This window comes from Pandoraea pulmonicola (assembly GCF_000815105.2).
In the GTDB taxonomy this organism is placed as follows: Bacteria; Pseudomonadota; Gammaproteobacteria; order Burkholderiales; family Burkholderiaceae; genus Pandoraea; species Pandoraea pulmonicola.
The window spans coordinates 3272700-3330370 of the sequence record NZ_CP010310.2; the positions used below are offsets into that span (position 1 = coordinate 3272700).

The 57671-nt window shown below is 63.5% G+C and carries 43 protein-coding genes and 1 pseudogene (2 of these 44 cut by a window edge); 22 read left to right on the top strand and 22 right to left on the bottom strand.

The window, feature by feature from the left end:
- Positions 1-1532, top strand: partial view of an AMP-binding protein gene (locus RO07_RS14100; RefSeq protein WP_039411554.1) — the 3' portion only. The gene continues 205 nt to the left of window position 1, outside the view; 1532 of the gene's 1737 nt are visible here — the last part of the coding sequence; its start codon lies off the left edge, out of view; the stop codon is at positions 1530-1532.
- A gap of 326 nt (positions 1533-1858) precedes the next feature.
- On the opposite strand, the gene minE is transcribed toward RO07_RS14100, so the two are convergent.
- The 3 genes from minE to minC are packed head-to-tail and all read right to left on the bottom strand — an operon-like array spanning position 1859 to position 3748.
- Positions 1859-2113: a cell division topological specificity factor MinE gene (gene minE, locus RO07_RS14110; RefSeq protein ID WP_010808102.1), complete on the bottom strand. Its 255-nt coding sequence runs from the start codon at positions 2111-2113 to the stop codon at positions 1859-1861.
- 9 nt (positions 2114-2122) lie between these two features.
- Entirely contained in the window at positions 2123-2938 is an 816-nt protein-coding gene (minD, locus tag RO07_RS14115; RefSeq protein WP_039411556.1) for a septum site-determining protein MinD, read from the bottom strand.
- A gap of 45 nt (positions 2939-2983) precedes the next feature.
- A complete protein-coding gene (gene minC, locus RO07_RS14120) occupies positions 2984-3748 on the bottom strand; it encodes a septum site-determining protein MinC (protein WP_039411558.1) in 765 nt (254 codons plus the stop codon).
- A 351-nt stretch (positions 3749-4099) separates the two neighbouring features.
- Between minC and RO07_RS14125 the strand changes: the two genes are divergently transcribed.
- Positions 4100-4288, top strand: coding sequence for a hypothetical protein (locus RO07_RS14125; protein ID WP_039411560.1), 189 nt, complete (start codon positions 4100-4102; stop codon positions 4286-4288).
- A 469-nt stretch (positions 4289-4757) separates the two neighbouring features.
- On the opposite strand, the gene RO07_RS14130 is transcribed toward RO07_RS14125, so the two are convergent.
- Both RO07_RS14130 and RO07_RS14135 read right to left on the bottom strand, forming a co-directional pair.
- The gene (locus tag RO07_RS14130; protein ID WP_039411562.1) at positions 4758-5549 is read right to left on the bottom strand and encodes an SDR family NAD(P)-dependent oxidoreductase; all 792 of its coding nucleotides are present in this window, start codon (positions 5547-5549) and stop codon (positions 4758-4760) included.
- Between the two features lie 23 nt (positions 5550-5572).
- Complete coding sequence (locus RO07_RS14135; RefSeq protein ID WP_039411564.1) at positions 5573-6286, bottom strand: SDR family oxidoreductase; 714 nt, start codon at positions 6284-6286, stop codon at positions 5573-5575.
- Positions 6287-6474: 188 nt separating this feature from the next.
- Between RO07_RS14135 and RO07_RS14140 the strand changes: the two genes are divergently transcribed.
- Positions 6475-7380, top strand: coding sequence for a LysR family transcriptional regulator (locus RO07_RS14140; protein WP_039411566.1), 906 nt, complete (start codon positions 6475-6477; stop codon positions 7378-7380).
- A 167-nt stretch (positions 7381-7547) separates the two neighbouring features.
- Here RO07_RS14140 and RO07_RS14145 read toward each other — a convergent pair whose 3' ends face one another.
- The 3 genes from RO07_RS14145 to RO07_RS14155 all read right to left on the bottom strand — a co-directional run bounded on the left by RO07_RS14145 (position 7548) and on the right by RO07_RS14155 (position 11398).
- A complete protein-coding gene (locus RO07_RS14145; protein ID WP_039415532.1) occupies positions 7548-8456 on the bottom strand; it encodes a recombination-associated protein RdgC in 909 nt (302 codons plus the stop codon).
- Between the two features lie 77 nt (positions 8457-8533).
- Positions 8534-9001: a cyanophycin metabolism-associated DUF1854 family protein gene (locus tag RO07_RS14150; protein ID WP_039411568.1), complete on the bottom strand. Its 468-nt coding sequence runs from the start codon at positions 8999-9001 to the stop codon at positions 8534-8536.
- 18 nt (positions 9002-9019) lie between these two features.
- Positions 9020-11398: a cyanophycin metabolism-associated ABC transporter gene (locus RO07_RS14155; RefSeq protein ID WP_084072615.1), complete on the bottom strand. Its 2379-nt coding sequence runs from the start codon at positions 11396-11398 to the stop codon at positions 9020-9022.
- 332 nt (positions 11399-11730) lie between these two features.
- On the opposite strand from RO07_RS14155, the gene cphA (RO07_RS14160) reads away from it, so the two are divergent.
- The 4 genes from cphA (RO07_RS14160) to RO07_RS14175 all read left to right on the top strand — a co-directional run bounded on the left by cphA (RO07_RS14160) (position 11731) and on the right by RO07_RS14175 (position 18704).
- On the top strand, positions 11731-14364 hold the full coding sequence (cphA, locus tag RO07_RS14160; protein ID WP_039411570.1) for a cyanophycin synthetase: 2634 nt from the start codon (positions 11731-11733) through the stop codon (positions 14362-14364).
- A gap of 142 nt (positions 14365-14506) precedes the next feature.
- Positions 14507-17086: a cyanophycin synthetase gene (gene cphA / locus RO07_RS14165; RefSeq protein WP_039411572.1), complete on the top strand. Its 2580-nt coding sequence runs from the start codon at positions 14507-14509 to the stop codon at positions 17084-17086.
- Between the two features lie 118 nt (positions 17087-17204).
- Complete coding sequence (locus RO07_RS14170) at positions 17205-17939, top strand: PA3715 family protein (RefSeq protein ID WP_147284651.1); 735 nt, start codon at positions 17205-17207, stop codon at positions 17937-17939.
- Between the two features lie 42 nt (positions 17940-17981).
- The gene (locus tag RO07_RS14175; RefSeq protein ID WP_039411574.1) at positions 17982-18704 is read left to right on the top strand and encodes an NAD(P)-dependent oxidoreductase; all 723 of its coding nucleotides are present in this window, start codon (positions 17982-17984) and stop codon (positions 18702-18704) included.
- 67 nt (positions 18705-18771) lie between these two features.
- Here the strand turns inward: RO07_RS14175 and RO07_RS14180 are convergent, their stop codons facing one another.
- The gene (locus RO07_RS14180; protein WP_039411576.1) at positions 18772-19311 is read right to left on the bottom strand and encodes a GNAT family N-acetyltransferase; all 540 of its coding nucleotides are present in this window, start codon (positions 19309-19311) and stop codon (positions 18772-18774) included.
- Positions 19308-20333 carry a LysR family transcriptional regulator gene (locus RO07_RS14185; protein ID WP_039411579.1) on the bottom strand — a complete coding sequence of 342 codons (1026 nt, stop codon included), beginning with the start codon at positions 20331-20333 and terminating at the stop codon, positions 19308-19310. The genes RO07_RS14180 and RO07_RS14185 overlap by 4 nt, the downstream gene beginning before the upstream one ends.
- A gap of 251 nt (positions 20334-20584) precedes the next feature.
- Here RO07_RS14185 and RO07_RS14190 point away from each other — a divergent pair, with 251 nt between their 5' ends.
- The 7 genes from RO07_RS14190 to RO07_RS14220 all read left to right on the top strand — a co-directional run bounded on the left by RO07_RS14190 (position 20585) and on the right by RO07_RS14220 (position 31094).
- On the top strand, positions 20585-21481 hold the full coding sequence (locus RO07_RS14190; RefSeq protein ID WP_052267319.1) for an alpha/beta hydrolase: 897 nt from the start codon (positions 20585-20587) through the stop codon (positions 21479-21481).
- Positions 21482-21509: 28 nt separating this feature from the next.
- Positions 21510-22874 (top strand): efflux RND transporter periplasmic adaptor subunit, encoded by a 1365-nt coding sequence (locus tag RO07_RS14195; protein WP_237171259.1) that lies wholly within the window; start codon positions 21510-21512, stop codon positions 22872-22874.
- 65 nt (positions 22875-22939) lie between these two features.
- Entirely contained in the window at positions 22940-26125 is a 3186-nt protein-coding gene (locus RO07_RS14200; protein ID WP_039411582.1) for an efflux RND transporter permease subunit, read from the top strand.
- Between the two features lie 12 nt (positions 26126-26137).
- Positions 26138-27688 (top strand): efflux transporter outer membrane subunit, encoded by a 1551-nt coding sequence (locus tag RO07_RS14205; protein ID WP_039415543.1) that lies wholly within the window; start codon positions 26138-26140, stop codon positions 27686-27688.
- A 387-nt stretch (positions 27689-28075) separates the two neighbouring features.
- Positions 28076-28525 carry an RcnB family protein gene (locus RO07_RS14210; protein ID WP_039411585.1) on the top strand — a complete coding sequence of 150 codons (450 nt, stop codon included), beginning with the start codon at positions 28076-28078 and terminating at the stop codon, positions 28523-28525.
- A 426-nt stretch (positions 28526-28951) separates the two neighbouring features.
- Positions 28952-30064, top strand: a complete 1113-nt coding sequence (locus tag RO07_RS14215) for an HPP family protein (protein WP_039411588.1) — start codon at positions 28952-28954, stop codon at positions 30062-30064.
- Positions 30065-30266: 202 nt separating this feature from the next.
- Positions 30267-31094: a hypothetical protein gene (locus tag RO07_RS14220; RefSeq protein WP_147284650.1), complete on the top strand. Its 828-nt coding sequence runs from the start codon at positions 30267-30269 to the stop codon at positions 31092-31094.
- 97 nt (positions 31095-31191) lie between these two features.
- Here RO07_RS14220 and map read toward each other — a convergent pair whose 3' ends face one another.
- The 3 genes from map to RO07_RS14235 form a co-directional block, all read right to left on the bottom strand.
- Positions 31192-32019, bottom strand: coding sequence for a type I methionyl aminopeptidase (gene map / locus RO07_RS14225; protein WP_039411593.1), 828 nt, complete (start codon positions 32017-32019; stop codon positions 31192-31194).
- Entirely contained in the window at positions 32019-32270 is a 252-nt protein-coding gene (locus RO07_RS14230; protein WP_039411596.1) for a ParD-like family protein, read from the bottom strand. Before RO07_RS14230 ends, map begins: the two co-directional genes overlap by 1 nt.
- A gap of 157 nt (positions 32271-32427) precedes the next feature.
- Positions 32428-32769, bottom strand: coding sequence for a zinc ribbon domain-containing protein YjdM (locus RO07_RS14235; RefSeq protein WP_039411599.1), 342 nt, complete (start codon positions 32767-32769; stop codon positions 32428-32430).
- A 354-nt stretch (positions 32770-33123) separates the two neighbouring features.
- Between RO07_RS14235 and RO07_RS14240 the strand changes: the two are divergent.
- Positions 33124-34387 (top strand): annotated as a pseudogene (locus RO07_RS14240) (IS110 family RNA-guided transposase).
- Positions 34388-34488: 101 nt separating this feature from the next.
- Positions 34489-34683, top strand: a complete 195-nt coding sequence (locus tag RO07_RS14245) for a ribbon-helix-helix protein, CopG family (protein WP_039411602.1) — start codon at positions 34489-34491, stop codon at positions 34681-34683.
- Between the two features lie 198 nt (positions 34684-34881).
- Here the strand turns inward: RO07_RS14245 and RO07_RS14250 are convergent, their stop codons facing one another.
- Genes RO07_RS14250 through RO07_RS14260 form a run of 3 tightly spaced genes read right to left on the bottom strand, consistent with a single transcriptional unit; the run spans position 34882 to position 38614 of the window.
- Positions 34882-36207, bottom strand: coding sequence for an MFS transporter (locus RO07_RS14250; RefSeq protein ID WP_052267320.1), 1326 nt, complete (start codon positions 36205-36207; stop codon positions 34882-34884).
- 51 nt (positions 36208-36258) lie between these two features.
- On the bottom strand, positions 36259-37053 hold the full coding sequence (locus RO07_RS14255) for a citryl-CoA lyase (protein ID WP_039411605.1): 795 nt from the start codon (positions 37051-37053) through the stop codon (positions 36259-36261).
- A gap of 16 nt (positions 37054-37069) precedes the next feature.
- Positions 37070-38614, bottom strand: a complete 1545-nt coding sequence (locus tag RO07_RS14260) for a class I adenylate-forming enzyme family protein (protein WP_039411609.1) — start codon at positions 38612-38614, stop codon at positions 37070-37072.
- Between the two features lie 276 nt (positions 38615-38890).
- Here RO07_RS14260 and RO07_RS14265 point away from each other — a divergent pair, with 276 nt between their 5' ends.
- Positions 38891-39697, top strand: coding sequence for an IclR family transcriptional regulator (locus RO07_RS14265; protein ID WP_039415546.1), 807 nt, complete (start codon positions 38891-38893; stop codon positions 39695-39697).
- 54 nt (positions 39698-39751) lie between these two features.
- Here RO07_RS14265 and RO07_RS14270 read toward each other — a convergent pair whose 3' ends face one another.
- Positions 39752-40087 carry a MoaF-related domain-containing protein gene (locus RO07_RS14270; RefSeq protein ID WP_039411612.1) on the bottom strand — a complete coding sequence of 112 codons (336 nt, stop codon included), beginning with the start codon at positions 40085-40087 and terminating at the stop codon, positions 39752-39754.
- A gap of 69 nt (positions 40088-40156) precedes the next feature.
- On the opposite strand from RO07_RS14270, the gene RO07_RS14275 reads away from it, so the two are divergent.
- The 3 genes from RO07_RS14275 (at position 40157) to RO07_RS14285 (ending at position 45178) form a co-directional block, all read left to right on the top strand.
- Positions 40157-40753: a short chain dehydrogenase gene (locus tag RO07_RS14275; protein WP_039411615.1), complete on the top strand. Its 597-nt coding sequence runs from the start codon at positions 40157-40159 to the stop codon at positions 40751-40753.
- Positions 40754-40985: 232 nt separating this feature from the next.
- Positions 40986-44186, top strand: a complete 3201-nt coding sequence (locus RO07_RS14280; RefSeq protein WP_147284649.1) for an RCC1 domain-containing protein — start codon at positions 40986-40988, stop codon at positions 44184-44186.
- 50 nt (positions 44187-44236) lie between these two features.
- Positions 44237-45178, top strand: a complete 942-nt coding sequence (locus RO07_RS14285) for a sialidase family protein (RefSeq protein WP_039411617.1) — start codon at positions 44237-44239, stop codon at positions 45176-45178.
- Positions 45179-45232: 54 nt separating this feature from the next.
- On the opposite strand, the gene RO07_RS14290 is transcribed toward RO07_RS14285, so the two are convergent.
- Positions 45233-45751, bottom strand: a complete 519-nt coding sequence (locus tag RO07_RS14290) for an AAA family ATPase (RefSeq protein ID WP_039411620.1) — start codon at positions 45749-45751, stop codon at positions 45233-45235.
- 1033 nt (positions 45752-46784) lie between these two features.
- Here RO07_RS14290 and RO07_RS14295 point away from each other — a divergent pair.
- A complete protein-coding gene (locus tag RO07_RS14295) occupies positions 46785-53243 on the top strand; it encodes a DUF1601 domain-containing protein (RefSeq protein ID WP_160118118.1) in 6459 nt (2152 codons plus the stop codon).
- Between the two features lie 343 nt (positions 53244-53586).
- Positions 53587-54870 (top strand): carbohydrate porin, encoded by a 1284-nt coding sequence (locus tag RO07_RS14300; RefSeq protein WP_237171465.1) that lies wholly within the window; start codon positions 53587-53589, stop codon positions 54868-54870.
- Between the two features lie 72 nt (positions 54871-54942).
- Here the strand turns inward: RO07_RS14300 and RO07_RS14305 are convergent, their stop codons facing one another.
- The 4 genes from RO07_RS14305 to poxB all read right to left on the bottom strand — a co-directional run.
- Positions 54943-55962: a LacI family DNA-binding transcriptional regulator gene (locus tag RO07_RS14305; RefSeq protein WP_039411624.1), complete on the bottom strand. Its 1020-nt coding sequence runs from the start codon at positions 55960-55962 to the stop codon at positions 54943-54945.
- Positions 55963-55971: 9 nt separating this feature from the next.
- Entirely contained in the window at positions 55972-56319 is a 348-nt protein-coding gene (locus RO07_RS14310) for a hypothetical protein (protein WP_157118209.1), read from the bottom strand.
- 121 nt (positions 56320-56440) lie between these two features.
- Complete coding sequence (locus tag RO07_RS14315) at positions 56441-57106, bottom strand: hypothetical protein (RefSeq protein WP_147284647.1); 666 nt, start codon at positions 57104-57106, stop codon at positions 56441-56443.
- A 247-nt stretch (positions 57107-57353) separates the two neighbouring features.
- On the bottom strand, positions 57354-57671 hold the end of the coding sequence (gene poxB / locus RO07_RS14320) for a ubiquinone-dependent pyruvate dehydrogenase (RefSeq protein WP_039415554.1). Its footprint extends 1410 nt past the window's final position; 318 of the gene's 1728 nt are visible here — the last part of the coding sequence; its start codon lies off the right edge, out of view — the gene reads right to left on this strand; the stop codon is at positions 57354-57356.

The following is a 57671-nucleotide window of genomic DNA, read 5'->3' on the forward strand; positions in this document are numbered from 1 at the left end:
CCTGGCTGCAGGCGCAAGGCGTGCGCCCGGGCGATCGCGTGGCGCTCATGATGCCCAACTGCTTTCAGTATCCGATCTGCCTGTTCGGCACCCTCATCGCCGGCGGCGTGGTGGTCAACGTCAACCCGCTCTATACCGTTCGCGAGCTCGGACATCAATTGCGTGACAGCGGTGCGCAGACGATCGTCGTCTTCGAGAACTTCGCGAAGACCGTGCAGGATGCGCTGCCCGACACCGAAGTGCGCAACGTGCTCGTCACCCAGATCGGCGACCTGCTCGGACCGGGCGTCAACGTCAAAGGCCGCGCCGTGAACTTCCTCATGCGACACGTCGCGAAGCAGGTGCCGCACTACCATCTGCCGAAGGCGATCCCGCTGCGTCGCGCGCTCGATCGAGGCGCAGAGCATGCCCCGACGCCCGTACCGCTCGCCCGCGACGATCTCGCCTTCCTGCAATACACCGGCGGGACCACGGGCGTCGCCAAGGGCGCCATGCTCTCGCACGGCAACGTGCTCGCCAACCTGTTGCAAACCGAGGCGTGGGCCGCCGATCAGCTCGACGGCGACATCGAGGTGAACCTGTCGTTGCTGCCGATGTATCACATCCTCTCGCTCACGGTGAACTGCCTGGTGTTCATGAGTCTGGGCGGGCGCAACATCCTGATCGCGAATCCGCGCGACGTGAAGAAGGTCGTCTACATCATCCGCAACGAGACCTTCACCGGCGTCACGGGCGTGAATACGCTCTTCAACGGACTGCTGGAAAACAAGGAATTCCGCGCGCGGGATTTCTCGAAGCTGAAGCTGTCGCTCGCGGGCGGCATGGCCACGCAGCGCGCCATTGCCGAGCGCTGGAAACAGGTCACCGGCAAGCCGATCATCGAAGGCTACGGTCTGACGGAATGCTCGCCCATCGTCACCATGAATCCGGTCGATCTCGCTCACATGGACGCCTACGAGTTCACCGGCTCGATCGGTCTGCCCGCCCCTTCCACCGACGTGCGCTTCAGGCGGGAAGACGGCACGTGGGCCGGCATCGGCGAGCCCGGCGAGCTATGCGTGCGTGGTCCGCAGGTCATGCAAGGCTACTGGCGGCGGCCCGAGGAGACGGCCCGGACGCTCGACGCCGACGGCTGGCTCATGACCGGCGACATCGGCGTGATGGACGAGCGCGGCTACGTACGGCTCATCGATCGCAAGAAGGACATGATTCTCGTCTCGGGTTTCAACGTCTATCCGAACGAGATCGAGGACGTCGTGATGCTGCACCCCGGCGTGCGCGAAGCGGCCGTCGTCGGCGTCCCCGATCCGGTCGCCGGCGAGCGTGTGAAGCTCGTCCTCGTCGCGAGGGACCCACAGCTCGACGCCGAGACGATCCTCGCCCACTGTCGCGAGCAACTGACGGCATACAAAGTACCCCGCATCGTCGAATTCCGTCAGGGCGAACTGCCCAAGACGACTGTCGGCAAGATCCTGCGGCGCGAACTGCGCGAGCCGGCGCCGACACAGGCCACGCCCCTGTCCGCGCCGTAGCGCGGGGCAAAACCGGCGCGCGTGCCAGCGTTCGATTGGGATGCGCCGTCGGGACCGTCCCAGCATTACGCAGACAAGTCGCGTGTACTGCTCGATCTGAAAACCGGGCGCTCGCGCGGCATCGAAGCATGGGCCGCCGCCACGTTCAATCCGAAAAACCTCGATTACAAATTCCGGCAGGCACGACGAAGGCCCGCCGTCCCACAACGGGAGGGCGGGCCTTTTCACTGATTCTCCGATTCGCCCATCGAACGGCGCCCATGGCGCCGTCGACGGCGATGCACGACAACCGGCGACGCGCAGCGGCGTCGCCGCAGCGCAACCGTTCAGGTTTGCGGCAGTTCGATCTTCACTTCGAGCACTTCCAGGTTGTCCTGATGCTCGACGCTGACCTTGATGTCGTCTTGCGCGATCTTGACGTACTTGGAGATGACGGCGACCAGCTCGCGCTGCAGTGCCGGCAGATAATCGGCCGGCGGCGACGAGCCCGCGCGCTCATGCGCCAGAATGATCTGCAGGCGCTCCTTGGCAACGGCGGCGGTCTTTTTCTTCTCCCCCAGGAGGAAAGACAGGAAGGACATGGGCGCTCCTTACTTCGAGCCGAAAATGCGCTGCAACAACCCCGGCTTCTGATAGTCGGTAAAGCGCATGGGCTTGTCTTCGCCCTTGAATCGGCTCACCACGTCGCGGTACGCGTCGGCCACGTCGGTGCCGTCGAGATGGATCGCGGGAGTGCCCTGGTTCGATGCATGGAGCACCGACTCCGACTCCGGAATCACGCCGATGAGCTTGATCCGGAGAATTTCCTGAATGTCCTCGAGCGAGAGCATCTGGCCGTCGTTCACGCGCTTCGGGTTGTAGCGCGTAATGAGCAGATGCTCCTTGATCGGCTCGCTGCCTTCGATGGCGCGCTTCGTCTTCGACGAGAGAATGCCGAGGATGCGATCCGAATCGCGCACCGACGACACTTCGGGGTTCGTCACCACGAGCGCCTCGTCGGCGAAATGCATGGCGAGCAGCGCGCCCGATTCGATACCGGCCGGCGAATCGCACACGATGTATTCGAAGCCCATATCGGTGAGGTCCTTGATGACCTTCTCGACGCCCGCTTGCGTGAGCGCTTCCTTGTCACGCGTTTGCGAGGCGGGCAGGATGAACAGGTTCTCGCAGGACTTGTCCTTGATGAGCGCCTGGTTGAGATTCGCTTCGCCCTGGATCACGTTGATCAGGTCGTAAACCACGCGGCGCTCGCAACCCATGATCAGATCGAGATTGCGCAGGCCGACGTCGAAATCGATGACTGCCGTCTTGTGCCCCTGCAAGGCGAGGCCGGCGGAAAAGCTGGCGCTGGTCGTCGTCTTGCCGACGCCACCCTTGCCAGAGGTCACCACAATCACTTTTGCCATCTGTCGATGCCTTCCCAAACTATTGAGGATGAAATTAGCTACGAATCACTTGAGCCCCAGGGGCTCGAAAATCAATTTGTCGTCTACCAGCCGCACCTGCACCGATCGCCCCTGAACTTCGGGCGGCAGCGCATGTTCGCCGGTCCGGTATATCCCGGCGATGGAAATCAGCTCGGGCTCGAGGCAGGTGCAGAAGATGCGCGCGTCGAGCTTGCCCTTCACGCCTGCCAGCGCCCGCCCCCGCAGCGGCGCGTAAATGTGAATATTACCTTCCGCGATCACCTCCGCCCCGTAACTCACGAGATCGAGGATGATCAGATCGCCCTTCGCGTAGACCTGCTGGCCTGAACGCAACGGCTTGTCGATGATGGTCGAGGGAATCGCAGACGCTTCCGGAATGGCCGGCGCGGGCGCCGCCGCCACGGCTTCGGTCGCCTGCGTGGGCGCTGCCGCTTCCTCGTCGCGTGTGTCGCGTGAAGCACGCGAAACGCGCCGCTCGTGACTGTCCAGACGCGGCAGCCCGTCGACGACCGCCCATTCGGCCTGCTCGGTATTGGCGACCACGCCGATCGGCTTCATACGGAATTCGGCCAGCATTTCGGCCAACGCCGGCACGGCCACCCGCTCCTCGCCCGCCAGACGCCGCACGTCGATGGCGACCGTGTCCCCCGCAAAGAACTCCGGGGTGGCTTCGAACCGTTGCGCCAGCTCGGTGCGCAGCGTGTCCAGTTGAGGCGTCTTGACCACGAAATGCAGCGTGTCCACTGCACCGCTGCGTAACTCGAAATACGGCGTTTTCTTTTGCGGCATGTCAGGTTGTTGTGCGGGAATTGCTGGCAAATTGGGCCATTCTACCGTCCCTCCTGCTCGTGCAAACCCAAAATAAGTGGCACAAAGGGCCGCCTCGCATGAATTTCATCATTATTGCATCGCAGCAAATACAAGAATTTTGTATACGCTCCGAAGGCTCCGGAATGCTATCGGAATGACACCGTAATGTCATCACGACAGCCTATGCTGGCGGTGGGAAAGTTCATGAAGAGAAATGCTGCGACGCAGCATCGAAAGTGCGAATTTTGTCGCGCAAGTGCCATATTCGTGACCTATCCTTAAAGTCCCTGACGAGGGACCCCCAGTGGAACCGCAAACCGGGAGACGAAGATGCTGAGTCATCATGAATTTGCCACCCTGATGCTGGTCAAGGACGCTCCTGAGCAAGTGGAGCTTGATCGCCCGGATCTCGAATCGTTGCTCGAGAGCAAACTGATCGAATGGGAAGAGTTGGAAACGGGTGGGAAATCCCCGCGACTGACTGTCCAGGGCAAATATGTCCTTCAGGCCGTTGCCTGAGCGCCCAGCCTGTTTTAAGGTGTCAGCAGTAACGAAAAGCCCGCCTTCCGGCGGGCTTTTTATCTGGCGGGGGGCTCTCCCCCCTGCCTTCCCTGCGCAATTCAATCAACTGTGTCGGACGTCCCGGCGGTGCCGACGCCACGTGTGTCGGGCCGCGGGATGTTCACGACACCAGTTGCGATCGACGAGCCAGGCGACGGCAGCGCCGACGACCAGCACGATCACCAACATTGCAATCAAGCTCCCTGTAAGCATGGCGGCCTCCTAACTTCGACATGGCGGGATGGCACGTCTTCATTCTAGGCAATCCCTATCGAATTGGGTACCCGAAAGTGCTTCGGGTATACCGCGTTTGCCACAGGCCAAAAGTGCTGCGTTCGCCCGGCCAAAGTGTTGGCGCAGCGCAGCACGACACCTGGCGCAACGGCAATGCGCGACGATGATCCGTCGTCGCATTGTCGGAAGCCACTCATAGTGAGTCGACCACACCACCATCGACGCGAAGCGCCGCGCCGGTCGTGGCCGACGCCTGCGGCGACGCAACATAAACGACCATGTTCGCCACCTCCGCCGTACTCGCCGCGCGCTCGATGAGCGAACTCGGACGGTGCTCCCGCACGAACGCGGCGGCCGCCTGCTCCATGTCGGCGTTCGCCGGCACGCCCGATGCATGCAGCATTGCCGCCATGCCATCGGAAAGCGTCGGACCAGGCAGCACGGCGTTGACCGTCACGCCCGTGCCGCGCATGCGCTTTGCCAAGCCACGCGAGACCGCGAGCTGTGCCGTCTTCGTCATCCCGTAATGAATCATGTCCGCGGGAATGTTCAATGCCGACTCCGACGCGATGAAGACCACACGCCCCCAGCCACGGGTGGCCATGCCGGGCAGATAGGCGCGCGAGAGCCGCACCCCCGACATGACGTTGACATCGTAGAAATGCTGCCAGGCCTCGTCGGGAATCTCGAAAAAGTCCTGCGGACCGAAGATGCCGGCGTTGTTCACGAGAATGTCGACGTCCGGCACGGCGGACACCAGCGTGTCGCACCCGAGCGCGCTCGACACGTCGGCAGCCACACCGCGCACCTGTGCATCGGGTACGGCCTTGCGCAACTTCGCGACAGCGGCGTCCACTCCTTCGCGCGAACGGCCGTTGACGATGGTCGTTGCACCGGCCGCCGCCAGTCCGTGCGCGATGGCGAAGCCGATGCCGGCCGTCGACGCCGTCACCAGCGCCACCTTGTCCTTCAGATCGATATGCATGGGACCTCCTGGAATATCCGTGGTCAGGCGATCGCGCCGCCCGCGTCGATCAGCACGGTCGAGCCGGTTGCGCTCGGCGTACCCGCGAGATAGAGAATCGTGTTGGCCACGTCTTCGGCGGCCACCACCCGGCGTGCCGGCAGACGCTCGGCGGCATTGCGGTACATCGCCTCGCGATCGGCCTCGGAAAGCTTGTTCCACAGCGGCGTGACCGTCAGGCCCGGCGATACCGTGTTCACGCGCACCGGCGAGAGTTCGAGAGCGAGACCGCGGCCCAGGGCCTCGATGGCCGCGTTGATTGCCCCCTGCACCACCGACGAGGTGCTCGGCCGCACGCTCAGATAGCCCGATGTCAGCGTGAGCGAGCCGCCATCCTCGATACGGGCGAAACGCGCGACGTGATAGGTGCCCCAGAACTTGCTGTCGAAGGCGGCATGCGCATCGTCGAGCGGGAGCTTGCGCACTTGCCCGGTCGGCGTTTGAGCGGCCGACATCACCACATGCTGCCACGATGCATGATCGGCAAAGAAGCGCTCGACCGCGGCGGCGTCGCTGATATCGAGCACGGCCGCGCGGGCGGTGTTGCCGATGGTGGCAAGCGCCTCGTCGAGCTTCGCCTGGTTGCGCGAAGCGATGGTGACGGCGGCCCCTGCCCTGGCGAACGCTTGTGCCGCGGCACGGCCGATGCCGGAACTGCCGCCGATGACCAACACGCGCTGACCTTCGAAATTGAACATGGTGAGACTCCTGGAAACGATGAGAACGGTTCGAGATTCGCAGCAATACGATTGCCATCCGACACCGGCGCGGCGCCATGAGCCGCCGTCGCGCGATGTCATGCCACCATTGTGATCCTCGTCGACAGAAACGATAATCCACCTCGGAACTGAATGACTCTCTCCAAGATATTGATAATCGACACAAAATGATCGATCAGACGCTGGACCTCGCACTGTTCGACCGGATCGTGGCCACCGGCAGCATGTCGGCGGCGGCGCGCGAGATGGGCCTGTCGCTCGCGGTCGTGAGCAAACGGCTCGGACTGCTCGAGCAGCGCCTGGGCGTGCGGCTGCTCAATCGCACCACGCGCAGGCAGGCGCTCACGGAGGAGGGGCAGGTTTTTCACGCCTGCTGCCAGCGGATCCTGGCCGAGATCGCCGAGACCGAACGGCTGATGACGCGACAGGCCGGCACCGTCGGCGGGGTGCTGCGCATCAGCGCCCCGCGCGCGTTCGGCCGCCGCCATCTCGCGCCGCTGCTCGTTGCTTTCCGGGAACGGCACCCGGACCTCAAGGTGTATCTGGAACTGAGCGATCTCTGGGTCGACCTCGTGGCGCACGGCATCGACGTCGCGATCCGCGTGGGCACTCTGCCCGACTCCAGTCTCGTCGCCCAGGAGCTCGCCCCCAACTACCGCGTGCTGGTCGCCTCGCCGGGCTATCTGGCGCGCCATGGTACGCCGCAGGAAGTCGGCGACCTGCAGCAACACGACTGCATTCTGTTCGGCAATGCACCGCATGGCGATTGGCGTTTCGTATGGCAGTCCGAAACGGTTCGGATCCAGGTGCGCGACACCTACGTCGTTGACGACGGGGACACCGCGCACGAGCTGGCGCTGCATGGCGCGGGCATCGCGCAGAAATCGATCTGGGACGTGGGCGACGACCTCAAGGCCGGACGGCTCGTGCGCGTATTGCCTGCGTTGCAGATCCCGGCGTCGCCACTTCACGCGGTGTACCCGCACGGCCGTCATCTCGCGCCGCGTACGCGAGCCTTTGTGGATTTTCTGCGCGACAGATTGCGTGCTTCGTGGCGCTGGCCACAGCATTGACGATGGTGCGGCTCCGGTGAGGCGCGGATCCGGCGCCATCGGATGACGGGCCGGCTGTCTCACCTGCGCGCCGGAAAAAGAAAACGCCGCGATCCCTTTCAGGGTATCGCGGCGCGCTTGTCGCTATCTCACGAGAGTGGGCGACTTCCGGTGTCGCCCGGCGCCCCTCAGGCCGCCTTGTCCATCTGACGCTCGCCACCGAGCGCTTCGACCAAGTCGGCGAGCAGGCGCGCCAGCTCACCGGTCATCAGTGCGACGTCGGCGTCGAACTTCTCGGCCTCGCCTTCGGCCGTCGGATCGGCGGCGTCCTTGATCACGTCGAGCGGTGTGACGCGCTTGACGATGAAGGCATCCGTGAGCACGAACGAGATGCGGTCGTTCCACGTCATCGCCAGCTTGGTGCAGCGTTTGCCGGCTTCGATGTGCTGACGCACGTCCGCACCGTCGAGCGGGTGACGCACATAGCGCACGGCCGCCTTCTCGTCGGTATTCGAGCGCAGTTCCACGTCCTGGTCGACGGTGAAGCCGGACGGGGCGTCATTGCCGGCGAGCCACGACGTCATCATCGCGACCGGCGCTTCGTTGAGTTCCACGGGCTCGAGCACGATGTCGAGCGTCTTGAGCAACAGGCTGCGCACTTCGTCGGCCTTGGCGGGCGACGCGGCGTCGATCACCAGCCAACGGTTGACCGGATCGATCCACACACGCGTATCGCGACGAATGCCGAACGCACGCGGCAGCAGTTCGTCGGTGACCTGCTCCTTGAGTTCGCGCATCTGCTTGCGCCCGGGCTTGAAGCCCTGCTGCTCTTCGAGCTCGGCGGCCTTGGCGCGCGTGACCTGATTCACGACGGTCGACGGCAGCAGCTTTTTCTCGGCGCGATACGCAATCAGGAACTGACGGTTGACGCTGTGCACGAGCTCGCCGCCATCACGCGGCGGCGCCCAGCCCTGCACTTGCAATTCGAGGCTGCCGCCCTCGCGGAAGGCGTGCTTCTCGAGCGCTTCTTCCATTTGCGCGACGCTCATGGACCAACCGGCAGGAATTCGGTGCAACTGAAGATTCTTGAACCACATCGGCATCACCGCAACAAGCAAAAGCAACGATTCTACCAGCGACGCGAAGCGCGGCGAATCCCATTACACGTTTTGCCTCAGAGGAAGCGGTCGAGAATCTTCCGGCTGAGCTTGTCCAGCTTGCCCGTATCGCGGATGAGGAAGTGAATGCCGTGGCTGTCGGTGATGAGCAGCGTCTGTCCGCCCAGGCGACGGATGTCTTCCTCGCCGCGCAGCACGAACGAGGCCTCGCCCCGATGCGTCTCGACCGTCCACGTGCTGGGCGTGGCATAGGTCGACACGCCTTTGATGCGCTGCACCTCCGGCATGAATTCGCGCGCGGCGAGCTCTTCGCGCACGAGCGTCTGCATGGCGGCGGGCAGAACGTCGAGCGAATCGAGCCAGACCAGTTCGCGGCCTTCCGTGCTCACCAGGGCGAGCCCCGCTTCGGGCGCGGCAATCGGAAACGCGCGCACAGGCACCACGCTTTCGTGGACAATGCCTGCCGCATCGGTCAGCACCAGACGACCGAAAGCGTTGCGCGAGAGGGTGAAATCAATCTGCATGAGAATTCTCGCGAACGTTCAGTTGACGGAGAGCGGCTGGGCCGGCGTCGCCACCACGGCAGCGACGGTGGCAGCCACTTCGGCCGAGGCGACGACGTCGTCCACATCGGTGTCGACGTTGCGCTGCTGCGCCTGGTAAAGCTTGTAGTAAGCGCCTTCGCGCGCGATCAGTTCGTCGTGGTTGCCGACCTCCACGATCTTGCCGCGATCGAGCACCACGAGGCGATCGGCCTTGCGCAGCGTCGACAGCCGGTGTGCGATGGCGATCGTCGTACGTCCCTTGACGAGGTTGTCGAGCGCCTTCTGGATTTCCTTCTCGGTGGCGGTGTCCACCGACGACGTCGCTTCGTCGAGAATCAGAATGCGCGGATCGATGAGCAGCGCGCGCGCGATGGAAATACGCTGGCGCTCGCCACCCGAGAGCGCCTGGCCGCGCTCGCCCACGAGCGAATCGTAGCCGTGCGGCAAGCGCAGAATGAACTCGTGCGCGTGCGCCGCGCGGGCGGCTGCCACGATCTCGGCACGCGTGGCGTCCGGCTTGCCGTAGGCGATATTGTCGGCGATCGTGCCGAAGAACAGAAACGGCTCCTGCAGCACGAGCCCCACGTTGCGGCGGAATTCCGAGACCGGCAGTGCGCGGATATCCACGCCGTCGATCTGGATCGAGCCTTCGGCCACGTCGTAGAAGCGGCAGATCAGGTTGACCAGCGTGCTCTTGCCCGAACCGCTATGCCCCACGAGCCCGATCATCTCGCCGGGCGCGATGCGCAGATCCATGCCGCGAATCACCGACCGGTTGCCGTAGCGAAAGCCGATGTCGCGCAGATCGATGGCGCCCTTCACTTCCTTCAGATGCACGGGGTTGACCGGCTCGGGCACGTTCGAGACGTGATCGAGCACGTCGAAGATCCGTTTGGCGCCCGCGGCGGCCTTCTGCGTGACCGACACGATGCGGCTCATCGAGTCGAGACGCGTGTAGAAGCGGCTGATGTAAGTGAGGAATGCGGCGAGCACACCGACCGTGATCTCGTGCTTCGAAATCTGCCAGATGCCGAAGATCCACACCACGAGCAGACCCACTTCGGTCAGGAAGGTGACGGTCGGCGAGAACAGCGACCACACGCGGTTCACCCGGTCGTTGACCACGAGGTTGTGGCGGTTCGCTTCCTTGAAGCGTGCGACCTCACGATTTTCCTGCGCAAATGCCTTCACCACGCGAATGCCCGGAATCGTATCGGCGAGCACATTGGTGATTTCGGCCCAGATGCGGTCGACCTTCTCGAAGCCGTGACGCAAACGGTCGCGCACCAGGTGGATCAGCCAGGCGATGAACGGCAGCGGCACCAGCGTGACCACGGCGAGCCACGGGTTGATCGACACGAGAATGACCGCCGTCATGATGATCATCAGCACATCGGTGGCGAAGTCGAGCAGGTGCAGCGAGAGGAACACGCAGATGCGGTCGCTCTCCGAACCGATACGCGCCATCAGGTCGCCCGTGCGCTTGCCGCCGAAGTATTCGAGCGAGAGCCGCAGCAGATGCGAGTACGTGGCCGTGCGCAGATCGGCGCCGATCCGCTCGGACACCTTCGCCAGCAAGTACGTGCGCCCCCAGCCCAGCACCCACGCGATGACGCCTGCGCCGAGCAAGCCGGACAGGTACATCGCCACGCGACTGTAGTCGATCGGCTGGCCGTTCTGGAACGGAATCAGCACGTTGTCCATCAGCGGCATCGTCAGATACGGCGGGATCAGCGTGGCGCCGGTGGCGCACAACGTGAGCAGGAAGCCGGCGAGCAACTGGAATCGATACGGGCGTGCGAAACGCCACAGACGCAGCAATGCCCACGTCGACGGTGGGGCTTCCGTTTCGGGATTGCACTGCGGGCAGTCGTCAACGCCCGGCGGCAATTCGGCCTGACAGATCGGGCACGTGCCCGCCTCCGCCTGCTCGGCCGCGGCGGCACCCCCGGCCACGAGGGCGTCGCGCTGGCGCACCACGGTGTCCATCAGTTGCAGGGCGGCGGGATTGTGGCCCAGCGTGTAACGCCAGTGGGCGAGTTTCTCGCCCGCGTCGCACACTTCCAGCGAGCCCACCCCCGCGTGGTCCGTATGCGCGAGCGACAAGTCGGCGCGGTACGGCAGCGACTGCCACGGCCCCTGCCCGCCGTCGCGGCGCGGCGCGCGCGCGAGCAAGCGGCGTTCTGTCGCCACGACCACGCCTCGGGCGAAGTGCAGTTGGGCGTCGAGATCGATGGGCAGCCATGCCAGGACGGACTCGCCGGCGTCCAACTGCGCGGCGACGTCCGGATACCAGGATTCGGCGGCGGCACTGCGGCCGATGGTGGAGGCGGAAGACGAACCGGCGGCGTCGCTTTCGGAAGCGGCTTGCGGCATGGCGGCGCCGGAAGGCGCCGGTGTAGAGGTGTCAGTCATTGCTGCGGCAGACGTGTCCTCAAGGAGCGGACATCGAGACAAACGGAGAAGAGACGAGGCGGACTTTCCCTGTCAGTCCGCAAATTTGCCGCAAGTATAACCACAGCGACGCTTTTTGCGGCGTGGAGTTCCCCGATGACACACCGCACAACGGAAATATTGTTGCGACGGTCAACCGTTTGCGGGCTTTCACGTTAAGTAACCAGTTAACTGTAATAGCGCGACCGGCTGTGCCGCCCGAAATCGGCCTCGCCGGCTTCCCAGACCAGCCAGAACGCGTGAAATAGCCTTAGATGAAAAAGAAAGACATTGAGATTTTCGATGTCCTGTCGCTGCGCGGCCCGAATATGTGGACATATCGGCCGGTGCTTGAGGCATGGGTCGATATCGGCGAACTCGAGGAATTCCCGTCCAACAAGATCCCGGGGTTTCCCGAAAGACTGTCCGAGTGGCTGCCGAGCCTCATCGAGCACCGCTGCAGCATCGGCGAGCGCGGGGGCTTCCTCCAGCGCCTGCACGAAGGCACGTGGCCCGGCCACATTCTCGAGCACGTCACGCTCGAACTCCAGAACCTCGCCGGCATGCCCGGCGGCTTCGGCAAGGCACGCGAAACCCCGATCACCGGCGTCTACAAGGTGATCGTGCGCGCCTGGCACGAAGACGTGACCCGTGCGGCGCTGTTCGCCGCCCGCGACCTGGTCATGGCGGCGATCGAAAACCGTCCCTATGACGTCGAAGCCGCCGTCGAGCATCTGCGCGGTCTGGTCGACAAACACTGCCTCGGCCCGAGCACGGCGTGCATCGTCGACGCCGCCGACGACCGCGACATCCCGCATCTGCGCCTGTCCGACGGCAATCTGGTGCAACTGGGCTACGGCGCCGCCGCCCGCCGCATCTGGACCGCCGAGACCGACCGCACCCCCGCCATCGCCGAGAGCATCTCGCGCGACAAGGACCTCACCAAGCAGTTGCTCGAATCGTGTGGCGTACCCGTGCCCGAAGGCCGACTGGTCGACAGCGCCGAAGACGCCTGGGAAGCCGCCGAAGACATCGGCCTGCCGGTTGTCGTGAAGCCGTACGACGGCAACCACGGCCGCGGCGTGTTCATCAATCTCACCACGCGAGACGAAGTCACCACGGCGTTCGAAGTGGCGCTCGAAGAAGGCAACGGCGTGATCGTGGAGCGCTTCGTGTCGGGCCTGGAGCACCGTCTGCTGGTGGTCGGCGGCCGTGTCGTGGCCGCCGCCATGGGCGAGATGGCCTCGGTGGTCGGCGACGGCAAGCACACCGTGTCCGAACTCATCGAACTGCAGATCAACAGCGATCCGCGTCGCGGCAGCGCGGAAGATCAACCGCTCAACCGCGTGCGCATCGATTCGTCGGCCCGCCTGGAGCTCAAGCGCCAGGGCTTCGACGCCGACTCCGTACCGCCCGAAGGCAAGAACGTGCTGATCCAGCGCAACGGCAACGTGGCGTTCGACGTGACCGACCGCGTCCATCCGAGCGTGGCCGCGCATGCGTCGCTCGCCGCGCGCATCGTCGGCCTGGACATCGCCGGCGTGGACCTGGTCGCCGAAGATATCTCGCGCCCACTCACCGAGCAACGTGGCGCCATCGTCGAAGTCAACGCCGGCCCGGGCCTGCTCATGCACCTGAAGCCCGCCGAAGGCACGCCGCGCCCCGTGGGCCGCGCCATCGTCGATCACCTGTTCCCCGAAGGCGACAGCGGTCGCATTCCGGTCGTCGGCATCACCGGCACCAATGGCAAGACCGTCGTCGCGCGACTGCTTACGCATCTGCTGCAGCTTGCGGGCGAGCGCACCGGCCTCGCCTGCAGCGACGGCCTGTTCCTCGACAAGCGCCTCGTCCAGGGCGGCGACCGCGCCAACTGGGATGCCGCGCAGCGTGTGCTGATGAACGCCAGCGTGACCGCCGCCGTTTTCGAGAACGACAGCACCGCCATCCTCTCGGAAGGACTCGCCTACGACCGCTGCCAGGTCGGCATCGTGACCAACATCGACCGCCCCGACCATCTGGGCCAGTACTTCGTCGAAGACGTCGACCGCATGTTCAGCGTGCTGCGCACGCAGGTCGACGTGGTACTGCCCGACGGCGTCGCCGTGCTCAACGCCCGCGATCCGCTCGTGGTCGAAATGGCCGAGCTGTGCGATGGCGACGTGATCTTCTTCGGTCTGGACGAAACCCTGCCTGCCATCGTGGCGCACCGTGCCGCCGGCAAGCGTACGGTGTTCGTGCGCAACGGCCAGGTGATCCTCGCCACCGGCACGGATGAGACGCCCCTCGGCGCCACGGCCCACATGCCGCTGACCTACGCCGGTCGCGTCGCTTTCCAGGTCGAGAACGTGCTCGCCGCCGTGGCCGCCGCCTGGTCGATGGGCGTGAGCACTGAAATCCTGCGCGCCGGCGTGACCACGTTCGACGTGGGCCAGGTGGATGCGCCGGGCCGCTTCACACTCTTCGAGAAGCAAGGCGCGACGGTGATCGTCGACGACGCCCACAACGCCCCCGCCCTGACGGCGCTCGCGGCCGCGCTCGGCACGCTGCCGGCCACGCGGCGCATTGCCGTCTACGGCGCCGGCGCCGACCGCATGGACGAAGATCTCCGCGCCGAAGGCAAGCTGCTCGGTCAGACGTTCGACCGCGTGGTGCTGTGCGACGATCTGAGCGTCAAGCGCAAGCGCCCGGCTGGGGAAACGCGTGCGCAACTGCGTGCAGGCCTGGACACTGCCGGCACCAAGGTGCAGGTGAGCGACGCCGGCGAACGGCGCGCCGCTGCCGAAGCGGCGCTGGCGCAGCTCGCAAGCGGCGAGCTGCTCGTGCTGCAGGCCGATGAAGGGAGCGCCGCCGCGATGCTCGATCTGGTGCATCTGTGGATGGGCCAACCCATGCGCGCACTGGCCGCCTGACCGGCAACTGAAGACGGCGCGCGGGACGCCCCGCCGCCGTCTCTCTATATAGATAGCCACCGAATACCCAAGCCACAGTCGTTTTTCTCGCCAACCAACCGTCATACAGGGACGCGAAGTGGACAGACAGGGATTGCAATTTATGGAAGTCTCCCGTATCCGCGCATTGCGCGGCCCGAACCTCTGGAGCCGTCACACCGCCATCGAGGCGATCGTGACGTGCACCGATCTGGAATACTCGATCGGCAATCTGGCCGGTTTCGAGGCCCGTCTGCGCGCTCGCTTCCCCGAGCTGCCGGCGCTCACGCCCGACGCGGAAGAGCGTCCGGTATCGCTGGCCGACGCGCTCGCCACCACGGCGCTGCACCTGCAGGCCACGGCCGGCTGCCCCGTCACGTTCAGCCAGACGACGCAAACCATCGAGCCGGGCACGTTCCAGGTCGTGGTGCAGTACAGCGAAGAGCCGGTGGGCCGTCTTGCGTTCGATCTCGCGCAGCAGTTGATCAATGCCGCGCTCGAAAACAGCGCATTCGATCTGGCCGATGCACTCTACCGCCTGCGCGACCTCGATGAAGACGTGCGCCTCGGCCCGTCCACCGGTTCCATCGTCTACGCCGCCGTGGCTCGTGGCATTCCGTACCGCCGCCTCACCGAAGGCTCGATGGTGCAGTTCGGCTGGGGCAGCAAGCAGCGTCGCATTCAGGCTGCCGAGACCGACCGGACTTCGGCGGTGGCCGAATCGATCGCGCAGGACAAGGATCTGACGAAGACGCTGCTGCACGCCGCCGGTGTGCCGGTGCCACTGGGCGGCACGGTGCGCGACATCGAAGACGCATGGAAACTCGTGCAGGAAATCGACTCGCCCGTCGTGGTCAAGCCGCGTGACGGCAACCAGGGCAAGGGCGTGGCCGTGCGTCTGCGCACGCGCGAGGAAATCGAAAAGGCGTTCGAAGCCGCGCAGGACATCAGCCGCGACGTCATCATCGAGCGCTACATCCCGGGCCACGACTTCCGTTTGCTCGTCATCGGCAACAAGCTGGTGGCGGCCGCACGTCGCGATCCGCCGCAAGTGACCGGCGACGGCGTGCACACCGTGCGTCAGCTGGTCGATGCGGTGAACGCCGACCCGCGCCGGGGCGAAGGCCATGCCACGTCGCTCACCAAGATTCGCTTCGACGACATCGCCCTTGCGACGCTCGCCAAGCAAGGACTCCATGCCGACTCCGTGCCCGAAGCCGGCGCGCGCGTGGTGTTGCGCAACAACGCCAACCTGTCGACGGGCGGCACGGCAACCGACGTGACCGACGACGTGCACCCCGAGATCGCCGCACGTGCGGTGGCCGCCGCGCAGCAGGTCGGCCTGGACATCGCCGGCGTGGACGCCGTGTGCGAGACCGTCATCCGCCCGTTCGAGGAACAGGCAGGCGGCATCGTCGAAGTCAACGCCGCGCCGGGGCTGCGCATGCACCTGCAGCCGTCGTACGGCAAGGGCCGTGCCGTGGGCGAAGCCATCGTCTCGACGATGTTCGAAGATGGCGACGATGGCCGGATTCCGGTCGTCGCCGTCTCGGGCACCAACGGCAAGACGACGACCGTACGCCTGATCGCTCACCTGATTGCCCAGCAAGGGCTGCGCGTGGGCATGACCGGCACCGACGGCATCTATATCGGCGGCCAACGGATCGACACCGGCGATTGCAGCGGCCCACGCAGTGCCCGCAATGTGCTGATGCACCCGGACGTGGACGCCGCCGTGTTCGAAACCGCCCGCGGCGGTCTGCTGCGCGAGGGGCTCGCGTACGATCGATGCGACGTCGCCGTGGTGACGAACATTGGCATGGGCGATCACCTGGGGCTGTCGTACATCCACACCGTCGAGGATCTCGCGGTGCTCAAGAGCGTGATCGTGCGCAACGTGGCGCCGCGCGGCATGGCCGTGCTCAATGCCGCCGATCCGATGGTCGCGCGCATGGCTGACGCCTGCCCGGGCGACGTGACGTACTTCGCCGTCGACGGCGCACACCCGGTGCTCGCCACGCATCGTGCAAAGGGCAAGCGGGTCGTCTACGTCGAGGACAACCACATCGTGGCGGCCCGCGGCAACGAAGAAACGCGCTATGCGCTTGCCGCGATCCCGCTCACGCGGGGCGGTGTGATCGGCTTCCAGGTCGAAAACGCGATGGCCGCCATCGGGGCGGCGTGGGCGCTCGCCATCGATCCGGTGACGATCCGCGCCGGTCTGGCCACGTTCGTCAACGATGCGGGCACGGCGCCCGGTCGCTTCAACGTGTTCGATTACAAGGGCGCCACGGTGATTGCCGACTACGGTCACAACCCGGACGCGATCGCGGCGCTCACGCAGGCTGTCGAGACGATGCCGGCGCGTCGCCGCTCGGTGGTGATTTCCGGCGCGGGCGACCGTCGCGACGAGGACATCCGCCGCCAGACCCAGATCCTCGGCGGCGCCTTCGACGACGTGCTGCTCTATCAGGACCAGTGCCAGCGCGGCCGCGAAGACGGCGAAGTGCTGGGTCTGCTGCGCGAAGGGCTGGTCGGTGCCCGTCGCGCGAGCCACATCGACGAGATCCACGGCGAGTTCCTGGCGATCGACACCGCGCTCGCGCGCCTGCAACCGGGCGATCTGTGCCTGATCCTCATCGATCAGGTCGACAAAGCGCTCGAACATATCGGCAAGCGGGTCAAGGAAGCTTCGACGCACTGATACCGGTGCGCAGTGGTATCGCGAAAGCCCCCAGGCAGTGCTGCCGGGGGCTTGCTCTTTTGGTCGGCGGCATTTCCATGCACACTACAGGACTCGCGACTCCACTCCGACCTCCCTCATGCGCCCCCTGTTAGCCGCTGCCCTGCTTTGCCTGCCTTTGCTCGCCCATGCCGACTGCAAGGACCGTCTGAACGACTGGACGAAGACCTTGCAACCGGGGCGCGCGCTCGATGCCCAACTCGCCACCTGCAAGGTGTGGCCGGCCAACCCGGCACAGACGCTTGCCCTGCTGCCGTTGCCGCAAAAAGGGGGGACGGACGACGACAAGGTGTATGACGTCGAGATCGTCGTCGCGGACAGCCAGTCAGGCAAGATCGTGGCGCACCGGTTCGAGAAGTCGGCTTTCACGTCGGATGCGATCATGCTGCGCAGCCTCGCGCTCGATACCGCGCCGTGGCGGCTGACGCCGCAGGCGGTCGCGTTCGGCGTGCGCGCCGGATACGAGGGGTCGTCGCGCGTGAATCCGTTTTCGCAGACGACGCTGAGCCTTTACGTGATCGACGGCGCGACACTGCGCAAGGTCGTCGACAATCTGGCGACGCAGACGGGCGGCGGCGAGTGGGATGGCAATTGCGCCGGCAGCTTCTCCGACACGTCGCGTGCGATTTCGGTGGGTCCCGCGGGCAAGATGGGTTACGCGACGCTCCTCGTCAGCGAAAAGGTCGTCACGACGACAAACAAGCCGACGCGCAACGACTGCGCAAGCAAGGAAAGCACGTCGAAGCGCCCCGCTGTCTCGATCGAATTCGACGGGACGCGCTACAACGTGCCCAAGGCGTTGTCGGGTAGTTGAGCCGGAATCGCGCCATGATTGCCCCTTGAGGAGGACGTCGGGATGAAGGTGCTTGTCGTGGGTGCGACCGGCGCGACGGGTCGGCAGGCGGTCAAGGCGCTGCTCGCGCGCGGCTGCAAAGTAACGGCGCTGGTACGCTCGCCGGGGCCGCTGATCGATTTGGCGAGCGACGACCGCCTGTCGCTCGTACACGCTGGCGTGGCCGAACTCAGTCCGGAAGACCTGGCCCGGCACGTGAGCGGTTGCGCGGCCGTCGTTTCCTGCCTCGGCCATAACATGACGTTCCGGGGCATGTTCGGCGAGCCGCGCCGCCTCGTCACCCACGCGACCCGGAACCTGTGCGCGGCCATCGGTGCGAACGCGCCGTCACAACCGGTGCGCGTCATCCTGATGAACACCGCCGGGATCCGCAACGGCGATCTGCGGGAGCCCGTGCCCCTGCTTCAGTCATGCGTGCTCGGTCTGCTTCATGTCCTGCTGCCCCCTCACGCCGACAATGTGCGCGCCGCCGATTTTCTGCGGGTCGAGGTGGGGCGGGATCGCCCCGATGTGCAATGGACCGTCGTCCGGCCGGACAGTCTGATCGACGAGGACGGCGTCAGCCGCTACATCGTCCATCCCTCGCCCGTTCGCAGCGCCCTGTTCAATCCCGGCAAGACCAGCCGCGTCAACGTTGCCGACTTCATGGCCGAACTCGCGACCGACGACACCGTGTGGGCGCGCTGGAAATTTCAGATGCCGGTGATCTACAACGACGTCGACTGAGCGCGACGCTTCTCAGCGCGCATCGGCAATTGTCCCGCCGCACGCCGCGCACCGATGCGTCGGCCCATCAGTCCGGCTCACCCACCAGGCGCTGCATTGCACAGCGCCATGCCCCAGGAAGACCGGCGGCGATCTCATCGTCCAGCACCGCACGCAAACGTGCGCATAGGGAATCGGCGTCGATGCACGCAAAGCCCATGCGTACGTAGTACGGCGCATTCCACGGCACGTCGCGGAACGTGGTGAGGGTCAGTCTGGCGAGACCGACGTCGCGCGCATGGCTGGACGCCGTATCGAGCAACGCCCGCCCGATACCCTTGCCCTGCCAGCGGCCGTGCACCGACATCTCCCACACGTGCAGCGCGTCGCCGAACACTTCGGCGTCCAGAAAACCGACAGGGATATCGTCCGCGTCCACGGCCACCCAGACGGTCCCCGATGCGATCCATTGTCGATGGCGCGCCTCGGAGATCGGTTCGCCCTCTGCCAGCCATCCCAGTTCGGGCAGCGTTCGAAACAATTCACCCGCACTGCGCTCGACGGCCGGCAGCAAAGCGGCGTCGGCCGGCGTCGCAGGACGAACTTGCGGCGCCGGCTTACGCGTCAAACCACCACCTCCTGCGGCGCCATTTCCGTGCCGTATGTACCCCAGCGGCCATTCGCGCCGGCATCGGCGTCGGCCGCCGCGACCGTCGGCTTGCATTGCCCCGCGGTTTCGTCGAGGCCTTGCAGCAACGGACAACGTTCGAAAAGTTCAGCGATGAAGTCGACAAATACGCGCACTTTGGGCGACAGATGCCGGTTGTGCGGGTACACCGCCGAGATCGGCATGGGCGGCGGCTTCCACTGATGCAGGACCTCCACCAGTTGGCCCGACTGCAGATACGGCAGCGCCATGAAGCGCGCGAGCTGCACCGTCCCGAAGCCGGCCAGTCCAAGCTGCAGATAGGCCTCGGCGTCGTTCACCGCCACCGCGCCCTGCATATGGATTTCGACCTCCTTGCCGTCCACGAGGAACTGCTCGTCGATCACCCGCCCCGTGCGGCTCGAGAAGTAGTGCACCGCCGTGTGACGCTGCAGATCCTCGAGCGTATGCGGCATGCCCATGCGCTCCAGGTAGGCGGGCGACGCGCACGTCAGGCTCTGGAACAGCCCCACGCGCCGCGCCACGAGACTCGAATCCTGCAGCGTGCCCACGCGCAGCACGCAATCGACCCCTTCCTGAATCAGATCGACCGGCTTGTCGCCCATGCCGACCATGAGCTCGATCTCCGGATAGCGGTCGTGAAACTCGCACAACGACGGCAGCACCACGAGCTTGCCCAGCGACCCGGGCATGTCCACGCGCAGCTTACCGCGCACGCGCTGGCTGCTCTCGCGGAACGACGACTCCGTCTCCTCGATGTCGGCCAGGATGCGCAGACACCGCTCGTAGTACGCAGCCCCATCGGGCGTGAGATTGAGTCGCCGGGTCGTGCGCTGCAGCAGCCGCGTGCCCAGATGCGACTCGAGATTCTGAATGATGGTGGTCACGGAGGTACGCGGCAGCCCGAGATTGTCGGCCGCGCGCGAAAAACTGTTTGCCTCGACCACCCGCGTGAAGACCTGCATCGCTTGCAAGCGATCCATGATATTTCCCTCGATGAAAACAATGTTGCACAGACCGAACCGTCCCGCCGCCCTGTCGCGCGCACGAATTGCACGGCGATATGCATATTGGTCAGCGGCATAAGCCAATGCCCATAAGGCTGACGCCGATTAGTCGAGCTGACCGAACAGTGTTGCCAAATTATAGGCGTTTATCCCGATGTCCGTGGCCTCTAGACTTCGCTCCATCGAATGTCATCAGAGGGGCATCGCTCGCGCGAGCCCAACGCCATATGTCTGCCAACGCCAAGCCGCACTCGGGCCGGCCGTCCCACACCGACGACGGGCTGCGCATCGAAGAGGTGAGCATCGCCGGTCATGTCGGTCCGGTCACGCTGCGCCTGTACCGGCCGCTCGCGTCCGCCTCGCCGTCCGCCGGTCACACCGGTGAGCCGGGCGTGGTGGTCCCGCTCGAAGCGCATCTGCCCGCCGTGCTGTACTTCCACGGCGGCGGCTTCTGCGCGGGCTCGCTCGACGACGGCGATGCCGCCGCACGCTACCTCGCCGCGCACATCCCGGCGCTGGTCGTCTCGGTCGGCTACTCGCTCGCCCCGGCGCATCCGTTTCCGGCCGCCCCCGAGGACGCCTGGAACGCCGCGCTCTGGCTGCACCGCCACGCCCGCCGGTACGGAGCGAGTGCACGCCGTCTGGCGGTGGCCGGGCACGATGCGGGCGGCAACATTGCCGCGGCCCTCACGATGATTGCACGCGATCGCGGCGAAATCGCCGTCGCGGCACAGGCGCTGCTCGCGCCGTTGCTCGATCCGAGCATGACGCGTCTGGCCGATGGCCGCACGCCGAGCGACATCGAAGCGAGCGAATGCGCCAAGTGCTACCGCGCTTACCTGCCCCATGCGACGCAGCGTCTGCATCCGTATGCGGCGCCGCTCGAATCGCGCCGTCTCGCGGGCCTGCCGCCCACGCTGATCGCTTCCGCCGAACACGATCTGCTCCATGTCGAAGCCGAAAAATACGCTGCCGAACTCATCGCGGCCGGTGTGCCGACGCAGGTCACGCGCCATCGCAGCGCTTCCCATCACGGTCTGGCCGCCCTGCCCGCAGCACTGCGGGAGGTGGCCGCGTTCCTGACACGCCGGCTGGCACCGCCTGCCACCGGCTCTACCCAGTGAGTCCATCCGATCCCGGAGATTTGAAGAAATGACCACCCTCGCTCGCAAACCCGTACTCATTGCCGCCGCTGCGACCGCAGCCCTTCTGGCCATAGGCACGCTCACTGTCGTGCGTGTCGACGCCAGCACGCCCCCTGCCGCTCAAGTCATGCCGAGCGTGGAAGTGGACGTGGCCAACGTGATCTCGCGCACCGTGACCGACTGGCAAAGCTATTCGGGCCGGCTCGACGCCGTGGACCGCGTCGAGATCAAGCCGCTCGTGTCAGGCACCATCACCGCCGTGCATTTCAAGGACGGACAGCTCGTCAAGAAGGGCGATCCGCTCTTTACGATCGATCCGCGCCCGTACGCGGCGGAAGTGGACCGCGCCGCCGCCCAGCTCGCCTCGGCGCAGGCGCGCGACGTCTTCACCAGCACCGACCTCGCCCGCGCGCAACGCCTGATCGCGGATAACGCCATCGCGAAGAAGGACTTCGACCAGAAGGAAAACGCCGCGCGCGAAGCCGCGGCCAACGTGAAGGCCGCCCGCGCGGCGCTCGAAACGGCGCGCATCAACCTCGGCTACACGCAGATCGTGGCGCCGGTGGCCGGACGCGTCTCGCGCGCCGAGATCACCGTGGGCAATACCGTCTCGGCCGGCGCGCAATCGCCTGCCCTGACCACCGTGGTGTCGGTCTCGCCGATCTACGCGGCCTTCGACGTCGACGAGCAAACGTATCTGCGTTATCTGTCGCGCGACACGGCGAAGCCGGGCGGCGTCCCCGTCGATCTGGGGCTGGCCAACGAAGCCGGCTATTCGCGCAAGGGCACCGTCTACTCGGTCGACAACCGCTTCGACACCACGTCGGGCACGATCCGCGTGCGCGCGCGCTTCGACAATGCCGACGGCGCCCTCGTCCCGGGCCTCTACGCCCGCATTCGCGTGGGCGGCGGCGAACCGCACCCGGCGCTGCTCGTCGATGAAGCCGCCATCGGCACGGACCAGAGCAAGAAGTTCGTGCTCGTGGTCGATCCGCAGAACAAGGTGCAGTACCGCGAAGTGCAGCTTGGCGAGCGTCACGGCGGTCTCGTGGAAATCGCGGGCGGCCTCAAGGAAGGCGAGCGCATCGTCGTGAACGGCCTGCAACGCGTGCGCCCGGGCGATCCGGTCACGCCCAAGGCCGTGAAGATGGCCGGTGACACGGGCGGTCCGGTGGACGCGGCAACCACCGCGGTGGCCACCAACGGCACGCTGGCCAAGCCCGCGGCCGGGACGGCCGCGACGGCGGCGGGCAGTGCAGGCACGGCTCCCAAGACCTCCCAGAACAGCAGCACCGACGGCAGCGCCGCCGGCCCCGCCAAGGCGGCAAAACCGCAATCGGTGGCGGCCACGGCGACGGCGTCGCGTTCGTGATGCGGGTTCAGGCACACAGATTCATCACACGCATCACGCGCTGAACGACACCCCAGAGTTTCGTTATGAACATCTCAAAATTCTTTATCGACCGGCCCATCTTCGCGGGGGTTCTTTCGGTCGTCACGCTGCTGGCCGGCCTGATCGCCGTGTTCCAGTTGCCGATTTCGGAGTACCCGGAAGTGGTTCCGCCGTCGGTCGTCGTGCACGCCCAGTACCCCGGCGCCAACCCGAAGGTGATCGCCGAGACCGTGGCCTCGCCGCTCGAAGAGCAGATCAACGGCGTGGAAAACATGCTGTACATGCAGTCGCAGGCCAACAGCGACGGCAACCTGACCACGACCGTGACGTTCCGTCTGGGCACCGACCCGGACAAGGCGCAACAGCTCGTGCAGAACCGCGTCTCGCAAGCGCTGCCGCGTCTGCCGGACGACGTGCAGCGCCTCGGCGTGACGACGATCAAGTCCTCGCCCACGCTCACGATGGTGGTGCACCTGATCTCGCCGAACGACCGGTACGACATGACGTACCTGCGCAACTACGCGCTCATCAACGTGAAGGATCGCCTCTCGCGCATCCAGGGCGTGGGCGAAGTGCAGTTGTGGGGTGCGGGCGACTACTCGATGCGTGTCTGGCTCGATCCGGCCAAGGTCGCCCAGCGCGGCCTGACGGCGTCGGACGTGGTCAAGGCCATTCGCGAGCAGAACGTGCAGGTCGCCGCCGGCGTGATCGGCGCGACACCCGCAGGGCCGAACACGCCGCTGCAACTGAACGTGAATGCGCGCGGCCGTCTGAACACGGAAGAGGAATTCCGCGACATCGTCCTGAAGACTTCGCCGGACGGCGCCGTCACGCATCTGGGCGACGTGGCCCGCGTGCAGCTCGATGCCTCGAGCTACAGCCTGCGCTCGTTGCTCGACAACAAGCCGGCCGTGGGCCTGGGTATCAACCAGTCGCCGGGCGCGAACTCGCTGCAGATCTCCGATCAGGTCCGCGAAGCGATGGCCGACCTGCAAAAGGACATGCCCCCGGGCGTGGAATACCGCATCGAGTATGACCCGACGCAGTTCGTGCGCTCGTCGATCAAGGCCGTGATCCACACCCTGCTCGAAGCCATCGCCCTCGTGGTGCTGGTGGTGATCGTGTTCCTGCAAACGTGGCGCGCCTCCATCATCCCGCTGCTCGCCGTGCCGGTGTCGATTGTCGGTACGTTCGCGCTGCTGCTCGGCTTCGGCTATTCGATCAATGCGCTGTCATTGTTCGGGATGGTGCTCGCCATCGGTATCGTGGTGGACGACGCGATCGTGGTCGTCGAGAACGTCGAACGGAACATCGCGGCGGGTCTCTCGCCGAAGGAAGCCACGTACCAGGCGATGCGCGAAGTGAGCGGTCCGATCATCGCGATCGCGCTCACGCTGGTCGCCGTGTTCGTGCCGCTGGCCTTCATGTCGGGTCTGACGGGCCAGTTCTACAAGCAGTTCGCGATGACCATCGCGATCTCGACGGTGATCTCGGCGTTCAACTCGCTCACGCTTTCGCCGGCCATGGCCGCCCTGCTGCTCAAGGACCATCACGCCGAGCCGGACTGGCTCACGCGCCAGATGAACCGATACCTGGGCGGCTTCTTCGCCGTATTCAACCGCGTGTTCCATCGCGGCTCTGAACAGTACGGCCAGGGCGTGACCCGCGTGATCGGCCGCAAGGCGCTGATGATGGCGATCTTCGCGGTGCTGCTTGGCGTGACGATGCTGCTGGGCAAAGTGGTCCCGGGCGGTTTCGTGCCGGCGCAGGACAAGGAATATCTGGTCGCATTCGCCCAGTTGCCCAATGGCGCATCGCTCGACCGCACCGACAAGGTGATCCGCGATATGACGGACATCGCATTGAAGACACCTGGCGTGAAGAGCGCCGTGGCGTTCCCGGGCATGTCGGTCAACGGCTTCACCAACTCGTCGTCCGCCGGTATCGTATTCGTGACGCTCAAGCCCTTTGCCGAGCGTCACGACAAGACGCTGTCGGCGGCCGCCATCGCGGGCAAGCTCAACGCCGAGTACTCGAAGAACAAGGATTCGTTCATTGCCGTGTTCCCCCCCCCGCCGGTGATGGGCCTCGGTACGCTCGGCGGCTTCAAGCTGCAGATCGAAGACCGCGGCGCGCTCGGCTACGAAGCGCTGAACGACGCCACGCAGGCGTTCATCAAGAAGGCTTCGCAGACGAAGGAACTGGGCCCCACGTTCTCGTCGTACCAGATCAACGTGCCGCAACTCAACGTAGACCTCGACCGTGTGAAGGCCAAGCAGTTAGGGGTGCCGATCACCGATGTGTTCGACACCATGCAGATCTACCTCGGCTCGCTGTACGTGAACGACTTCAACAAGTTCGGCCGCGTGTACCAGGTCCGTGTGCAGGCAGACGCGCCGTTCCGCGCCCATGCCGAGGACATCGGCCTGCTCAAGACGCGCAACGCGAATGGCGACATGGTGCCGCTCTCCTCGCTGGTGAAGGTCTCGCCGACCTACGGTCCGGAAATGGTCGTGCGCTACAACGGCTACACCGCGGCCGACATCAACGGCGGCCCGGCGCCGGGTTACTCGTCGGGTCAGGCGCAGGCAGCCGTGGAACGCATCGCCGCGGAAACGCTGCCGCGCGGTGTGAAGTTCGAATGGACCGACCTCACGTATCAGCAGATTCTCGCGGGCAATTCGGCGCTGTGGGTGTTCCCGATCTCGGTGCTGCTGGTGTTCCTGGTGCTCGCCGCGCAGTACGAGAGCCTCACGCTGCCGCTGGCCGTGATCATGATCGTCCCGATGAGCATCATGTCGGCGCTGTTCGGGGTGTGGCTCACCCGTGGGGATAACAACATCTTCACGCAGATCGGTTTGATGGTGCTCGTGGGGCTCTCCGCGAAGAACGCGATCCTGATCGTGGAGTTTGCGCGGGAGTTGGAAATGCAGGGCCGCTCGGCCGTCGCCGCGGCTATCGAGGCAAGCCGACTGCGTCTGCGCCCGATTCTGATGACGTCCATCGCGTTCATCATGGGGGTGGTGCCGCTGGTGATGTCGACGGGCGCAGGTTCGGAAATGCGTCACGCCATGGGGGTTGCCGTGTTCTTCGGCATGATCGGCGTGACCGGATTCGGTCTGATGCTGACGCCGGTGTTCTACGTGCTGTTGCGCTCGCTGGCCGGCAAGAAGCCGCTGCACAGCGCGCACGCGTCGACCATGCCCGCCAACGTCAAGGCCGAAGTCTGAAGGATGCCAATCATGCAATCGCAATGGATCAAACGCAGTCTGGGTGTCTCGGGTCTGCTCGCCACGCTGCTGGTGGTGGCGGGCTGCTCGATGGCCCCGACGTACGAAGTGCCCAAGGTGACCGACAGGGGAACGCCGACCGCCTTCAAGGAAGCCGCGCTCCCGGCCGGTCAAGCCGGTACCTGGAAGACTGCCGAGCCGTCGGAAGCGGTGGCGCGCGGCGAATGGTGGAAAGTGTTCGGCGACGCGACGCTCGACAAGCTCGAAGCCGACGCGCTGGCCGCCAACCAGAGCCTGAAGGCCGCCGCGGCGCGAGTCCAGGAAGCGCGTGGCGTGCAACGCCAGGCGCGCGCCGCCCTCTTCCCGACGCTCGACGCCGGCTTCGGCCCGACGCGCCAGAAGATATCCCCGGCCTCGCAACTGCAGCCGGACGGCACGAACATCGCGCCCTATACGCTGTGGCGTGCGCAGGCGAGCGTCGGCTACGAGGTCGACCTGTTCGGCCGCGTGTCGGACAACGTCGCGGCCGCCCGTGCCGACGCCGAGCAAAGCGAAGCGCTGTACCGTTCGGTGCAGCTCGCCTTGCAGGCCGACGTGGCGCAGAACTACTTCAATCTGCGTGAGCTCGACGCCGAACAGGCGCTGTACACGCAGACCGTGAAGTTGCGCGAGGAAGCACTCAAGCTCGTGCAGCGGCGCTTCACCGAAGGCGACATCGGCGAGCTCGACGTGGCGCGCGCCAAGGCCGAATTGGCGACGGCGCAGTCCGATGCCTTGGCCGTCGCCCGCTTGCGTGCCGCGTCCGAGCACAGCCTGGCGATCCTGCTTGGCCTGACGCCTGCGGAATTCACGTTCCAGCCGGCGCCGCTGGTGCCGGTCAACGTGCGCGTTCCGGCGGGTCTGCCGTCGGCACTGCTCGAACGGCGTCCGGACATCGCCGCCGCCGAGCGCGCCATGGCCGCGGCGAACGCGCGTATCGGCGTGGCGAAGGCGGCGTTCTTCCCGTCGATCTCGCTCACCGGCTCGGGTGGCTTCGAAGCCGCCACGCTCGGCGATCTGTTCAACTGGTCGAGCCGCACGTTCCTGCTCGGCCCGGCCGTGGGCGGCCTGCTCTCGCTGCCGATCTTCGACGGCGGCGCACGCAGCGGCAACCTGGCGCGCGCCCGTGCGCAGTACGAAGAAGACGTCGCGAACTATCGCCAGCAGGTGCTCGTGGCGTTCCGCGAGGTCGAGGACAACCTGTCGAACCTGCGCCTGCTCGACGAGCAGACGCGTGCGCAGAACGATGCGGTGAAGTCGTCGAATCGCGCCGCGCAGCTCTCGCGCACGCAGTACCAGGAAGGTTCGATCGCGTATCTCGATGTCATCGACGCCGAGCGCACCGTGCTCCAGGCGCAACGCAGCGCCGTGCAACTGGCGGGCGCGCAAGCGGTTTCGACGGTGAACCTGATTCGCGCCCTCGGCGGCGGCTGGGGAGATCTACCGGCCGCGCAACCGGTGGAAGGGACGCCCGCCCCGACGCCAACGGCCAATGCCGCGAACCCCAAGGTGGCGGCACGATGAAATGAAGCGAGGTCGGCGCCGGAAGTCGCGGCGTGGACCTCGGTAGCGAATGCATCGGACCGGCGGCCGCTCGTCATCCCCAAGGCGAGCGACGCGCCGACCTGCCCCCGACGCGCGTCATGCGTGCCGCCGGTTTCGGTGCACCCCGCGTCCCATAAGGCGCGGAAAGGTTTCTTCCCTGCGTCCCTGCTTGCCCGGCGCCTGCCCGAGTCCCACGACATCCGGCATGCCCGGGCTTTTTTTCGTCCGGCAATGGTAGGATGGACGCACGATTTTCGTCGCGCACTCGGCATGAGGCGCATTACGGCGAGGATCGTCGCTGGCTAGTCATCTCGAGTGCTTTCCCCGCGTTCGGTCGTTTCGACCCTACGATAAGGAGTGCAAACAATGAAGATGCGCAAGACGTTGTCGCTTTGTCTCGCCGCCGGTATGGCGGTTTCCTCCACTCTCGTGTTCGCGCAAGGCGGCCCCCCTCCGCGAGGAGGCTCGGGAGGCCCCGATGCCGGTGGTCCTCCAGGCCAACGCCCCGGCGGCCCCCATGCGGGCTCCCCGGGCCACGCCCCGCAACATGGTGGCCCCAAAGCGCAGCACGGTGGCCCGCCGCCACGCGGCAATGCCGGTCCCGGCTCGGACGGCTGGCAGCATCCCGAATGGCGGCGCGGCGATCGCGTGCCGCAGCAGTACCGCGATCGGCAGTACGTCGTCGACGACTACCGGCAATACCGCCTGAAGGCGCCGCCCCGCGGCTACCACTGGGTTGGCGTTGCCGGCGACTTCCTGCTCGTAGCCAACGGCACCAACGTCATCTCGCAGATCGTGCTTGGCAGCGAACGCTGACGCGCATCGCCTTGACGTGACGGTGGCCAATGCCCACTGACTTGCCAGCCATGCGGCAGGGTATCCCCCTGCCGCATGTGTTTTGGGCGGCAGCGCGCCTCTCGCTGTCGTGCTGCGTCTTCCGCCGCGCCTGTACCGCGCCCGCCGCCGTTCTTCACCGGTTCCAAAGAACCCCCTTGCGTCGTAGCTCTGCGCCACACGCAGGCGCTGCGCCAACGCTGGCAAGGTCCACGCCCCACCCGTCCCGTTTTCCGTGATTTGCTGCGCCGCATTGCCGTCGTGCGATGTTGGGCGCTGTTCTCGTTGCATCGCAACATTAAAATTACGCCTCATGCCTTCCCGATTCATCGATATACGATATATCATGCACAAAATATCAAACGAATGCCCCGGTTCGGTGCACTCGGTGGAAGGGGCGACATGGCAATGACGCAACAAGACGTAAGGCAGTGGTTGACGGGCTTTCTGCCCGCCGTGGTGGCCGTGCATTGGCGCGAGCGACTGCGGGCCGGCGTCGGCGCACTGTGCGGTATTGCGCTTACGGGCGGCCTCATGCTGTGGCTGCTCGGTCCCGCGACGTATATTCCGTGGCTGGTGGCCCCCATGGGCGCATCGGCCGTGCTGCTCTTCGGTGTGCCCGCCAGTCCCCTCGCCCAGCCGTGGTCCATCGTGGGCGGCAACCTGATTGCCGCCCTCGTCGGGGTGACCTGCGCGATCTACGTTCCGTCGCCGGTCATCGCGGCAGCCACCGCCGTGGGCGTCTCCATCGCGCTGATGTTCACATTGCGCTGCGTGCACCCGCCCTCGGGCGCGGTCGCGTTGACGGCGGTGCTCGGCGGACCTGCCGTGCATGCGCTCGGATACGGTTTCGTGCTCGAGCCGATCGCCGTGCAGACGGTTGTCCTGCTGGGCGCGGCGATCGGCTACCACGCCCTCACCGGTCACCGCTATCCGCATGCGGCGCGCGCGCAGACGACGCCGGTGCGTCCGATCAATGCGTCGGCCATTCCCGTGACGACGGCGGATGCCGAAAAAGCACTCGCCCGTCGCAGCGAACTCCTCGATATTTCCCCGGACGACCTCGCCAGCCTGTTGCGCGACACGCAGCGCGAAGCCTATGCGCGGCGGGCGCGCGAACTGACGTGCGCCGACGTCATGGCCCCGCCGATGGCGCAAGTGCAGGCTCACGACGAAGCCCCGGCCGCCTGGCGCCTGCTGCAACGCCATGGGCTCGACGCGCTGCCTGTCGTCGATGACGATGCGCGAGTGATCGGACTGGTGACGCGTCATGATCTGCACACACGCCGGGCGCGCCGCCAGCGCTGGCCGCGTTTCGGTATGTCCACTGCGCCGCGTCCAGTAGTGCGCGACGTCATGCAGGGCGAACTCAAGACGGCCACGGCGAGCACGCCGTTGTCCGAAGCCGTCTCCCTGTTGATGGCGCAGCGGCACGGCACCCTGCCCGTGCTCGACGACGCCGCACGACTGATAGGCCTCGTCACCCACGCCGAAGTGCTGCGGCGGGTGGTGTCCATCTGAGCTCACGGCCTCCTCCCCGGCAACGGGGTCCGAGAGGTACCGCCAATCAATATCCGTGCGGTGTCGATGCCGCCCCCGCATACCTCCACCTCCCCTTCCTCCCACATTGTCAGCCCCGGGCCGATCTGCAAGAATGGCGGCGTTGCAACGCATCGCCACCGTACCGCTTCGTCCTACAAAGCAACACTCGCGCGGGGGAATCGTGGAACAAATCACGTTCAAGCAGTGTTTCAAAGGTGCATGGCGCGACGGGTTCGACGCCCTGCGCAGTCGTCCGATTCTGTGTCTGTCGATTGCCGTCATCGTGCTGGTGATGTTCGCGCTCGGCGTCTCGCTCAAGTCTCTCGCCCTGGAGATGGCGCACGATGGCACGCCGGCGGGACCCCGCATTCGCCTCGGACTCACCTCGTTCGCGGTGATGATCGTGAACGTCGTGGCGTTCACGGTGCTGGCGCTCCACGTCTATCGTTACGTGATCCTCGGGCCGCAAGCTGCCCGCGAGGCGCACTGGTATGGACGCGATCTCTGGCGTTATCTCTGGACGGTGATCCAGATCTTCGTGGGCATGGCCGTCGTGTGGGTCGTCCTCGTGGTTCTTGCGGTGCTTGCCATGCGTTCTACGGGACGCACCACCTCGTTCGCCTTGCTCGGCACCTTTTTCGTCCTGCTGTTCTGTGGGCTGATATACGTTCTGGTGCGCGTGCAGCTGATCTACGGACAGATCGCCGCGGGCCGCAGCAAACGCTGGCGCGCCGCCTGGCGCGACTCGCACGGGCATTTCTGGGCGATGTTCGGCACGACCCTGGTTTCGGTACTGCCGCTCGTTGTCGTCGGCATCGTGCTCACGATCCTCTTTCGCCTGGCACTCGTCCTCATGCCCGACGCCACGCTGGTGGTCTTCGGATCGCTGGTGCTTCAGACGCTGCTGTCCGTTGCGTGGATCGCGGTGGCGATCGGCAGCGCCGCCTGGGTGTACCGGCGTTTTGCCAACGAGTTGCTCCAGCTCGACGATGCACCGGACGATATCTGAATCGCCGCGTCAAACGCTTCGCACCGCCAGATACAGGAACGGCCCGCACTGCCAATGCCGTGCGGGCCGTTCAATGTCTGGCAATCGACTTGCTCAATCAGGCGGCATCCGCCGTCGCCGGGCTGGCCAGTTCGCCGTAGCGGGCATACTCGCCAAGGCCGTCGGGCCATTGCGTGAGCACTTCGAATCCCGATTCGGTCACCGCCACCATGTGTTCCCATTGCGCGGAGAGCGAGCGGTCGCGCGTGACGACCGTCCAGCCATCGGCCAGTTGCTTCGTATCGGGCTTGCCGACGTTGACCATCGGCTCGATGGTGAAGATCATGCCCGGCTTGAGCGTCAGGCCCGTGCCCGGACGACCGTAGTGCAGCACCTGCGGATCGTCGTGATACGTCGTGCCGATGCCATGCCCGCAATAGTCGCGCACGATGCTGAAACCCTCGCGATGCGCGACCGTCTGGATTGCATGGCCGACGTCGCCGAGCGTCGCACCCGGGCGCACGGCACGAATACCCGCGAGCATCGCTTCGTAAGTCGTGTCGACCAGACGCTTGGCGAGAATGCTCGGCTTGCCGGCGTAGTACATGCGACTCGTGTCGCCAAACCAGCCGTCCTTGATCAGTGCGACGTCGATGTTCACGATATCGCCGTCATGGAGCTTCTTCTCGCCGGGAATCCCGTGGCACACGACGTGGTTCACCGAAGCGCACACCGTCTTCGGATAGCCGTGATAGCCGATGTTCGCCGGGATCGCCTTGAGCTCGTTCACGATGAAATCGTGGCAGATGCGATCGAGTTCATCGGTCGTCACCCCCGGCTTGACGTACTCGCCGATCATGGCGAGCACCTGCGCAGCCATTTCACCTGCGCGGCGCGACAGGGCAATTTCCTCTTTCGAGCGGATCACAACGCGTTCGCGCACCATTACGCCACCTTGTTGAATGCGGTGACAGGCGCACCGGCTGCTGGAGATACGGCGACACTGGTATCGACCACTGCGCCATCGGATTCGATGAGACGACGGCAGATTTCGCCGTAGCTCAACGACGGATTGAGTTCGGCGAGCATGCCGACACGCAACCAATGCTCGGCCTGCGCGTTGATGGAGCGGCTCAGCGCCCCGCTGGTATTGCGCAGCGCGGCATGCATAGGCTCCGAGATTTTGATGATTCCCATGTTGCGAACCCCTTATATACGAAATAGCTATGAAACGTATATTAACAGGCTCGCGCCATATTGTCTTGCGAAGCGCGCTTCCGGATGAAAATGCGGACATCCAGGTGCTGCAGGGAGGCCTGCTGTCTATGGCAGCAGGCCTCCCTGCAGCGCCGACTCAAACCTTTCGCAGAAAGCAGGCCTTCAGCATGAAGTTGCCCGCATCCATCTTGCAGTCGACTTCATGGTCTCCGCCGACGAGGCGAATGCTCTTCACCTTCGTGCCGACCTTCAGGGTAATGGACGAGCCCTTGACCTTCAGGTCCTTGATAAGCACGACCGAGTCGCCGTTGGCGAGCACATTCCCGTTTGCATCCTTGACGACGGCGTCCGCCTGCTCGTCGTCGGCCGCAGCGGCGGCCATCGGCCATTCGTAGCCGCAGTCGGCGCAGACGTAGTTATCCCCATCGGGATACGTGTTTTCCAGGGAGCACTGGGGACAAGCGGGAACGTTCGACATTGTTTTTTCCGGAAATACGGGAAGGTCTTCAAGGATGACGCGAGGGTGTCTCGGCATGTCATCGCCGGCAGTCGCATCATATGCACATCGCATTATAATCCAGCGCATATGCTGGCCCCGGGGTCGAAACCAGTCGCTCCACATGGCTTCACAGGGCTTAGGACATATCCCCGCGGAGGCCCCGTTACTATGTTCGCACCTCGATAATTGAGGTTTTGGCCAGCCAGGCCCGGCATGATTAAGTCCCCCAGTCGCAGTCATGATCCGGGGGGTGTTGTCACCGGGGCTGGTGGGTGGCTGGTGATCGCTAATAGGGGTTTGGCTCGGGATTTTCCGATGCCGTCCGTAACGTGGATGCCGAGACTTGCCACCATGGTTTTTGCAGGCCAATTCGTCATTTGAGCAAACTGCAATGCAAAACTTTCCTCTTCATGACGCCGTCGATGTCTTCATCGGCGTCGACGTCGGCAAAGGCCACCACCATGCCGTGGCCCTCGATCGCAACGGCCGTCGCCTCTACAACAAGGCCCTGCCTAACGATGAGACACAGCTGCGAGCCCTCATCAATGAGCTCAAGGTGCACGGCCGACTTCTGTTCGTCGTCGATCAGCCCGCCACCATTGGCGCGCTGCCGCTCGCCGTCGCCCAAGACGCCGGTGCACTCGTCGCCTACTTACCCGGCCTGGCCATGCGCCGCATCGCTGACCTGCACGCCGGCGAAGCCAAGACCGATGCACGTGACGCCGCCGTCATCGCCGAAGCCGCGCGCTCCATGCCGCATACGCTGCGCTCGCTGCGGCTGGCCGATGAGCCGCTCGCCGAGCTGACCATGCTGTGCGGCTTCGACGATGATCTGGCCGCCCAAGTCAATCAAACCAGCAACCGCATTCGCGGCTTACTCACGCAGATTCATCCCGCGCTCGAGCGCGTGCTCGGGCCTCGCCTGGATCACCCCGCCGTGCTTGATCTGCTTGAGCGCTACCCCTCGCCTGCAGCACTGACGGCCGCGGGCCAAAAAACGCTGGCGAATCGCCTGATCAAGCTCGCACCACGCATTGGCAAGAGCCTGGCCGCTGACATCGCGCAGGCGCTTACCGAACAAACCGTAGTCGTGCCTGGTACTCATGCCGCCACGCTGGTCATGCCGCGTCTGGCCCAGCAACTAGCAGCCCTACGCAAGCAACGCGACGAGATTGCCGCCGAAGTCGAGCGCCTGGTGCAAAGCAACCCTCTTTGGCCGGTCCTGAGTAGCATGCCCGGAGTCGGGCTCAGGACCGCAGCACGACTCCTGACCGAGGTGGCGCACAAGGCCTTTGCCTCGGCCGCCCATCTGGCCGCGTATGCGGGTCTCGCGCCGGTCACCCGGCGCTCTGGTTCCTCGATTCGAGGCGAACACCCCTCCCGGCGTGGCAACAAGGTACTCAAACGCGCCTTGTTTCTCTCAGCCTTTGCCGCCCTGCGAGACCCGATCTCACGCGCCTACTACAGCCGAAAGATCCAGCAGGGCAAGCGCCACAACCAGGCACTTATCGCGCTGGCTCGCCGGCGCTGCGACGTGCTCTTTGCCATGCTGCGCGACGGCACTTTTTATCAACCGAAAACCGCCCCTAGTGCTTGACTAATTACATAGGGGCACCCCCCCAGGACTGGTGGTGGGCCGTCCGTCGTGCATTACAATTTGATTAACATACTCGATTCACACAACGGCCCTCTCCCGCGATGGAAACGAAAAGTGCCCGCCTCACCGTTCTCATTGACCCGGTCAAGAAAGACGCATTCGAGAAACTCTGCGCCGCCCAGGACCTGACGCCTTCCCAGGTCGTTCGCCAACTGATCCGCGAATACCTCGAACACCACGGCATGACCTACAAGACGAAGAGCGTCATCGGAAGCCGGTCGAAGTCCAAGGCCTGAACCGACCGGCATCGCTCTGCGTCCATGCCGCGAAACTCAAGCGGCCACCTGCACCGCCGCCGGCGTTTCACTTCGACGCATCCGCCTCCCGATCGGCCACGCATCAGCCACGTGACAAATGCTTCGAGCGCTGCTTGTTGCTGCGAACTCGCGAGTGTGCGCCGGCGCTCCAATGGGCGCCGGTTTGCATATCCACCGTTACGACGCTGCGGGTGTCACCGCCCCTGCCGCCCTCGCCCGGCGTACGAACGTCAGCGATAGCAGCACAGCGGCGAGCAGGAATCCCGACAACGCCAGGAACGAGCCGCCGTAGCCGTGCGTCTCCTCCTTCAGCCAGCCAACGATGTACGGTCCGAAGAAGCCGGAGGAGTTGCCTATCGACAGGATCAGGCCGAAACCACCCGCTGCCGCACGTCCCGAGAGAAACGTCGACGGCACTGCCCAAAAGGTCGCGAGGAACCCGAATCCGCCGATCAGTGCGACCGTCAGACCGACCATCAGCAAGCGCGGATCCTGGAAAGCGCTGCTGATCGCGAGCGCCGCCGCCCCGACGAGGCATGTCGCCACGACATGTCCCACACGCTGCCCGGTGCGATCGGAACTACGGGCCCAGAGCACCATGCCCACCGCGCTGATGAAGTTCGGGATCGCACTGACAAAACCAACAGTGACCGTATCGAGCCCGAACGACTTCAGGATCTGCGGCATCCAGTAATAAACGCCATTGAGCCCGATCAGTCCGGTGAGATAAGTCAGGGACAGCACGATGACACGGAAATCGGTCAGCGACTGGCCGAGCGTCATGTGTCCCGCGCTTTCGATCTCCACACGTTCGGCCCGCAGTTCGGACTCGATCCACGCCTTCTCGTCCGCGTCGAGCCAGCGGGCCTTCGATGGCGAATCGATCAGCATGCGCAGGCAAAGCGCGCCGAGAATGAGCGCGGGAACCCCTTCAAGCAGGAACAGCCATTGCCAGTGCTTCAACCCGCCTACGCCGGCGAGCGACAGGATCGCACCGGAAAGCGGACCGCCGAACACGGCGGCGAGCGGAACGCCGAGCAGGAAGGTCGCGATAGCCTTCGCGCGCCAGCGGGACGGAAACCAGTGAGCGAGGTAGATGAAAACAGCCGGCGAGAAACCGCCCTCGGCAACGCCCAGAAGAAAGCGCGCCGCCATCAATTCGGCAGGCGTGCGCGCAAGCGCGCATACCATCGTCATGAAGCCCCAGGCAATCATGATGGTCGCAAGCCAGCGGCGCGCGCCGAACTTCTGCAGCGCCAGATTGCTGGGGATCTCAGAAATGCAATAGCCGAAGAAGAAGGCGCCGACGATCCAGCCGAAGCCGGTCGGCGTCAGACCGAGATCGCGATTCATCGTGAGCGCGGCGAAGCTCACGTTGGTTCGATCGATGTAGTTCACGAGAAAGCAGATGCACAGGAACGGCAGGATGCGCCAGGCAACCTTCGCCATCGTGCGCTGCTGGAATTCGGGGTCTGCGACGGTATTCGTCGATATGGCACTCATGAGTCGTCTCCTCGTTTGTCGTATGTTGTTCTGCCTGGGCCGCGCGATGCGTCAGGCCGCGTCCGGCTCGCCGGGAACGAACGGGATGGCCGCTTCGACCGTTTCCCAAATGAAACGCCCGGATGGGCATTGCCGCTCCTCCACCACGTGCGATACCAGGCCGGCCGCGCGCGAAATCACGGCGAACCCGCGCATGACGTCCGTGGGCACGCCGATTTCGCCGAGCAGCGCGGCGACGGCGCCCGTCGCGTTGATCGTGATGGCGCGCCCGAACACGGCGTCGATCTCGCGCGAGAGCAACATCAGCGTCTCGATATGCTCGCCCGCGAGCTCGGGCTCCCCGCGAACGAAATCGAGAAGCTTGTAGGCGCGCGGATCGACAGGCTTGTGCAAGTGATGGCCGAATCCCGGGATGGCCTTGCGCGCGCGCACATATTCGTGCGCTATCGCCGATGCCTCCGCGTGCGGATCGGCCGCGTCGCGAATGCGGTCGATGAGACGCGAGCAGTTCTCCATCGTGCCGACGAACTGGCTGCCGACGGCCAGCAGCCCGGCCGCCACGGCGCCTTGGAGGTTCTCCGGCGCGCTCATGTAGACGAGGCGTGTGGAGATGGAACTCGGCGTGAGCCCGTGCTCCATCAGCACGATGAGCACCGCATCGGCGATACGCACATCCACGGGACGAATCGGACGGCCGAGAATCTGTTGCAGCAGGACCTCGGTGAATGTCTTCTTTCCGATCAATTCTTCGACGAGATCGGCGTCACCGTATTTGAGCGAGGTGAGCGTATGGGTGCACAGTCGTGTGACGGGCCCCTGGTGTTCCGTTTGGGTTTCGGGTTTCATGGCTTCGAGAGATTCCTCAGACTTTTGCTTCGACTGCGCGGCCGGACAGGACTTGGTCCCGCACCGCGTTCTTCACCACCTTGCCGACGGAGGACCGCGGCAGATCGTCGAAGAAATGGATGCGCTTGGGGGTGTGGACGGCGCCGAGCCTTTCCCGAACGAACGCGCTCAGTTCGATTTCGGTGACGGACCCGCCGGGCCGCAGTTGAACGCCGGCCTGAACCGCCTCGCCCCAAACGTCGTCCGGCAGGCCGAACACCGTGCATTCGAAGACGCTGGGGTGCTGGCCCAGCACGTTTTCGACGTCGATCGGATAGACGTTGAAGCCACCAGTGATGATCACGTCGCGGATCCGGTCCTTCAGATGCAGGAAGCCGGCCTCGTCGATATATCCGCGGTCGCCGGTGTGCAGCCAGCCGTCGATCAGCGTTTCCGCCGTTTTTTCGGGCAATTTCCAATAGCCGGTCATGAGCAGATCGCCGCGCGCGACGACTTCACCGATTTCGCCCGGTGGCAACCGGCATCCGTCGGCGGACATGATCGCCACCTCCGAGAACCATGTTGCGCTGCCGACAGACGACCACCGCGCCGGATCGGCGAAATCCTCCGGACGCATCGCAGTCAGGATCTGAGGCGCCTCGGTCTGACCGTAGTGCGTGGCGAGAACGGGGCCGAAGAATTCGCGGGTTTCGCGGATCTTTTCCGGCGGCATGGGCGCACCGCCGTAAATGAGCAATCGCAGTTGCGGAAAGTCGCGACGCGAGACGCCTGGCAGTCCCATGAGCTTGTAGATCAGCGTTGGCGGCATGAAGGCGATCGTGCCGCCGCTGTCGCGAAACGCTTCGCGGACACCGGGCGCGCCGGCTTGCGACGGAATGACGAGACATCCGCCCTGCGCGAGGATGGGCAGAACGTACGTCGATGTTCCATGCGTGATCGGCGCGGCCACGACGTAGCGGTCACGCTCGGTGAGCCCCCACGTCTGAATCTGGTTCGACACGTTCGCCATCCACGCGCGATAGGGTTGCATCACGCCTTTGGGAATGCCGGTCGTGCCGCCGGTGAACTTGATGGCCTGCGTTGCACTGTCAGGCAGTTCGAAGGTTCGCGGCGAAGCCCCGTCGTGCGCCGCGATCAGTTGGCTCAGCGATGCGCTCTGCGCGGAGTGCGACGTGTGCGCGCGAACGTCGCCATCGCAGAGAATGCGATATCCGGACGCGCTTGCGACCAAATGATCGGATGCCGCGTCCGCCACGACGATGGTCGGCTCCGTCGTGTCGAGAATTCGTTGTATCTCCGATGGCGTGCTGCGCGGATTGAGCGGCACCCAGATCTTGCCGCTCGCCAGTGCGGCAAGAAGTGCCACCAGGTGTGCCCTGCTATTGCCCGCGCAGATGGCGACGCGGCTTTGTGGCGACGAATCGATCGCTTGATAGGCTGCGGCGAGCGCCGCGACATTGCGCCCGAGCTCACGGTAGCGGACGGCGCCCTCGGGCGCGTCGATCGCGATATGGTCCGGCCAGCGACGCGCGGCGCGCCAGAAGAAATCAATCGGATACATGTGCCGAAATCCTCGATAGGTGCACTCAGTCAACGTGCACGCAGTTCCTCGATCATTGACGACGCTGCAGAGCCCTTCCGCTCCATGCGGAAGGCTTGCCGCCGGCGTCCCAACACAAGCGATTTTCCCGATACGCGTCGAGCGCGAGAAATCGAATCGTCCGTTAAATGGACGTTTTTCAGGTATGAGGAGAGATTCGCGGATTAGTGTTTTCCCTTGTTGTGAGGCGATCCGCTGTCTGTAAAGGTGAATCGTCTTTTCACCATGGGTTTTCTCATGCGAACGAGCATCACCGATCCAATCGTTCATCAAACGGACGTTTTGGAGGACACCAAAGGAGGAGGCTTACGCGCGCTGCGCCGCGGCCTGGACGTGCTCGCCGCCGTCATCGAGGCGGGCGACGTCGGCTTGCGCGTGGTCGAGATAGGACGCCGCTGTCGGTTGGAACGCGCGACGATCTACCGGATTCTGCAAACGCTTGGCGATGCGGGATATGTCGAGCTCAGCGGTCGTTATCGGTATGTGGCGGGAGAGACCGTTCGTCAATGGCGCGTCGACAACGTGCTGACGCAATCGATCGTTGCGAAAAGGCTGGAGCCTGTGCTCGAGCATGTCAGCGCCGTCAGCGGAGACGCCGCCTTCGCCGTGGTCCGCGAAGGACGCATGTCGTCGTGCATCGCCCGCCGCATCGGGAGCTACCCGGTCCAGGTGCTGGCCGTCGATGTGGGAACGCGCCAACCGCTCGGTGCCGGCGCGGCGGGGCTGGCGCTATTGGCCGCGCTGCCCGACGACGAGGCGCAGGCCGTGATCGAGCAGCATGGCGATGCGCTGTCGAGTTACGGAGGCCTCAACTGCGAGACGCTGCGCCTGCTCGTCAAGGCGTCGCGAGAGCGCGGGTGGTCCGTGGTGGGCAATCATGCCGCCAAGGGGGCGCTCGGTGTGGGCGTCGCGGTCTGCAACCGGCGCGGCTATCCGATCGCGGCAATCAGCGTGGCGGCGCCCACCGATCGAATGTCTCGACAAAGGCAAGCGTTTATCGTCGATGCGATTCGGTCGGCGCTTCGGTCGGCGGGGGAGATGTGAGCTTGTACGTCCCCCACCAGACGGCCGGACGAACTGTCTCGACGGGCAGTTCGGCTATCGAATCTTCTTGAAGGTGCCCTTCCGATGAACGAAACCATGATCGGGCAATGTCATGTTGGTGTAGAAAATTCCGTTCTCGAAATCCTCCACATGGACGATAGTGGCTTTATTGTGCTCCTGCCAATACACCATGAAAACACCGGGTCTGATCGGGACCGCGGTATACCGCACGGTTTCCTTGGGTACGCCCAGCGGTTTTTCCGAAGGGACCTCGGTGAAGGTCATTTCCTTGCCGTTTTTATCAAAATCGAAATAAAACGCAAAATCCCCGAAATTGAATTCGTAAACATGCCCGGGAGCCGGGTATTTATCTGTTGATGATTTGACCATACCTCACCTCCATTGGTAATTTCATTTGGATTGATAATATTACGTCATCCAACAGAAAAGGCACCCACCATGAAAATCCTGATCGTTGGCGCGACAGGCACCCTCGGAAGAGCTGTCGTCAAGGAATTGGAAGTCGATCATGAAATTATCCAGGCAGGATTGGCGGATGGCCAATATCGCGTGGATATCTCCGATGATGCCAGCGTACATACGCTTTTCGATACGACCGGCCCCTTCGACGCCATTATCTGCACGGCGGGTGAAGCCCATGTGGGGCCGCTCAAGAAGATGACGCCCCAGGAGTTCAACAAGGGACTGCAAAATAAACTGCTGGGTCAGGTTCGACTATATCTCATAGGACAACATCATCTGAACGCGGGCGGCTCCGTTACCTTGACGACCGGAATCATTGCCGATGAGCCGCTGCGCGATTGCGCGAACATTACCTCTGTCGATGCGGGTATCGAAGGGTTCGTGCGAGCTGCCGCAGCGGAGCGCGGGGATGTTCGGATCAATGCGGTGAGCCCAACGGTGCTTACCGAATCCCTCGATATTTATGCCCCGTATTGCCCCGGCTTTGAAAGCGTGCCTGCCGCCAAGGTGGCGCTCGCTTACCGGCGCAGCGTCGAAGGCATCCAGACTGGCCGCATATATCGTGTCTGGTGATGAGCGGGGCCCGGCAGATGCTCGTCCAGATACAATCAACTATTAGTATTACTAGTATGCATACCGAAACACTCCGAATATTGTTTAAGTTCCTTACCTTTGCGTGACCTCACCCATAGTTGGAGTGAGAAGGCCGCCTACTTCGGGCAAAGCGTTCACTGCCCCTCGCGAAGGTGATGCGATTGGGCTGCAAATCGCAGCGTGGAAGTGGACAGGGGTTTGAGGAGCCAGCATGACTCAGAAAAACAGTTCTCCCGCAGCGGGGTTCAAGGCCAGTGTCCTGTCGGCCTCGCGTACATTGGCCGACGCGTTGCCCGCACCGGTTTGTCCCGATGCCGCCGCGGGTCTGCTCGATCCCAATGAACTGAGTGATCTGGGCGTCGGTTTTGTCGTCAAAGCCTACCCCAACATGGGAGAAGGCGATCACGTCATCTTCCAGTTCGACATGGGCGGCCCGGGTGAATACACCAAGGACTTCGACGTCTCCCGCAAGAAGGTCGGCACCGACATCTCATTCACCGTCCCCAAGGCGAATGTCGTCAAGGCGCTCGACAACGACGTGACCGCCGCCTATCTCGTCGAGCCCGGCGACGGCGGCCCCGAGATTCCCTCCGCGCCGCTGCCTCTGCACATCGGCAACCCACCGCTGCTGGCCGCGCCCAGCGTCGACGAAGCCGTCGACGGGCATCTGGACGGCAGCCTGGCGACCAGCGACGTGCTCGTGAGAATACCGATCTACAAGGGCATGGCCGCCGGCGACAAGGTCTATATGTACTGGGGCGCCGCCGGCGAAGCGGGCTACTACGAGGATGAAATCACCATGCGCGCCGTGCGCTCGGTCACCTTCCTGGTCGAGGCCGAGTACGTCGGGCCTTATCTGGACAAGACCGTGCATGTGCGCTACGACGTCAATCGCGGTGGCGCCATCTCGCCCTCCGCACTCTATGCCCTGCGCATCGGCAACGCGCCCGATGAGAGCAAGCTGCCGGCGCCGGTCGTCGCGGAGGCCATCGGAGATATCCTGAACCCCGACCTCGTGCCTGACGGATGCACCGGCTTGCTCGGGCCCAACGAGGGGCTCAGCAATGGCGTGAAGGGCAAGGCCATTTGGGGAGGCGGCCCGCCCGACGGCATCGAAATTCCGTTCGATATCTCGGAGAACTTCCAGACGGAGCCCTATCCGGTTCATATCCCGTACGCGAACATCACCCCCTTTCTCAATAAGAGCGTCACGTTCCAATACTCGGTATTGCAGACCGACAACGCCACCTGGCTGCAGTCGAACGTGCTGACCCTGCAAGTCGAACAGCAGGTGGCGCAGGTCGCGCCACCTAGCGTGCCCGAGGTGGCCAATGGCGTGCTCGATCCCCGGTCGCTGTCGCCCCAGATTGGCTGCCCGGTATTCGTGCCCGCGGCCGAGCACACGCGCCAGGGCGACACGATCCGGCTGACGTGGGCGTCTCAGAAGACGCCTGGCAACTGGGACGGCGAACATGTTCTGCTCTCGACCGAGACGGACCAGTCCATCGAGTTCGACGTTCCCTATCCCAACGTCATGGCGAGCCTCGATGCGCAGGTCACGGTGTCGTACAGCCTGTGGCGAGCCGGTAAACGTTATGCGTCGAGCCTGCCGCTGACCTTGACCGTTCAACAGGGCAATCTGCCTGCGGCGACGATCGACCAGGCCAAGGGCAGCACGCTCGATCCTGCCGATTGTCCCGATGGCGCGACCGTGCGGCTCGATCGTTCGGGCGGGTTTCGGGCAGGCGATCAGATCACCTTGCAGTGGCAAGGCGTGCCGGGCCCGGGCTCGGTCACGGCAAACCATACGGTCAGCGATGCGGAGCAAGGCGGCGACGTGACGCTGACCGTGCAACAAGCCACGGTGCAGGCGGATGTGGGGCAAACCGTGACGCTCGAGTACACGGTGATTCGAGCAGGCAACCCGACTGAGGAGAAATCGCCGCCCTCGCTTTACGACGTGACGGCGCAACCCGGGCAAGGCAAGTTGCTGGTCATGGGCGCACGAAATAGTTCTGGGGGCTTCCGCTGGGAGCATGTATCGCACCGCCTGAGCGCCTTCGACAAGGTCACCTCGCAGCCATTGAATGCGCAATGGCGCTACGACGACGAGTCCAGCTGGAAACTCGGCACGTCGTTCAAGGACACGCGCCCGTGGGTTCCTCTGAACGTCAAGAGCCAGGACGATACGATCACGATCCAGCCTGTCAATATCGCTGGATCAGGTGATAACGGCACGACCCGGGGCACAGCCGCGATGGTGGCGCTCCTCAATAAAGGAGGGGTGATTGCCTGGGGAGTCGCTGGCTATGGTGGCACCGTACCGCCCACCATTTTGACCTACGACGACGTCGTCGAGATGGCCGCCACGCGAGCCGCCTTCGCGGTACGCCGCAGTAACGGGCGGCTCGCGGCGTGGGGCGATGCGGACAACGGTGGCACGCTGCCTGACGGGTTCACCGTGAGTGTGACTGACGCGACGCGCATCGTAGGAAGCTACGGAGCCTTTGCGGTGCTGCGCGCCAACGGCCAAATTGCTACCTGGGGCAATGCCACCTTTGGAGGCCAGGCGACGGCCGATGTCCTCGCCCTGACGGACGTCACACAGATTTTTTCCGGCTCTTCGGCGCTCGCTGCTCTTCGAAAAACAGGGCAGGTCGTGGCTTGGGGCGACGCTCGATACGGCGGGAAAGTGCCGGAGTCTATTAGCTCAGAAGTCACGGACATTATCGACGTGCGCGGCAACTACGAGTCCTTCTGCGCGTTGCGCGCCAACAAGACGGTAGTTGCCTGGGGAACCGCCGGCAACGGCGGCGCGGTTCCGGCTGCCATTGCAGCCCGCCGGGACATTGTGGAGTTGGCCGCGGCGTCAGCCTTGGCTTACGCCGTGCTGACCGAAGGAAAGCAGGTGCTCGCCTGGGGCCATGCCGATTGGGGCGGTGTGTTGCCCCCCGATATCGCCGAATTGACCGATATCGAGGAGGTCATAGCCAGCAAGGGCGCTTTTGCCGCGCGCCGCGCCAATGGGCATGTGGTTGCCTGGGGGAGTTCAACCTGCGGGAGCGTGGTCCCCGCAGACATCGCGTTGATTCCGGACATCGTGCAGGTCGCCAGTACCGACGCTGCGTTTGCCGCGCTGCGCCGGGACGGCACCGTCGTGACATGGGGCAATGCCGCCTACGGCAGTGACTCGTCTGCGGTCAAGGCACAGCTTCAGAACGTGCGCGCCGTCTACGGCAACAGCGAAGCGTTTGTCGCGATTCTTGCCGGAGGCGGGGCGGTGACCTGGGGCGCGGCGGCTGGCGGCGGCAACAGCACCTCGGTCAAGCCGTATCTCGACAACGGCCTCACCTATGAGGCGGGCGCGGCAGCACGCGGTCGGGCGCGCGCTGCGTTACGTGTCAGGGCATAGCAAAAAGTGCCTTGCAATCATTACGTCGCCTAATTCCGGGAGAGCAACCCATGAGTGAGGACAACCAACGCTTTTGCGGTGGCAATGAAACGATCCCCCCGCAGATACTCGACCAAGTCCCGAATGTCACCATCCATGGTCCACCTGCCGTCGCCTTTTATAACGGAAAAATATACTTGGCATATGCGCCGGAGGGCGATCAATTCCTCGGCCAAATCTGGACTACCAACTTCGACGGAACCAATTGGTCGCAACCCTTCCAGCTTCTCTTCCCCAGCAACACGTTCAATCCTGCGCTGGGAGTGTATCAAGGCGTGCTTTACTGCGCGGCCGACAACGGGGATCAAGCGTGGCACATGACATTCGACGGGGCAATCTGGGCACCGGCCAAAGCTATTCCCAATAGTCCCCAGATCTCGACCAACCCTTCGCTTGCAGCCAACTCGGAGACGCTGTACGTGGCGTATCAGAAAGACCAAAGCAATGACGTCTGGTACCAAACGTTCGACGGAATAAACTGGTCGCAGCCCGCCCCGACGCCTGCGGAAGCTGCGGTCCAAGGCGCTAGCGGTGCGGTTGGACTGGCAGCGGATCCGGATGGGAACGTCTACCTGGCGTATCAGTCAGTCGATTCGAATTCCATCCCAACGGGGCAACTCTGGTATACGACGCTCAATGGGAAGAACTGGTCCCCACCCGCCCAGGTTCCCAGTGTCTCGATCTTCGCGGAGCCTGCGCTGACCTTCTATAACGGGACACTGTATTGCTTGCACTTGAGGTCATCTGTCAACAACGCGCAAAATCTCTCGTATCTGACGTTCGATGGAGAGAGCTGGAGTGGCGACACACCGTTAACCGAATCGCCTATGTCGCTTCAATCTCCGGCGATTGCCCCTGTTCTCGCAAATTTCGCAAATCGAGGGCCAGGTCTTTACTTCTTCGTTACAACAACCGTCTTTAATGTTTTTTATTTTTACCGGGCTCCGTCCTGAAATAGGTTGACAACCGCTTACGCTGAAAATGCCTCGATCGGTCGTCGAGCCATGCTATTGATCCGTCCCCGCCAGACAACGCTTCATATCTGACTCGATGCGATCCAATATTTGATCGAGCGATTGTCCCGCCAGGATGCGCTCTTCCGAACAAAACGGCAGCGGCTGCCATCCAAGATACCACCGTCGCATCATTTGTTCGTTTACGTCGGGCAGATGCCGAGTTGCATGACGCCTCAGCGTCTCCTCGAACGACAAATCAAAACTATAGAAGAGTGTTGGCCCCGAATGACTATCACGTAGCGCCTCGAGCATTGGCCCATATCGCTCCGCGTGCAAAATTCCTTCCACGATTGTGTGCCGTCCACGCTCCAGGCAATAGCGAGCCATCAATGACAACAAGTCCGGAGTGTCGCCAAGCGGCACATCCTTCTCCCGCAAGACGATACGCCGCACGTGGTCCTGTTCAATCCACGCACTGTGAGGTTTCAAGCGCTCACTGAGCATGCGTGCAATGGTACTTTTCCCCGAACCAGAGTTTCCGCGCAACACGATAAGAATAGACGGCGTCATGACATGAACGTGAGGTCATCACAGGTAGTTGGAGGCGCGGGATCCCAGCGCCGGAAACGGGATACATTGAATTTATCTCACGGAAGCGCTTTCGGTTGCGGCGCGCCCGTCATCGCCGCAACTCGCCGTATGCCTTTTATTGTCGCAAAGGCTCACCGCCCACATTTGCACAAATCGCTCTTTCGGTATTCGGGAAAGGCGATGGTGGGTTGGATGTAGTACGCTACGGTCGTCGCCTATCTCCCAACCTTCTTCAGGTGTAGCGACGCTGGTCTCCATTGCACGCCCTCCCCCGGGCGCTGCGGTCTCAAACCGCTTTCCCAAGGAAGCGGTATTTTTTCGTCCGTGGGGCGGCCGTCGTACGAAGACCAACTGAATCTGCTGCATGTGTTGCACCTCGTCGTCATCGAGACAGATGGAAGTCGTCGAAACCGATGTTTGACGCAGGTTATCGCGCAAAACCATGAGCGATGTCCGCCAGCCAATGCATTTGTCGCATGCGGGTGCCCTAACCGGTGCGGCGTAGCCGAGACGTCTGACTCAAAGGCTTTTCGACAACCTTGTTGTTCAGTATTTCTCAAAGGATCTGCTACGCATGTTACCCATGTCGCGCTCCTCGTCCGGCTCGCCTCCCCCGTCCTCGTCAAGCGCCCAACGTGTGCAATCCTCAAAACGACCACCTCCCGTTGACAGACGCCCCCTCCTCAGGGAGCAAGTACGGGAAGTTTCGTCCTCAACGTCGAGCCTGAGGTCATCCGGTCCCGAAGGCCGGACGACCTCATCCGTATGCCCACCTCATCGCGTGGCGCAAGCGGCGCAACAACGTAGTGGCTTCCGGGGAAATGTCGCACAAACTGGTGCCGCGGGCGCAAGGGAAGACGCACGATCAACACAATATGGCCTCGGCGGCTCGAGCCGCCACCACTGGGGTCCGCCTCGGAGCGAAAGCACGGTGCATGCTGGCCATGATGGCATCGTTCAGACACTACACGAACATTTTCGCGATGGGGCGTTCTTGGATAACACCAGGTGGATGGACAACCATCTGGGGAGACTTTTGGAGCAATCCAGCTATCTCGGCGAGGAAGCGCTAAGCGCGAGTATCAGTGAGGTGGCGCAGTGCCTGCAAAACAATGCCTGGTTTGGCTCATCGCAGAGAGGGCCAATGATGCATGTGGCGAACAAACTGGGTAAGTTCACCAGAATGCCGGATTGCGCGACCGGTCTTGCCGCGATTGCCAGCAGGCTGAATGCGCGGAATTTTCAGGCACGTGATACATCCATATATCTCAATGCGTTTTGCAAGTTTCCCGGCGATCCGCAGTGCACCCGCGCCGCGCTCAGTCTGGCACGGCACATCATTGCGGCAAGAGGCCCATTGATCGACCAGCTCGACTTGCGAGGCATTACCAATACTCTGAACGCGCTTAGCAAATGGCCCGACGAAGCCGATGCGCGGGATGCCGCGCTATGTCTGGCACAACATATTGTCAAGTTGGGCAATGCGTTGCTCGTCAAGCTCGACCCGCGAAGTATTGCCATTATTCTGAACGCGCTTAGCAAATGGCCCGATCAAGCCACTGCGCGAGACGCCGTGCTGCGCCTAGCGCAACATATTGTCAAGTCGAGCAATGCGCTACTCGTCGAGTTCAATTCCTACGACATTGCCTATACGCTCAACGGGCTGAGCAAGTGGCCCGATCAAGCGGATTCGCGGGACGCGGCGCTGCGTCTGGCGCGCCATATTGCCGGGCTGAACAATGCGGCGCTGAACAAGTTCAACGCACGAAGCATTGCCAATGCCCTGAACGCGCTGAGCAAATGGCCCGACGAAGCCGATGCACGGAGTGCCGCGCTGAGTCTGGCGCCGCATGTTACCGAGATGGACGATGCGGTGCCGGACACATTCCGCGCGCGGAACACGGCCATTATCCTGAACGCGCTGAGCAAGTGGCCCGATCAAGCCACCGCGCGCGACGCCGCACTGCGTCTGGCGCGCCATATTGTCCAGCAAGGCAATGCGCTGGTCGGCAAGTTCAATGCGCGGGACACTTCCGGTACCCTGAACGCGCTGAGCAAATGGCCCGATCAAGCCGTCGCGCGTGACGCCGGACTGCGTCTGGCGCAGCATATTGTCGAGCCAGACAATGCCACACTGGAAACGTTCGGCGCGCAGAGCATCAGCAACGCCCTGAACGCGCTGAGTAAATGGCCCGCTGAGGCCGGTGCCCGGGACGCGGCACTGCGTCTGGCGCAGCATATTGTCAGGCTGAACAGTGCGACGCTGGACACGTTCAACACGCAGCACGTGACCAATATCCTGAATGCGCTGAGTAAATGGCCCGATGAGATTGATGCGCGGGATGCCGCGCTGTACTTGGCCCAGCATATTGCCAAGGTCGGCAATGCGTTGGTTGGAAAGTTCAACGCGAAGGAAATTGCCAGTGCCCTGAATGCGCTGAGTAAATGGCCTGATCAAGCGAACACGCGAGACGCCTCGCTGCGCCTGGCACAGCATATTGTCCGCCTGGACGATGCAGTGCTGGACACGTTCAACGTGCAAGAAATTCCGAATACCCTGAACGCGCTGAGCAAATGGCCCGATCAAACGGAAGCCCGGGACAACGGCAACACGCAGAACGTTGTCGATACCTTGAACGCACGGAATCAATGGCCCACTCAAGCAGACGTGAAGGACGCCGCGTTGCGTCTGGCGCAGCGTATTCTCAGGCTGAATAACGCGACGCTGAACACATTCGACGCACCGAGCATTGGCACCACCTTGAATGCGCTGAGTAAATGGCCCGGTCAAGCGGCCGCGAGGGACGCCGCGCTGCGCCTGGCACAGATTATAGTCAAGATGGACGATGCACTGCTTGGCAAGTTCATTACACAAGACATTTCCAAAACCCTGAACGCGCTGAGCAAATGGCCGGATAGTGTCGATACGCGGGGCGCCGCGTTGCGCTTGGCGCAGCACATTATCGAGATGGGCAATGCGTCGATCGACAAATTCAACGCACAAGACATTGCCAATACGCTGAACGCGCTGAACAAATGGCCCGATCAGACAGCCGTACAAGACGTCGTGCTGCGCCTGGCGCGACATATTGTCGGACTGAACGATGCGACGCTGGACACGTTCGAAGCACAAGGCATTGCCAATACCCTGGACGCGCTGAGCAAATGGCCGGACAGTGCTGATGCGCGGGCCGCCGCGCTGCACCTGGCGCAGCATGTTGCCGGGCTGAACAGTGCGACGCTGGACGCGTTCAACATGCAACACATAACCAATACCCTGAGCGCACTGAGTAAATGGCCCGACCAGGCGGGCGCATGCGCCGCCGCGCTGCTTTTGGCGAAACATCTTGCGAAAGTGGGCAATGCGTTGGTTGCCACGTTCAATGCGCAGCACATTGCCAGGGCCCTGAATGCGCTGAGTAAATGGCCCGAGCAAGAAGACGCGCGAGACGCCCTGCTGTACCTGGCGCCCCGCGTTATCGGGCTGAACAATGAAGTGCCAGACGCGTTTGACGCGCATAACGCTTCCAAGACCCTGAACGCGCTGAGCAAATGGCCCGATCAAGAAGCCGCGCGGGACGCCACTCGGTCCCTGGCACGGCATGTTGTCAGATTGGATCATGCGGCGTTGGACACGTTCGGCGCGCACGACATTGCCAATGCGCTGAACGCCCTAAGCAAATGGCGTGATGTGGACGATGCACGGAACGCCGCGCTGCATCTGGCACGACATCTTGTCAGTTCCAACTGTGCAGTGCTGAACACGTTCTCGGCACAGTTCATTGCCAATACCCTGAATGCGTTGAGTAAATGGCCCGATCAAGCAGACGCGAGAAACGTCGTGCTGCACCTGGCGCAGGGCATTTCCAAGCTCAACGATGCGGCGCTGGGCAAGTTCGTCGCACAGGACATTGCCAATACGCTGAATGCGCTGAGCAAATGGCCCGGTCAAGCGACCGCGCGTGACGCCGCGCTGCGCATGGCGCGGCATATTGTCGGGCGGAACGATGCGACGCTGGATTGGTTCAACGCGCAGAACATTGCCAATACCCTGAACGCGTTGTGCAAATGGCCCGATGAGGTGGATGCGCGGGACGCCGCGCTGTGCGTGGCGCAGCATATTGACAAGATGGGCAACGCCTTGGTTGACAAGTTCAATGAGCACAACATTGCCAACGCCCTGAACGCGCTGAGCAAATGGCCCGAGCAAGCGGCCGCGCTGCGCAGCGCGCAGCGTCTGGCGCAACACATTGTCGGGCCGAACAAAGTGGCGCTGGACGCGTTCAGCGTGCATGGCATTTCGAGTATCTTGAACGCACTGAGCAAATGGTCCGATGACGCTGATGCGCGCAGCGCCATGTCGTGCGTGGCGCAGCACATTGTCAAGACGGGAAATGCGCTGGTTGGCAAATTCGGCATTCAGGACATTACCAATAGCCTGAACGCACTGAGCAAATGGTCCGATCAGGAAGACGCGCGAGACGCCGCGCAGTGCCTGGCGCAGCACATTGCCGGACTGAATAATGCGGCGCTGGACAGATTCGACGCGCAAAATATTGCCAATATCCTGAATGCGCTGAGCAAGTTTCTCAGCGTCGAGGCATGCGGACATGCAATGTGGGCGTTTTTCGAGCACTTGCACAGTCGGGACGAGCCTTGGGCCTCCTACAGGCTGATTGAATTGGGACAGGTGGCCAACGCCGTGGCGCGACTGGCGATGCAGCGCGCGGATCAGGTCCTGCCCGCGATACTTGCCGAATTGTTGCAAAGCATGGGCGATCATGTGCACGCGCACAACATGATGCGCGATGCCGAAGCGCTCCAAATCGCCACGACAATCAAGGCCATGGCCGCCTTGCAGTTGCACAAGACCCTGGCGACACTGGCCCCCTCGACCCTTGCCAGGCTACATCGTCTACTGCCGACCGGACTGCCCGGTGACAATCTGGAAACCCTGGGCAACCTGTGTGCAGGCCTGCTCCCGTTGCTGCGCAACAATAGCTTGTCGAGGTACCGTACAGAAACTCTGCACGTGCTGATGGCGCTCCATCCGCACATGGCGCGCAAGGCAGCGTGCTTCATAAGCGCACCTCAACACGGGACACCTGCCGATCCGCCAACGACGCCGCCCGAATCATTCGAGACGCGATGTCTGGCGCTCACTTTTTATCAGCTTCTCAAGACCTACAATGTCGTCGCCAGCCTGGCACAGGAGAGCCAAGCCGATCAGCGGCGCGGCCTACTGGTACGGGACTGGGTGAATGCCACGCTCACGCAAACCCGTGAAACGCTCCAGCGCGATCTGAGCGATATGAGCTGGAATCTGATCGCCCAGATCGAGGCCAGCGACGACGTCGACGACGCCATGGACCGATTCATGCACCGGGAACATGAGCGCGTCACCCAAGCTTGCCCGCCGACCCGCTTTGATCCGGCGCTCGTGCATCGGGCTATGCGAGGCGAATTCCGGGAAGTCGCGCCGACCGTCGGCAACACCCGTCATGTGCTCGTGGACATGATGGGGCGCGAACTCCCGTGCGAGCCTCGAGGGGCGGAAGACTACTCCCTGTTTGCACGAATCACCCGTCTGCCGTTGGTCGAAGTCAAGCTCCCGGGAACGCTGAGCCGATTCATGCTGGCCCGCACGTTCCGCTACGACGATCAACTCTGGCGATTCGACATGTTTGGCGGCAGCCGCCTGACAAAAGGCCGACATCAGCCGGTAGAAGCCATCCTGGCGGGGACGTCTCGCGGTCACGACACGCTGCCTGCGGTGCCGTATGCCGACAGCGCACCGGGAAGCGCCTTGATGAACCTCGTGCGCAAGCTCGCACCCCTCAAGGAAGACTGGGCGCGCATGCAGCGCGCGCTGCTCGAGACGGTGCCGCATACTCACGTTGGCGAGGGCACGTTGACCATCGGCTGGTTCGACGACGTGCCGGGGGCATCGCATCCCTTCAAGCCACAAATTGATGGCACGCCCCTGGCGTTGTGCCCGAACGACGGCTGCGGCTTTATCAAGGCCAGTGTGGCACAGCGCATCCCCGCCTTGCGCGAGCGGATGCAGGCGTGGGAGGCTGCACCCGCCCAGCAACGCCGCGACATGTCGAGGGTCGCCCCGGGCACCATGGCGCCCCAGGCATTGCAGCACTTCGCACGCGATCGGGCCGCACTGGACGAGGCTCGCGAGTTGATGCGCGCGAAGTTGCGCACGATCGACGCGGCGCAGATCCCTCAACTGCAATTGCATGATCTGTTGGTGCGCGGCCCCTACGAAAGCATGCGAATCCGGGCGGTGCCCTCGGCCGATGATCGGTTTCACCTGCCGACGCAACTGTGCGCGGGCCTTGCCCCGGGCCGCACGGCACCTGTGTTGATCGGCAAGCCGCCCTATGACAAGGAGAACCTGCTGCCCGTCGCCGCCAGTGCGATAGCTACCGAGGCGTCGGGAGATTTGACCGCAAGGTTCCTTGCCCGGCACTTCGCGATTCAGTACAGCTATACGGGCTTTGACGAGACCTCCGACACCTCCGACACCGGCAGCATGCTGCATGGCAAGGGCATGTTGATTGTCGTCCCCGACGACCACTGGCCGCGGCACCACCACGCACTCGACATGGCGTGTTCCCGCCAGGACATGAAAATGCACTCCTCCTGGACCACCGGACGCAAACGCCACGAGATTCCCGCACAGATGCAGAGCACCGGCAGTCTTCGCGTCAAGGACATCCTGCTACCCGGCCAGTGTGGTGCGATGCCGATCGACGAACTGCGAAAGCGCGACATGGACACCGATGGGGACAACATCTTCCTCTACCTTGACTGTCCCGCGCTTGCGCACGCGATCGATGGCGCCATGCAGGCACGCGCGGCACAACGGGGGCCGACGCCCTCGTTCAAGCCCCCCAAGACCGCGCAGGTGGCGATCGACCCGAACGGGATATATCGAGCCGGGCGTGCCAGGGAGATTATCGACGCACTGCGCGGGCACCATCTGATGGGCCGTGCGAGTTCGGCGGCCGCACGTTATCTCGCCCAGCCGAACGAGATACGCGAGCAAATTGCCAAGGCGTTTAAGGCTCGACTCCAGGCCCAATTGCAAACCAGCGCGGCGCTTCCCGTCGAATTGAGCACACTGATCGATAAAGAAGGCGAGAATCTTGATATGCGCGATTTCCTGACGATGGCTGCCAAGGCGGGTACGGACGCGCTCAAGTCCGATACCGGCATAACTTTGTTCAATCGATGGATGCGGTCGTTCGAGCAGGCTGAAGCCAGTTGCAAGGCAGACCCTCGCCGAGTGCGCACCATCCCCTACACCAAAGCCACCGCACGAGCGTTACGCGACGGCAGTTTCGATCCCGAAAAAACACTGGACGAGCTGCGCAGGAACCCGACGATGGCCGCGGGCGTCATGCAAATCGGCATTGAGATGCTACGGCCAGTGCTTCCCTCGACCCAACCCAAATGATCGGTTCTGCCTCGGCAATCGGTGTGGGCGCCTCGAAAACAGGAGATTCAGTCCGCCAACCGACTCCCGCCATGCCCGCGGCCCGGCTTCTCCAAACGGCAAAAAAGTAGCCCGCACGATGGTTTTTCCGCTTTTGCCAACTTTGCCCTGCCAAAATTGACAGCGCTATCATTTCTATGGACACTGATTTTCCTGGCATCGGCCGGACGCGAAAAAACAGCCGCGGCGACTCACGGAACGGGCGGCAACAGGAGACAAAGTCATGGCAATACCTCCCTGCTTCACTGCAGAGGCAGGCACCAGCGTGCATTTCAGGCCTCGCCATTTCCCGCGCAAAACACTCATGCCGGCGCTTCTGGTGAGCGGCCTGCTGTCGACCTGCGGCGCCGCCCAGGCTTACGACATCCGGACCAATCCATATCTGCTCGGCGACTGGGGTGGCTTGCGGACCGATTTGGCCGAGCGTGGCATTACCCTGAACTTGGGCTACACCGGCGAGGCCGCGCACAATTTCAGCGGCGGTCAGGAGAAGTTGACGCGGTACACCGACCAATGGGTGATCGGCAGCACGATGGATCTGGACAAGCTGGTCGGCTGGCGTGGGGGCACCTTTCAGATGACCATCACCGACCGCAATGGTCGCAACTTGGGCGCTGACGCCGGCATCGGCAATAACATGCTGATCCAGGAAGTGTACGGTCGCGGCCAGACCTGGCACATGACGCAGTTCTGGCTGAACCAGTCGTTCCTGGGCGGACGGGTGCAATGGAAGATCGGCCGTCTCACCGTGGGCGAGGACTTCGCCAACTTCTCCTGCGCCTTTCAGAACCTGACCTTCTGCGGCTCGCAACCCGGCAACCTGGTCGGCAGCTACTGGGTCAACTGGCCCACCAGCCAGTGGGCTACCCGTCTGAAGATCAATACGTCGGAACAGACCTACGTGCAGGCCGGCATCTATCAGGTCAACCCAAACTACGTGAACGACGACTACGCGCGCAGCCACGGCCTGTCGCTGGACAATCCCAGCGGCACCACCGGCGCCCTGGTCCCACTGGAATTCGGCTGGCGGCCGGATTGGAATGGCCTGCCCGGCTCGTACAAGTTCGGCGTCTGGTACAACACCTCGAACGGCAAGGATCTGTACCAGGACGTCAATCACGCCCCGCGCGGCGAGACCGGCCTGGCGCCGCGCGAGCGCAACGGCCAGTATGGCGTGTACATCAACTTCGAACAGCAGGTCAGTGGCACCGCGGGCGGCCGCGGCGCTTCGGTGTTTCTGAACATCTCGCAGGCTGACCGCGAGACGGCGGCGCAGGACCATCAAATCGCACTTGGCCTGCAGTACAAGGGGCCATTCGCCCGGGCCCGCGACGTCATTGGCGTGGCGCTCGGCGCCACCCACAACAACGGTCGCTACGCCCGCTATGTGCGCCAGCAGGATCAGCGCCTGGGGACAAACACCAAGGTGGGCGACGGTTATGAGTATGTGGCCGAGGTCTATTACAGTTGGTCGCCGATGCCCTCCATTTACCTGCGGCCCAATCTGCAGTACATCAGGCACCCAGGGGGCACCAGCGCCAACCACGACGCTTTCATAGTGGGTTTGAAGACCGGCATCACGTTCTGAGCGCACCACACCACGAGGAGACAGACGCGATGCCGATATCGCACCGGATCGCTCGAGCCGATTCCGTGATGCTCAGGCCGGTGCCCGCGTCGAGTCGCGCACCACTATTTCGTAGCCCAGGGTCCACGCCCGTGCCCGCGGCTCGCGCGAGGCCAACTGTTCGACGGCCGCATAAGCCATGTCGCGGATCGGCTGTCGCACAGTGGTCAGCTTGGGCCAGGTCTGGCGCGACAGGGGGGTGTCGTCGTAGCCCGCCACCGACAGATTCTCGGGTACCTTGATGCCACGCGCATGCGCCGCATACAGCACGCCGGCCGCCATGTCGTCGTTGGCCGCGAAGATCGCGGTCGGCGGATCGGCGTGGGCAAGCAGACTCTGCCCGCAACGTACGCCGGAATCGAATGAGTGCAGGCCCTGCTCCACCAGGCGTTCGTCGTACGCCAAGCCCTGCTCGATCAGCGCATCACGGTAGCCTTGCGTGCGCTCGCCGGCGGCACCGTGGTCGGGATGCCCAGCCACGAAACCGATACGGCGATGGCCCAGCCCCAGCAGATAGCGGGTCATGTCGCGTGCCGCCGAGCGGTCGTCGGTGCTGACTTCCATCCCCCTGGCGCTGGGGGAACTGGGCGCCAACCGCACATACGGCACGTCGCTGTGATCAAGCACATCAACCAGGGCGCGCACGTCCGAGAGCGGGGGTGTGAGCACCAGCCCAGCGCAGGCATACTGGCGCGCCGACTGCTCGATCTGCGCGGCCAGGTCGGGCGCACGATAGTCGCAGGGATATAGCAACAGGCTGTGGAAATAACGCTTGCAGGCGTCTAGCGCGCCTTGCTGGACATTGATCAGGTAGTTGTCACTGGGATTGTCATAGACCAGCATGATCAGATCCGAACGCTTGCTGGCCAACCGGCGAGCCGACGGATTGGGCTGGTACTTCAGCAGCGCGATCGCCGCCATGACCTTGGCCCGGGTCTTTTCGCTGATGTTGGGCTCAGTGTTCAACACGCGCGAGACCGTCTTGATGGACACGCCCGCCTCGGCCGCCACGTCGTCAACGGTGACGGAACCCTTTTCCTTGCGGGTCGCCATGCCTCGGCCTCAGCGTCCGGCGGCTTTCGCGCTCGGATTCAGCGCCGCGAACAGGGCCACGGACAGAGCCGATTGCCCTGCCTCGCCGCGGACCCTGATCCGTGCGGTGTCCACGCACGCCGCGGTCTCGCCTGGCCCGCTCACCACGATCACGGGCTCGCCGTGCATGTCATCCGACACGACACGCAGGCTCGACAACGGTATGGCAACGCTCTCCACCGCCGCTTGCGAGACCGCCTTCGACAGCAGTGCATTCAAGGCGGCCGAATGGTCTCGCTTGATTTGGACGCTCAAGCTTGGCATGACGAAATCCAGTATTCCCAATAGCGACGGCGATCGTTGCTGACCAGCCATCATCTCCTGACCAGGGCCAGATAATACCGCAGCCCTTCTACGATGAGAATCAGGCAAATGCGGGCAAGAAATCGAGGCCGGATGGAATTCGTGGATGCCAACGAGTTAAGCCGCGACGGCGTGCTTATCGGAAGAACCGAAAACCTTGCAGCGCCCGCTCCAGTCGATTGAATGCGTGGTCGTCCGAGAACGGTGGTGTGCGCGGCGGATCATAGGCATCACCGTTGGTGCCACTGACAATAAGGTCAATGGCATAACAAGCACCCGCGTGTTCGACACGATAACTCCGCGCATTCAATCGATGGTTCATCCCGGCGTCACTGAGCTCGAAGGTCGTGAAATTCAGCCCGGCAAGCTGAACATGACCGGATCGCTGCGTGGGCAATTGATAACCGCTCGGGGCTTGCAAGCAGGTGCGGATGGATTTTGCGGCACGGCTAACGCCGATGCGGAGTTCGCCACGCGTTAAATCGTTGGAGCCTTTGAGCACCAGCGCGACCACCGGTGTACCCTTCTCTCCGGGATCGGCATAGAGTCTCCAGGCGGTGCTGGTCAGAAAATAGCCAATATCGAAGCGCTTTCTCGCCTCGAAGTCTGATGGATAGTCGATGTAAAACCCGAACGGTTTGCTGGTGAAACGCTTCAACGCAGACGGGTTGTCTGGTGCGGCCGCTGTTGTCGTTGTCGCCGTTGTCGCCGATGCCGGCGTATCAGACGGCAACGTCGAAGCCAATGCACTAGTCGACACATATAGCGTTAGCAGACATGCGAGCAATCTGTAATGGACCATGATGAGTTCTCCAAGGCGGGCAACGGGTTGCCGTTGCCGTGTAGGGGCTTTCAAACCACGAGGTCTTTACCCACGATCAAACGACGTCGTTTCGGATGCCTGGCTACGCTCGCGTTGGCGTATGCGACCACTGCATATGCAAGAGAACCAGCCCGCATTCCATTCCCAGCGAAAGGCGCACTCCATGACCGCTATATATGTGCAGACGTTCAGGTGTGTCGTTCGTTCTGACTTCCACGCGCAGCGCTTACCTCCGAAAATTGGATTTCGCAAGGTCGAGTATCTCGTCGCCGCGTCCGTTGAGGACCGCTTTCAGCATGTAAAGGCTGAAACCTTCCGCCATGCCGAGCGTGATTTTTGGCGGCAGGGCGAGTTCCATTCGATTGACGACGGCGTCAACCAGTACCGGGCCTGGATGAGAGAAAGCCTCCCGGAGCTTGTTCTCGACATCAGCCGGGTTCTCGATCCGCACCCCCTTGATGCCAACGGCTTCCGCCATCGCCGCAAAGTTCGGATTGAGGAGTGAGGTGCCGGTGTCGAGAAAGCCCGATGATTTCTGCTCGAG

Bases quoted from the DNA above. Each gene is read 5' to 3' on its own strand.
- minE (WP_010808102.1), bottom strand. From the start codon at position 2,113: ATGTCCTTCCTGTCTTTCCTCCTGGGGGAGAAGAAAAAGACCGCCGCC.
- minD (WP_039411556.1), bottom strand. From the start codon at position 2,938: ATGGCAAAAGTGATTGTGGTGACCTCTGGCAAGGGTGGCGTCGGCAAG.
- minC (WP_039411558.1), bottom strand. From the start codon at position 3,748: ATGCCGCAAAAGAAAACGCCGTATTTCGAGTTACGCAGCGGTGCAGTG.
- RO07_RS14125 (WP_039411560.1), top strand. From the start codon at position 4,100: ATGCTGAGTCATCATGAATTTGCCACCCTGATGCTGGTCAAGGACGCT.
- RO07_RS14130 (WP_039411562.1), bottom strand. From the start codon at position 5,549: ATGCATATCGATCTGAAGGACAAGGTGGCGCTGGTGACGGCGTCGACG.
- RO07_RS14135 (WP_039411564.1), bottom strand. From the start codon at position 6,286: ATGTTCAATTTCGAAGGTCAGCGCGTGTTGGTCATCGGCGGCAGTTCC.
- RO07_RS14140 (WP_039411566.1), top strand. From the start codon at position 6,475: ATGATCGATCAGACGCTGGACCTCGCACTGTTCGACCGGATCGTGGCC.
- RO07_RS14145 (WP_039415532.1), bottom strand. From the start codon at position 8,456: ATGTGGTTCAAGAATCTTCAGTTGCACCGAATTCCTGCCGGTTGGTCC.
- RO07_RS14150 (WP_039411568.1), bottom strand. From the start codon at position 9,001: ATGCAGATTGATTTCACCCTCTCGCGCAACGCTTTCGGTCGTCTGGTG.
- RO07_RS14155 (WP_084072615.1), bottom strand. From the start codon at position 11,398: ATGCCGCAAGCCGCTTCCGAAAGCGACGCCGCCGGTTCGTCTTCCGCC.
- cphA (WP_039411570.1), top strand. From the start codon at position 11,731: ATGAAAAAGAAAGACATTGAGATTTTCGATGTCCTGTCGCTGCGCGGC.
- cphA (WP_039411572.1), top strand. From the start codon at position 14,507: ATGGAAGTCTCCCGTATCCGCGCATTGCGCGGCCCGAACCTCTGGAGC.
- RO07_RS14170 (WP_147284651.1), top strand. From the start codon at position 17,205: ATGCGCCCCCTGTTAGCCGCTGCCCTGCTTTGCCTGCCTTTGCTCGCC.
- RO07_RS14175 (WP_039411574.1), top strand. From the start codon at position 17,982: ATGAAGGTGCTTGTCGTGGGTGCGACCGGCGCGACGGGTCGGCAGGCG.
- RO07_RS14185 (WP_039411579.1), bottom strand. From the start codon at position 20,333: ATGGATCGCTTGCAAGCGATGCAGGTCTTCACGCGGGTGGTCGAGGCA.
- RO07_RS14190 (WP_052267319.1), top strand. From the start codon at position 20,585: ATGTCTGCCAACGCCAAGCCGCACTCGGGCCGGCCGTCCCACACCGAC.
- RO07_RS14195 (WP_237171259.1), top strand. From the start codon at position 21,510: ATGACCACCCTCGCTCGCAAACCCGTACTCATTGCCGCCGCTGCGACC.
- RO07_RS14200 (WP_039411582.1), top strand. From the start codon at position 22,940: ATGAACATCTCAAAATTCTTTATCGACCGGCCCATCTTCGCGGGGGTT.
- RO07_RS14205 (WP_039415543.1), top strand. From the start codon at position 26,138: ATGCAATCGCAATGGATCAAACGCAGTCTGGGTGTCTCGGGTCTGCTC.
- RO07_RS14210 (WP_039411585.1), top strand. From the start codon at position 28,076: ATGAAGATGCGCAAGACGTTGTCGCTTTGTCTCGCCGCCGGTATGGCG.
- RO07_RS14215 (WP_039411588.1), top strand. From the start codon at position 28,952: ATGACGCAACAAGACGTAAGGCAGTGGTTGACGGGCTTTCTGCCCGCC.
- map (WP_039411593.1), bottom strand. From the start codon at position 32,019: ATGGTGCGCGAACGCGTTGTGATCCGCTCGAAAGAGGAAATTGCCCTG.
- RO07_RS14230 (WP_039411596.1), bottom strand. From the start codon at position 32,270: ATGGGAATCATCAAAATCTCGGAGCCTATGCATGCCGCGCTGCGCAAT.
- RO07_RS14235 (WP_039411599.1), bottom strand. From the start codon at position 32,769: ATGTCGAACGTTCCCGCTTGTCCCCAGTGCTCCCTGGAAAACACGTAT.
- RO07_RS14245 (WP_039411602.1), top strand. From the start codon at position 34,489: ATGGAAACGAAAAGTGCCCGCCTCACCGTTCTCATTGACCCGGTCAAG.
- RO07_RS14250 (WP_052267320.1), bottom strand. From the start codon at position 36,207: ATGAGTGCCATATCGACGAATACCGTCGCAGACCCCGAATTCCAGCAG.
- RO07_RS14255 (WP_039411605.1), bottom strand. From the start codon at position 37,053: ATGAAACCCGAAACCCAAACGGAACACCAGGGGCCCGTCACACGACTG.
- RO07_RS14260 (WP_039411609.1), bottom strand. From the start codon at position 38,614: ATGTATCCGATTGATTTCTTCTGGCGCGCCGCGCGTCGCTGGCCGGAC.
- RO07_RS14265 (WP_039415546.1), top strand. From the start codon at position 38,891: ATGCGAACGAGCATCACCGATCCAATCGTTCATCAAACGGACGTTTTG.
- RO07_RS14270 (WP_039411612.1), bottom strand. From the start codon at position 40,087: ATGGTCAAATCATCAACAGATAAATACCCGGCTCCCGGGCATGTTTAC.
- RO07_RS14275 (WP_039411615.1), top strand. From the start codon at position 40,157: ATGAAAATCCTGATCGTTGGCGCGACAGGCACCCTCGGAAGAGCTGTC.
- RO07_RS14280 (WP_147284649.1), top strand. From the start codon at position 40,986: ATGACTCAGAAAAACAGTTCTCCCGCAGCGGGGTTCAAGGCCAGTGTC.
- RO07_RS14285 (WP_039411617.1), top strand. From the start codon at position 44,237: ATGAGTGAGGACAACCAACGCTTTTGCGGTGGCAATGAAACGATCCCC.
- RO07_RS14290 (WP_039411620.1), bottom strand. From the start codon at position 45,751: ATGACGCCGTCTATTCTTATCGTGTTGCGCGGAAACTCTGGTTCGGGG.
- RO07_RS14295 (WP_160118118.1), top strand. From the start codon at position 46,785: ATGGACAACCATCTGGGGAGACTTTTGGAGCAATCCAGCTATCTCGGC.
- RO07_RS14300 (WP_237171465.1), top strand. From the start codon at position 53,587: ATGCCGGCGCTTCTGGTGAGCGGCCTGCTGTCGACCTGCGGCGCCGCC.
- RO07_RS14305 (WP_039411624.1), bottom strand. From the start codon at position 55,962: ATGGCGACCCGCAAGGAAAAGGGTTCCGTCACCGTTGACGACGTGGCG.
- RO07_RS14310 (WP_157118209.1), bottom strand. From the start codon at position 56,319: ATGATGGCTGGTCAGCAACGATCGCCGTCGCTATTGGGAATACTGGAT.
- RO07_RS14315 (WP_147284647.1), bottom strand. From the start codon at position 57,106: ATGGTCCATTACAGATTGCTCGCATGTCTGCTAACGCTATATGTGTCG.